54 protein-coding genes (1 of these 54 only partly in view) are annotated in these 56,661 nt (G+C 68.4%); 18 read left to right on the forward strand and 36 right to left on the reverse strand.

The features are described 5' to 3' along the window. On the reverse strand, window positions 1-779 hold a 779-nt coding region (locus GBO37_RS00475; protein ID WP_252926475.1), incomplete at its 3' end, for an EcsC family protein. Beyond that, the gene (locus tag GBO37_RS00480; RefSeq protein WP_194886284.1) at window positions 739-1,335 is read right to left on the reverse strand and encodes a GNAT family N-acetyltransferase; all 597 of its coding nucleotides are present in this window, start codon (window positions 1,333-1,335) and stop codon (window positions 739-741) included. The genes GBO37_RS00480 and GBO37_RS00475, both read right to left, overlap by 41 nt. Before the next feature lie 112 nt (window positions 1,336-1,447). On the opposite strand from GBO37_RS00480, the gene GBO37_RS00485 reads away from it, so the two are divergent. Then, entirely contained in the window at window positions 1,448-2,050 is a 603-nt protein-coding gene (locus tag GBO37_RS00485; protein WP_252926477.1) for a flavin reductase family protein, read from the forward strand. Further along, complete coding sequence (locus GBO37_RS00490) at window positions 2,047-2,580, forward strand: adenine phosphoribosyltransferase (protein ID WP_252926479.1); 534 nt, start codon at window positions 2,047-2,049, stop codon at window positions 2,578-2,580. Before GBO37_RS00485 ends, GBO37_RS00490 begins: the two co-directional genes overlap by 4 nt. On the opposite strand, the gene GBO37_RS00495 is transcribed toward GBO37_RS00490, so the two are convergent. The 10 genes from GBO37_RS00495 to coxB form a co-directional block, all read right to left on the reverse strand. Beyond that, window positions 2,577-3,974, reverse strand: a complete 1,398-nt coding sequence (locus GBO37_RS00495) for an FAD-binding oxidoreductase (RefSeq protein WP_252926481.1) — start codon at window positions 3,972-3,974, stop codon at window positions 2,577-2,579. The genes GBO37_RS00490 and GBO37_RS00495 overlap by 4 nt on opposite strands. Then, the gene (locus GBO37_RS00500; RefSeq protein ID WP_252926590.1) at window positions 3,974-4,555 is read right to left on the reverse strand and encodes a GNAT family N-acetyltransferase; all 582 of its coding nucleotides are present in this window, start codon (window positions 4,553-4,555) and stop codon (window positions 3,974-3,976) included. Before GBO37_RS00500 ends, GBO37_RS00495 begins: the two co-directional genes overlap by 1 nt. Continuing rightward, on the reverse strand, window positions 4,555-5,829 hold the full coding sequence (locus GBO37_RS00505) for a pitrilysin family protein (RefSeq protein WP_084693890.1): 1,275 nt from the start codon (window positions 5,827-5,829) through the stop codon (window positions 4,555-4,557). The genes GBO37_RS00500 and GBO37_RS00505 overlap by 1 nt, the downstream gene beginning before the upstream one ends. After that, entirely contained in the window at window positions 5,826-7,202 is a 1,377-nt protein-coding gene (gene thrC, locus GBO37_RS00510) for a threonine synthase (protein ID WP_252926483.1), read from the reverse strand. Before thrC ends, GBO37_RS00505 begins: the two co-directional genes overlap by 4 nt. A 10-nt stretch (window positions 7,203-7,212) precedes the next feature. After that, the gene (locus GBO37_RS00515; protein ID WP_045982856.1) at window positions 7,213-7,884 is read right to left on the reverse strand and encodes an SURF1 family protein; all 672 of its coding nucleotides are present in this window, start codon (window positions 7,882-7,884) and stop codon (window positions 7,213-7,215) included. Between the two features lie 79 nt (window positions 7,885-7,963). Beyond that, window positions 7,964-8,791, reverse strand: a complete 828-nt coding sequence (locus GBO37_RS00520; RefSeq protein ID WP_045982855.1) for a cytochrome c oxidase subunit 3 — start codon at window positions 8,789-8,791, stop codon at window positions 7,964-7,966. A gap of 34 nt (window positions 8,792-8,825) precedes the next feature. Then, entirely contained in the window at window positions 8,826-9,398 is a 573-nt protein-coding gene (locus tag GBO37_RS00525) for a cytochrome c oxidase assembly protein (protein ID WP_252926484.1), read from the reverse strand. Further along, entirely contained in the window at window positions 9,395-9,625 is a 231-nt protein-coding gene (locus GBO37_RS00530; RefSeq protein ID WP_252926485.1) for a hypothetical protein, read from the reverse strand. Before GBO37_RS00530 ends, GBO37_RS00525 begins: the two co-directional genes overlap by 4 nt. Continuing rightward, window positions 9,625-10,542, reverse strand: a complete 918-nt coding sequence (gene cyoE / locus GBO37_RS00535; RefSeq protein WP_252926486.1) for a heme o synthase — start codon at window positions 10,540-10,542, stop codon at window positions 9,625-9,627. The genes GBO37_RS00530 and cyoE overlap by 1 nt, the downstream gene beginning before the upstream one ends. Window positions 10,543-10,610: 68 nt before the next feature. Next, on the reverse strand, window positions 10,611-11,516 hold the full coding sequence (coxB, locus tag GBO37_RS00540) for a cytochrome c oxidase subunit II (protein WP_084693889.1): 906 nt from the start codon (window positions 11,514-11,516) through the stop codon (window positions 10,611-10,613). 208 nt (window positions 11,517-11,724) lie between these two features. Here coxB and tldD point away from each other — a divergent pair, with 208 nt between their 5' ends. The 6 genes from tldD (at window position 11,725) to GBO37_RS00570 (ending at window position 19,238) form a co-directional block, all read left to right on the forward strand. Next, on the forward strand, window positions 11,725-13,155 hold the full coding sequence (gene tldD / locus GBO37_RS00545; RefSeq protein WP_252926487.1) for a metalloprotease TldD: 1,431 nt from the start codon (window positions 11,725-11,727) through the stop codon (window positions 13,153-13,155). Window positions 13,156-13,209: 54 nt separating this feature from the next. Continuing rightward, window positions 13,210-14,346: a DNA-processing protein DprA gene (gene dprA, locus GBO37_RS00550; protein ID WP_252926488.1), complete on the forward strand. Its 1,137-nt coding sequence runs from the start codon at window positions 13,210-13,212 to the stop codon at window positions 14,344-14,346. Between the two features lie 94 nt (window positions 14,347-14,440). Then, window positions 14,441-17,158, forward strand: coding sequence for a type I DNA topoisomerase (gene topA, locus GBO37_RS00555; RefSeq protein WP_252926489.1), 2,718 nt, complete (start codon window positions 14,441-14,443; stop codon window positions 17,156-17,158). A 99-nt stretch (window positions 17,159-17,257) separates the two neighbouring features. Then, the gene (locus tag GBO37_RS00560) at window positions 17,258-17,962 is read left to right on the forward strand and encodes a CoA transferase subunit A (protein ID WP_252926490.1); all 705 of its coding nucleotides are present in this window, start codon (window positions 17,258-17,260) and stop codon (window positions 17,960-17,962) included. After that, window positions 17,962-18,600: a 3-oxoacid CoA-transferase subunit B gene (locus GBO37_RS00565; RefSeq protein ID WP_046001381.1), complete on the forward strand. Its 639-nt coding sequence runs from the start codon at window positions 17,962-17,964 to the stop codon at window positions 18,598-18,600. Before GBO37_RS00560 ends, GBO37_RS00565 begins: the two co-directional genes overlap by 1 nt. 65 nt (window positions 18,601-18,665) lie before the next feature. Next, window positions 18,666-19,238, forward strand: coding sequence for a hypothetical protein (locus tag GBO37_RS00570; protein WP_252926491.1), 573 nt, complete (start codon window positions 18,666-18,668; stop codon window positions 19,236-19,238). Here the strand turns inward: GBO37_RS00570 and folD are convergent. From folD to GBO37_RS00585, 3 genes are read right to left on the reverse strand one after another with little or no spacing between them, the layout of a single operon-like run. Next, a complete protein-coding gene (gene folD / locus GBO37_RS00575) occupies window positions 19,235-20,110 on the reverse strand; it encodes a bifunctional methylenetetrahydrofolate dehydrogenase/methenyltetrahydrofolate cyclohydrolase FolD (protein ID WP_045982846.1) in 876 nt (291 codons plus the stop codon). The two genes, GBO37_RS00570 and folD, sit on opposite strands and share 4 nt — an antisense overlap. Continuing rightward, on the reverse strand, window positions 20,107-20,409 hold the full coding sequence (locus tag GBO37_RS00580) for a chorismate mutase (protein ID WP_045982896.1): 303 nt from the start codon (window positions 20,407-20,409) through the stop codon (window positions 20,107-20,109). Before GBO37_RS00580 ends, folD begins: the two co-directional genes overlap by 4 nt. Before the next feature lie 46 nt (window positions 20,410-20,455). Next, window positions 20,456-20,914, reverse strand: coding sequence for a MarR family winged helix-turn-helix transcriptional regulator (locus tag GBO37_RS00585; protein WP_252926493.1), 459 nt, complete (start codon window positions 20,912-20,914; stop codon window positions 20,456-20,458). Window positions 20,915-21,013: 99 nt separating this feature from the next. Between GBO37_RS00585 and GBO37_RS00590 the strand changes: the two genes are divergently transcribed. Beyond that, window positions 21,014-21,442, forward strand: a complete 429-nt coding sequence (locus GBO37_RS00590) for an organic hydroperoxide resistance protein (RefSeq protein ID WP_127899102.1) — start codon at window positions 21,014-21,016, stop codon at window positions 21,440-21,442. 43 nt (window positions 21,443-21,485) lie between these two features. Here GBO37_RS00590 and ftsH read toward each other — a convergent pair whose 3' ends face one another. From ftsH to dnaE, 14 genes are all read right to left on the reverse strand, one after another. After that, window positions 21,486-23,375 (reverse strand): ATP-dependent zinc metalloprotease FtsH, encoded by a 1,890-nt coding sequence (ftsH, locus tag GBO37_RS00595; protein WP_045982844.1) that lies wholly within the window; start codon window positions 23,373-23,375, stop codon window positions 21,486-21,488. Window positions 23,376-23,432: 57 nt separating this feature from the next. Continuing rightward, complete coding sequence (gene tilS, locus GBO37_RS00600) at window positions 23,433-24,659, reverse strand: tRNA lysidine(34) synthetase TilS (RefSeq protein ID WP_252926495.1); 1,227 nt, start codon at window positions 24,657-24,659, stop codon at window positions 23,433-23,435. After that, window positions 24,656-25,558, reverse strand: coding sequence for a tetratricopeptide repeat protein (locus tag GBO37_RS00605; protein WP_045982843.1), 903 nt, complete (start codon window positions 25,556-25,558; stop codon window positions 24,656-24,658). The genes tilS and GBO37_RS00605 overlap by 4 nt, the downstream gene beginning before the upstream one ends. Beyond that, a complete protein-coding gene (gene pal / locus GBO37_RS00610) occupies window positions 25,558-26,157 on the reverse strand; it encodes a peptidoglycan-associated lipoprotein Pal (RefSeq protein ID WP_371927439.1) in 600 nt (199 codons plus the stop codon). The genes GBO37_RS00605 and pal overlap by 1 nt, the downstream gene beginning before the upstream one ends. Before the next feature lie 7 nt (window positions 26,158-26,164). Beyond that, window positions 26,165-27,484, reverse strand: coding sequence for a Tol-Pal system beta propeller repeat protein TolB (tolB, locus tag GBO37_RS00615; RefSeq protein WP_252926497.1), 1,320 nt, complete (start codon window positions 27,482-27,484; stop codon window positions 26,165-26,167). A gap of 55 nt (window positions 27,485-27,539) precedes the next feature. Then, a complete protein-coding gene (locus GBO37_RS00620; RefSeq protein ID WP_252926499.1) occupies window positions 27,540-29,498 on the reverse strand; it encodes a hypothetical protein in 1,959 nt (652 codons plus the stop codon). Between the two features lie 3 nt (window positions 29,499-29,501). Beyond that, window positions 29,502-29,951, reverse strand: coding sequence for an ExbD/TolR family protein (locus tag GBO37_RS00625; protein WP_046001374.1), 450 nt, complete (start codon window positions 29,949-29,951; stop codon window positions 29,502-29,504). A gap of 1 nt (window position 29,952) precedes the next feature. Next, a complete protein-coding gene (tolQ, locus tag GBO37_RS00630; RefSeq protein WP_045981459.1) occupies window positions 29,953-30,645 on the reverse strand; it encodes a protein TolQ in 693 nt (230 codons plus the stop codon). 167 nt (window positions 30,646-30,812) lie between these two features. Next, the gene (gene ybgC, locus GBO37_RS00635) at window positions 30,813-31,208 is read right to left on the reverse strand and encodes a tol-pal system-associated acyl-CoA thioesterase (RefSeq protein WP_127899105.1); all 396 of its coding nucleotides are present in this window, start codon (window positions 31,206-31,208) and stop codon (window positions 30,813-30,815) included. Between the two features lie 36 nt (window positions 31,209-31,244). After that, a complete protein-coding gene (gene ruvB, locus GBO37_RS00640) occupies window positions 31,245-32,276 on the reverse strand; it encodes a Holliday junction branch migration DNA helicase RuvB (RefSeq protein WP_045981457.1) in 1,032 nt (343 codons plus the stop codon). Continuing rightward, a complete protein-coding gene (locus tag GBO37_RS00645) occupies window positions 32,273-33,193 on the reverse strand; it encodes a M48 family metalloprotease (protein ID WP_252926501.1) in 921 nt (306 codons plus the stop codon). The genes ruvB and GBO37_RS00645 overlap by 4 nt, the downstream gene beginning before the upstream one ends. 15 nt (window positions 33,194-33,208) lie before the next feature. Further along, window positions 33,209-33,919 (reverse strand): Holliday junction branch migration protein RuvA, encoded by a 711-nt coding sequence (ruvA, locus tag GBO37_RS00650; RefSeq protein ID WP_252926503.1) that lies wholly within the window; start codon window positions 33,917-33,919, stop codon window positions 33,209-33,211. Next, window positions 33,916-34,425, reverse strand: coding sequence for a crossover junction endodeoxyribonuclease RuvC (ruvC, locus tag GBO37_RS00655; RefSeq protein WP_045981454.1), 510 nt, complete (start codon window positions 34,423-34,425; stop codon window positions 33,916-33,918). Before ruvC ends, ruvA begins: the two co-directional genes overlap by 4 nt. 99 nt (window positions 34,426-34,524) lie before the next feature. After that, the gene (dnaE, locus tag GBO37_RS00660) at window positions 34,525-37,995 is read right to left on the reverse strand and encodes a DNA polymerase III subunit alpha (protein WP_252926505.1); all 3,471 of its coding nucleotides are present in this window, start codon (window positions 37,993-37,995) and stop codon (window positions 34,525-34,527) included. Window positions 37,996-38,099: 104 nt separating this feature from the next. On the opposite strand from dnaE, the gene GBO37_RS00665 reads away from it, so the two are divergent. From GBO37_RS00665 to GBO37_RS00685, 5 genes are all read left to right on the forward strand, one after another. Then, a complete protein-coding gene (locus GBO37_RS00665; protein ID WP_252926592.1) occupies window positions 38,100-39,611 on the forward strand; it encodes an ABC transporter ATP-binding protein in 1,512 nt (503 codons plus the stop codon). Beyond that, window positions 39,608-40,684, forward strand: coding sequence for an ABC transporter permease (locus GBO37_RS00670; protein ID WP_252926507.1), 1,077 nt, complete (start codon window positions 39,608-39,610; stop codon window positions 40,682-40,684). The genes GBO37_RS00665 and GBO37_RS00670 overlap by 4 nt, the downstream gene beginning before the upstream one ends. Then, a complete protein-coding gene (locus GBO37_RS00675; RefSeq protein ID WP_252926509.1) occupies window positions 40,681-41,568 on the forward strand; it encodes an ABC transporter permease in 888 nt (295 codons plus the stop codon). Before GBO37_RS00670 ends, GBO37_RS00675 begins: the two co-directional genes overlap by 4 nt. Window positions 41,569-41,599: 31 nt before the next feature. After that, a complete protein-coding gene (locus GBO37_RS00680) occupies window positions 41,600-42,676 on the forward strand; it encodes a BMP family ABC transporter substrate-binding protein (RefSeq protein ID WP_046001367.1) in 1,077 nt (358 codons plus the stop codon). A 149-nt stretch (window positions 42,677-42,825) separates the two neighbouring features. After that, window positions 42,826-43,932, forward strand: a complete 1,107-nt coding sequence (locus tag GBO37_RS00685; protein ID WP_252926511.1) for a VWA domain-containing protein — start codon at window positions 42,826-42,828, stop codon at window positions 43,930-43,932. Here GBO37_RS00685 and purU read toward each other — a convergent pair. The 3 genes from purU to GBO37_RS00700 form a co-directional block, all read right to left on the reverse strand. After that, window positions 43,929-44,813 (reverse strand): formyltetrahydrofolate deformylase, encoded by an 885-nt coding sequence (gene purU / locus GBO37_RS00690; protein WP_045981447.1) that lies wholly within the window; start codon window positions 44,811-44,813, stop codon window positions 43,929-43,931. The two genes, GBO37_RS00685 and purU, sit on opposite strands and share 4 nt — an antisense overlap. A 116-nt stretch (window positions 44,814-44,929) precedes the next feature. Then, window positions 44,930-46,096 carry a M20 aminoacylase family protein gene (locus GBO37_RS00695; RefSeq protein WP_252926513.1) on the reverse strand — a complete coding sequence of 389 codons (1,167 nt, stop codon included), beginning with the start codon at window positions 46,094-46,096 and terminating at the stop codon, window positions 44,930-44,932. Window positions 46,097-46,186: 90 nt separating this feature from the next. Then, a complete protein-coding gene (locus GBO37_RS00700) occupies window positions 46,187-48,019 on the reverse strand; it encodes an ABC transporter ATP-binding protein (protein WP_252926516.1) in 1,833 nt (610 codons plus the stop codon). A 248-nt stretch (window positions 48,020-48,267) separates the two neighbouring features. Between GBO37_RS00700 and GBO37_RS00705 the strand changes: the two genes are divergently transcribed. The 3 genes from GBO37_RS00705 to GBO37_RS00715 all read left to right on the forward strand — a co-directional run bounded on the left by GBO37_RS00705 (window position 48,268) and on the right by GBO37_RS00715 (window position 52,068). Then, the gene (locus GBO37_RS00705) at window positions 48,268-49,971 is read left to right on the forward strand and encodes a peptide ABC transporter substrate-binding protein (RefSeq protein WP_046001364.1); all 1,704 of its coding nucleotides are present in this window, start codon (window positions 48,268-48,270) and stop codon (window positions 49,969-49,971) included. Window positions 49,972-50,087: 116 nt separating this feature from the next. Beyond that, a complete protein-coding gene (locus GBO37_RS00710) occupies window positions 50,088-51,095 on the forward strand; it encodes an ABC transporter permease (RefSeq protein WP_045981444.1) in 1,008 nt (335 codons plus the stop codon). Next, on the forward strand, window positions 51,088-52,068 hold the full coding sequence (locus GBO37_RS00715) for an ABC transporter permease (protein WP_045981443.1): 981 nt from the start codon (window positions 51,088-51,090) through the stop codon (window positions 52,066-52,068). The genes GBO37_RS00710 and GBO37_RS00715 overlap by 8 nt, the downstream gene beginning before the upstream one ends. A gap of 36 nt (window positions 52,069-52,104) precedes the next feature. Here the strand turns inward: GBO37_RS00715 and GBO37_RS00720 are convergent, their stop codons facing one another. The 4 genes from GBO37_RS00720 to GBO37_RS00735 are packed head-to-tail and all read right to left on the reverse strand — an operon-like array spanning window position 52,105 to window position 56,255. Then, a complete protein-coding gene (locus GBO37_RS00720) occupies window positions 52,105-54,438 on the reverse strand; it encodes an aldehyde dehydrogenase family protein (protein WP_252926517.1) in 2,334 nt (777 codons plus the stop codon). A gap of 7 nt (window positions 54,439-54,445) precedes the next feature. Continuing rightward, window positions 54,446-55,384, reverse strand: coding sequence for a deoxyribose-phosphate aldolase (gene deoC / locus GBO37_RS00725; RefSeq protein ID WP_252926519.1), 939 nt, complete (start codon window positions 55,382-55,384; stop codon window positions 54,446-54,448). Continuing rightward, a complete protein-coding gene (locus GBO37_RS00730) occupies window positions 55,381-55,938 on the reverse strand; it encodes a DUF1523 family protein (protein WP_252926521.1) in 558 nt (185 codons plus the stop codon). The genes deoC and GBO37_RS00730 overlap by 4 nt, the downstream gene beginning before the upstream one ends. A gap of 8 nt (window positions 55,939-55,946) precedes the next feature. Then, window positions 55,947-56,255, reverse strand: coding sequence for a hypothetical protein (locus GBO37_RS00735; RefSeq protein ID WP_052714614.1), 309 nt, complete (start codon window positions 56,253-56,255; stop codon window positions 55,947-55,949). A gap of 105 nt (window positions 56,256-56,360) precedes the next feature. On the opposite strand from GBO37_RS00735, the gene GBO37_RS00740 reads away from it, so the two are divergent. Beyond that, window positions 56,361-56,661: the 5' portion of a cation diffusion facilitator family transporter gene (locus GBO37_RS00740; protein ID WP_252926523.1), read on the forward strand. Its footprint extends 632 nt past the window's final position; only the first 301 of its 933 coding nucleotides appear in the window; it begins with the start codon at window positions 56,361-56,363; the stop codon falls past the right edge of the window.

The following is a 56,661-nucleotide window of genomic DNA, read 5'->3' on the forward strand; positions in this document are numbered from 1 at the left end:
CGGTCAAGGGGCGTCTGGCGCTGGATGGACAGGCGCAGCGCTTCGGTCAGGGCCTCCTGCGGAATGCCGGTTTCGTGGGACAGGCGCATGACGCCGAAATGGACGCGGGCCAGTTCCTGGTAGTAGCGGGCAAAGGTATAGTTGATGGACGCGCCGACCACCGCGCCGAAAACCGGCGCCGCCTGCGCCGCCATCTTCTGCCCAAGCGAGACGGACAGGCGCGGGGCGACCTTGCTGACCATGCTCTGCACCGTCTGGCCGGTCACCGACAAGCGTGCCGCAAGCATGCCCAGGTCGGTCTGATCGTCATCGGCCATCGGACCCGCGGCGGCGAAGATGCGCAGGCATTCCAGGCGCACTTCTTCGCTTTCGGGATCAAGGCCGTGTTCGGCGGCGATGTCCAGCATGGCGCGCAGCAGCAGCGTGACCGTGAACGGCAGTTCGACCAGCGCGCCCGCGAAACCGCCGACCCCACCCGCCGCACCGCTGACGGTCGAGGCCATGCGGTTGAACCAATCGCCCCGGTCCCGCACCACCTTGCGCGACTGGCTGGCGGCACCAAACGCCCGCGTCAGCGCGGCCCGCGTGACGCTGTCCAGCCGCGACCGCACGAAACCCGGCAGGCGTTCAATCAGCCCTTCGGCGCCGTTGCCGATGCGGGACATGATCTGCATCCCCAGACCCCCGGCCTCCAGATAGCGCAACGCCAGACGATCGATCTGGGCGTGCAGCGCCGGATCAGTGATGGGGGGCAGGACGAGGGGTTTCGGTTCTGTCATCAGCGGGCCTTTTCGGAGGGTCGACCTGGGTGCAAGCCGTGGGGTCCGGCGCGGGCGGGTCTGCGGGGGGCCGGGTCTCTCGCTGGACGGGGCCTGCCACGTTAACCCATGCATCCGGCCGAAGTTCCAGCCCCAGCACCCGGTCGGGGTTCGTGGGCGGCGGCATCACCACATCGTCAAGGCGCTGAAAGCCGAAACGGCTGTAATAGGGCGCGTCGCCCACCAGCAGAACCCGGTCGAACCCCATCCGGCGCGCGCGCGTCAGGCTGTCGCGCATCAAGAGCCCGCCCAGACCCTCTCCCTGCGCGGTGGGGTGCACGGCGATGGGCCCCAGCAGCAGCACGGGCCGGTCGTCCACGCGCACCGGCCAGAACCGGATCGCGGCCATCAGCGTGCCGCCCGCATCGCGCAGCACAAGGCACAGTTCGGCCACCCGCGGCACCCCGTCGCGCAGGCGATAGGACGACAGCGCGGTGCGACCCGGCGCAAAGCACAGATCGTACAGGCCCTCGACCTCGGGTTCGTCGGCGGGCGTCTCGGGGCAGATCTCGTACATCGCGCCTCCTTGCTGTCGGGCGGGCGTTTAGCACGGGTGCAAGGCGGGCGAAACATTGCGTCGCGCGAAAAAGCGGGGCAGGTTGGCGCCCGAACCCACAAGGAGGCCGCCCATGTTCTATCGCCCCGAAGCCGGACACGGCCTGCCGCACAATCCCTTCAACGCGATCATCGCCCCCCGCCCGATCGGCTGGATCTCGACCCGCGGGTCGCAGGGCGACAACCTGGCGCCCTATTCCTTCTTCAACGCCGTGGCCTATGTCCCGCCGCAGGTGATGTTCGCCTCGACCGGCGCCAAGGGCGACCGCCCCGGCACCAAGGACAGCGTGGCCCAGATCATCGAGACGGGGGTCTTCTGCGTGAACATCGCCACGGGCGATCTGCGCGACGCGGTCAACGCGACATCGGCCCCGCTGCCCGCCGGGACCAGCGAATTCGCCGCCGCCGGGATCGACGCCGCCGATTGCACCACCATCGACTGTCCGCGCGTGGCAGGCGCCGCGGCGGTGCTGGAATGCCGCATGACCCAGATCGTGCCCCTGGCCGGCCAGGCGAACTTTGCCGTCTTCGGCGTGGTGACCGGCATCCACATGCGCGACGATTGCGTCGTGGACGGGCGGTTCGATCCGCGTGCCGCGGGCGGCTGGATTGCGCGTCTGGGATACAAGGATTATGCCGCGGTGACCGATCTTTTCGAAATGGACCGCCCTGCATGAGCCGCACCGTCAAGGACTATGTCCGCTCCATCCATGATTTCCCGCATGAGGGGATCATCTTCCGCGACGTGACCACGCTGTTCGCGGATGCACGCGGGTTCCGCATGGCGGTGGACCAGATCCTGCACGCCTATGCCGGGACCCGTATCGACAAGGTCGTGGGGCTGGAGGCGCGCGGCTTCATCCTGGGCGGCGCGGTGGCGCATCAGCTGTCGACCGGCTTCGTGCCGATCCGCAAGAAGGGCAAGCTGCCCGGCACCGTCATCTCCGAGGCCTATCAGCTGGAATATGGCGAGGCGATCATGGAGATCCATGACGACGCGCTGAAACCCGGCGAAAAGGTCCTGATCGTGGACGACCTTCTGGCCACCGGCGGCACGGCGGCGGCGGCGATCACGCTGTGCCGTCGTCTTGGCGCCGAGGTCATCGGTTGCGCCTTCGTGATCGACCTGCCCGAACTGGGCGGGCGCCGCGTGCTGGAGGGCATGGACATGCCGGTCCACGCCCTGTGCGAGTTCGAGGGGGCCTAGGCCAGCACCGCGCCGGGGTTCATGATGCCAAGGGGGTCCAGCGCCCCCTTGATCGCCCGCATCGCCGCCAGCCGCGCCGGATCGCCCCACCGTGCCAGATCGGCGGCCTTGAGCCGCCCCACGCCATGTTCGGCCGAGAACGACCCGCCACGCGCCACGACCATTTCGTGCAGCCTGCGCGAAAGGTCGCGGCGGATGGTTTCGTAGTCGTCGCGGGTTCGGCCCGCCGCCGGGAACAGGTTGTAATGCAGGTTGCCGTCGCCCAGATGGCCGAAGCAGTTGACGCGCATGTCCCCCTGCCCCGCCAGCCAGGCCCCCGCATCGTCGATGAAGCGGGCGACCTCGGACAGAGGCAGGCTGATGTCATGGCTGGCGATGGCGCCGACATGGCGGTTGGCCAGCGGAATATGCTCGCGCAGCGCCCACAGGTCCGCGCCCTGCTGGCCCGATTGCGCGATGACGCCGTCATGGACCAGACCGGCCTCGGACCCCGCGGTGAACAGCCCCTCCAGCGCCGCGTCGGCCGACAGGCCCGCGGGCAGGCCGACCTCGATCAGAACCAGCCAGTCGGGCCGCGTGTCGAACGGCTGGCGCAGGTCGGGAAAGGCCGTGTCCAGGAAATGCATGCTCTGGCCTGAGATCAGTTCGAAGGCCGTGACGCCGCCCGCCATCCGCGCCTGCGCCAAGGATAGCAGCGACAGGGCCGCGGCAGGGCTATCCACGACCAGCATCGCGACGCCGGTCTCGGCAGGCACCGGGGCCAGGACCAGCGACGCGGCGGTGATGATGCCCAGGGTGCCCTCAGCCCCGATCAGCAGGTCGCGCAGATCGTATCCGGTATTGTCCTTCCGCAGGCGCTTCAGGTCGTGCATCACCGACCCGTCGGGCAGCACCGCCTCCAGACCCAGGCACAGCGCGCGGGCGTTGCCGTATCGCAGGACGTTCACGCCCCCCGCATTGGTCGACAGCACGCCACCGATCTGGGCCGAGCCCTGCGAGGCCAGCGACAGCGGGAACTGCCGCCCCACGCCCGCCGCCGCCTGCCGCGCCGCCTGCAGCGTCACGCCCGATTCGGCGATCATCACCCCTTCCTCGGCAAAGGTGTCGCGAATCGCTGTCATCCGCTCCATCGACAGAATCAGGGGCGCGGGGCCGTCCGTCATCACCTGCCCTCCGACCAGCCCGGTGCCCCCACCGCGGGGCACCACCGGGACGCGTGCCGCGGCACAGGCGCGGATGATCGCAGCGCATTCCTGCGTGTCGCGGGGCGCGGCGACCAGGCCCGCCTGCCCGTGATACCGGCCCCGCGGTTCCTCGGTATAGGCGGGGGACGGGTCGCGCAGCACGCCCGCGGGCAGGGCCGCGGCCAGGGTCTTGTCGGCGGGGATCAGCATCAGCGCACCTCGGTCTTTCCGCGCCGGTCACTGCGCAGGTTGGCGTAGAGCACATGGTTGCGCCAGCGACCGTCGATCTGCAGATAGCTCTGGGCCACGCCCTCGTACTTGAAGCCCGACCGTTCCAGCACGCCCCGCGATGCGGCATTCTCGGGCAGGCAGGCGGCCTCGATCCGGCTCAGGTCCAGCGCGGTGAAGGCGTGATGCACCAGCGCCCCGATCGCCTCGCGCATATAGCCATGTCGGGCATGCTCCTGCCCGATCCAGTATCCGATGGTGCCCGACTGCGCGGGGCCGCGGCGGATGTTGTCCAGCGTGATCGCGCCCAGCAACGTGCCGTCGCGATGGACCAGGAACAGCGGATAGGCCGTCCCTGCCCGGGCAGAGCGGGCCGCCCAATAGACGCGGTTGGTAAAGCTCTTGCGTGACAGATGGTCGGGGGACCAGACCGGCTCCCACGGGGTCAGAAAGGCGCGGCTGTCATTGCGCAGCGTCCGCCACGCGCTGAAATCGGAATGCAATGGCAGGCGCAGCGCGATGCGTTCGGTATCCAGCCGAAAGGCACGGCGCCGCGCCAGGATCATGCGGCCAGCCGTTCAGCCAGGGCCTCGCGCGACGGCGCACCGTCCACCGGACCATAAAGCGCCAGCGCCGGGCGGGCATTGGCCAGCAGCGCCTCGGCATGCGCGCGCACGTCCGCGGCGGTGACCGCGGCGATGCGTTCGGCAACCTCGGCCGGGTCCGGGACGCGGCCCCAGATCGCCAGGCTGCGCGCCATGCGTTCGGCCTGGCCCGACGGGCTTTCCAGCCCCATCAACAGTCCCGCCCGCAGCTGCGCCTTGGCGCGGGCGATCTCGGCCTCGGACATGTCGTCGGCCGCACGACGGACCTCGTCGATGGTCAGGGTCGCCAGATCGCCCAGATCCTCGGCGCCGGTGCCGGCATAGATGGTCAGCATCCCCGTGTCGTCATGGAAACCCGACTGCGCAAAAATTGTATAGCACAGCCCGCGTTCCTCGCGGATCTTCTGGAACAGCCGCGACGACATCCCCCCGCCAAGCGCCGAGGAGAAGATCTGGGCGGCATAGAAATCGGGCGCCAGATAGCCCGGCCCCTCCAGCGCCAGCGCGAAATGCGCCTGCTCCAGCGGCTTGACGGTCCGGCTCTCCAGCCCCTGCCAGCGGGCCTGTTCGCGCGGACCCTGAGGACGCGGCACGATATGGCCCAGCACCTTTTCGGCCAACCGCACGATGCGGTCGTGATCGACAGATCCCGCGGCGGCCACGACCATCTGGCCGGGGCCGTAATTCTCGGTCACGAAACCGGCCAGATCGGCGCGGCCAAAGCTGCTGACCCGTTCGGCTGGCCCCAGAATGGTGCGGCCCATCGGCTGGTCCGGATAGGCGGCCTCCTGCAGCCAGTCGAAGATGATGTCGTCGGGCGTGTCCAGCGACTGCCCGATCTCCTGCAGGATCACGCCGCGCTCGACCTCGATCTCGCGCTCGTCGAAGACGGGGTTCAGGACGATGTCGCTGATCACGTCGAAGGCCAGATCGACGTCATCCTCCAGTACGCGGACGTAATAGGCCGTCGCATCGCGCGAGGTATAGGCGTTGATATACCCGCCCACATCCTCGATCGCCTCGGCAATCTGCAGCGCGCTGCGGGTTGCGGTGCCCTTGAAGGCCATGTGCTCCAGGAAATGCGCGATGCCGTTCTGGTCGGCGCGTTCATTGCGCCCGCCCGCGCTGACCCAGATGCCCAGGGCCGCCGAATGCAGGCCGGGCATCTGCCGGGTCACGATGCGTAGCCCGTTGGGCAGCGTTGTCAGGCGCGGGGTGGGGTCTTGGCTCACGCGGTCCTCCGTTCAAGGATCAGGGACTTAAGCGCGTCCACGTCGTTTTCAACCCGGGTCAGGCGCTCGGGCAGGTCGAACAGGTCCGCCATATGCGGCGGCAGGCCGGGGCGGTGGCCGATGGCGCGTTCCACCGCGTCGGGGAACTTGGCCGGATGGGCGGTGGCAAGCGTGACCATCGGCACGCCGGGCTCCAGATGGCGCTCGGCCACGGCGACGCCCACGGCGCTGTGCGGGCACAGGATCTCTCCGGTGCGCTCGCGCATGGCGCGGATCGTGTCCAGCGTCTCCTCCTCGGAGACGCGGCCCGAGGCGTATTGCTCGCGCAGGGCCTCCAGCGCGCCCTGGCTGATCGCGAAGCCGCCCTGTTTCAGCTCCTCCATCAGCTGCCGGATCGCGCCCGCGTCCTGGCCGTAGGCCAGATACAGCGCGCGTTCGAAGTTCGAGCTGACCTGGATGTCCATCGACGGGCTGATCGAGGGCTCGACCGCGCCCATGCGGTATTCGCCGCTGGTCAGCGCGCGGTGCAGGATGTCGTTCTGGTTCGTGGCGACGATCAGACGGCGGATCGGCAGGCCCATCCGGCGCGCGATGGAGCCCGCGAAGATGTCGCCGAAATTGCCCGTCGGCACGCAGAAATCGGTGGGCCGCATGCCAAGCGACGCGGTTGCGGTGAAGTAATAGACGATCTGCGCCACGACGCGGGCCCAGTTGATGCTGTTCACGCCCGCAAGCCCCACCCCGTCGCGGAAGGCATGGTCGTTGAACAGGTCCTTGAGCCGCGCCTGGCAGTCGTCGAAATGCCCGGTCACGGCCAGCGCATGGACGTTGGCGGCGGGGGGCGTGGTCATCTGGCGGCGCTGGACCTCGGACACGCGGCCATGCGGATACATGATGAACACGTCCACGTTGTCGATGCCGCGGAAGGCCTCGATGGCGGCCGATCCGGTGTCGCCGGAGGTGGCGCCCACGATGGTGATCCGCTGGCCCGACCGCGTCAGGGCGATCTGGAACAGCTGCGCGATCAATTGCATCGCGAAATCCTTGAAGGCCAGCGTGGGCCCGTGGAACAGCTCCAGCAGGTGATGGCCGGGGGCCAGCTGGACCAGCGGCGCGCGGGCATCGTGGCTGATGCGCGCATAGGCGCGGTCGATGGCGCCGCGCAGTTCATCATCACTGAAGCTGTCGCCGGTGAAGGGGCGCACCACGCGGAATGCCACCTCCTCGTATGACAGGCCGTCCAGTTGCTCCAGCCCCTCGAAGGCCGGGATCGTCTCTGGCAGGTACAGGCCCCCGTCGCGCGCCAGCCCCGACAGCATGGCCTGTTCGAAATTCAGCACCGGGGCCTGGCCCCGCGTCGAGACGTAACGCATCGGAAATCCTTCAGTAGCTGCGCTGCCTGATACGCCAGATCAACGCCAGTGTCATCACCGCCCAGGTGGCCGCGATCAGGAACCACTGCACCGCATAGGACAGGTGGTTGTTGGGAATCCCCTCGATGGCCACCGGCAGGGGACGGGCGCCCTGGTTGTCGCCCTCGACGGCGCTGGCCACGACCAGCACGGGCAACGTGTCCAGCGTCAGGGCCATCGCGTCCACGTCGCGGGCGAACCAGATGTTCTCGTCCATGTTCGGCGCCGGGGTCGAGCTGCTGGCATCCTGCGGCCAGTGCAGGTTGCCCGTCACCTGCAGGCGGACGGGGGGACGGTCGATGCGACGCGCCTCCTGCGGGACGAAGCCCCGGTCCAGCAGGATCGCGCGTCCGTCATCGGTGACGAAGCGAGACACGATCTGATAGCCGGCGCCCTGTTCGCGGGTGTGGGACAGCACGTCGATCTCGGCCCCGGTGGTGGTGCCGCTGACCGTCACCGGCAGGTATTTCATCGACGGGTCGATCGCGTCCGGCAAGGGCACGGGGTCGGCCTGAATGCCCGCGGTGATGTCTGCCAGCATGTCCTCCTTCCAGGCGCGGCGGTCCAGCTGCCACAGCCCCAGATAGATCAGGACGGCACAGCCGACGACGCCGAGGATCAGGGGAAACAGATAGCGGCGCATGGGGCGCTCCGGGGGGCAAGGACAACGAAAAGCGCGCGGGACGATCGCCCCGCGCGCCTTGAACGGTCACCGTCAGGGATCAGCTGCCCCAGACATAGATGACGGCGAACAGCACCAGCCAGATCACGTCGACGAAGTGCCAGTACCAGGCGGCGGCCTCGAACCCCAGATGCTGGTCCTTGGTCATCTGGCCCTTCTGGAAGCGTAGCAGGCAGACGGCCAGGAAGATCGTCCCGATGATCACATGCAGGCCGTGGAAACCCGTCGCGATGTAGAAGGCCGCCGCATAGGCCGTGTCGGCCAGACCGAAGGCCGCGTGGCTGTATTCGTAGGCCTGCAGGCCGGTGAAGACCAGGCCTAGGACCACGGCGATCGCCAGGCCGTTGATGGTGGTGCGACGGTCGCCCTCATGCGCCCAGGCATGGTGCGCCCAGGTCACGGCCACGCCCGACAGAAGCAGGATCAGCGTGTTGATGAACGGCAGGTGCCAGGGGTCGAAGGTTTCGATGCCCTGCGGCGGCCAGACGCCGTCGGTGATGGGGCTGTTCTCGCCCATCGGGTACATCGCGTGCTTGATGAAGTTCCAGAACAGCGACACGAACAGCATCGCCTCGGACATCACGAACAGGATGAAGCCGTATTGCAGGCCGATGCGGACCACCGGGGTGTGGTCGCCCTGCTCGGCCTCGCGCACCATGTCGGCCCACCAGGCGAAGGCCACGTAGAAGGTGCCGACAAGGCCGATTGCGAACATCCAGGGGCCGGTCACCGGCACGCCCATGACGGTCACCTCTCCGGACATCCAGGCCACGGCGCCGAACAGCATGACGAAGACCGCGATCGCGGTCAGGAACGGCCAGACCGAGGCCGGTAGGATGTGATAGTCGTGGTTCTTTGCGTGCGCCATGTCGGATCCCCGTCGGCTCCCTCGTGTATTCGTCTTAGTTGATGGTGTCGGCCGCGCCGCTGTCAAGCGCAACGCTGCGCGGCTCGGTCCGATGGAAGGTATAGGACAGCGTGATGTCGCGGACATGACCGGCGTCGCGGTCGTCCACCAGCTCGGGGTCCACGTAGAAGCTGACCGGCATCTCGACCCGTTCACCCGGCTGCAGCGTCTGCTCGGTGAAGCAGAAGCACTCGACCTTGATGAAGTAATAGCCCGAGACCTCGGGGGCGACGTTGTAGCTGGCCGTTCCGGTCAGCGGCACGTCGGAATCGTTCACGGCCTCGTAGAAGGCCAGACCGCTTTCGCCGATCTTCAGGTCCATGCGGGCCTGCATCGGGCGGAAGGTCCATTCCAAATTGGAATCGGTGTTGGCGTCGAACCGGACGCGCACGACCTCGTCCAGGATCTGGTCCGATGCGGTCTCGGAAACCTGCGTGGTGCCGCCGAAACCGGTCACCCGGCAGAACCAGTCATAGAAGGGCACGGCGGCCCAGGCCAGCGCGCCCATCGTGACGACGACGCCCAGCAGCATCGCGACGGTGCGGCCCTCGGGGCTCAGACGTTTCATTGGCTCACCTCCTGCACGGGGGCCTGGCCCTGGGCCGGGGCCTGCGGTTCCATCGGGGTCAGCGACACGCGCGGCTGGTGGTCGAAACCCTCGACCAGGCCGCCCTCCTGGACCTTGACCACCGTCAGGCCAAAGACCAGCGCGACAAAGCCCAGCAGCACGATGCCCAGCCCCACGTTGCGGGACCGGCGGCGACGGTGGATCTCGTGTTCGGTGCGCAGGGCCATCACCAGCCTCCCATCCAGCTCTGCACCAGCAGGGCCAGGAAATGCAGGAACAGGTAATAGAGCGACAGCTTGAAGACGCGCCGTTCGACCAGATAGCCGTCGGCGATCGCGGCGTCCTCGTCGCGGTGCAGAACCTGCCAGCCGCCGCGGATGAAGGCCGCGTTCAGCACGACCGCGACCGCAATGTAGAGCGGCCCGCCGACCGAGGTCACGCCCAGCCACAGCGCAAAGGGCGCCAGGACCAGCGTATAGGCGAAGATGTGGCGACGCGCGGCGCGGCGACCGTGGGTCACGGTCAGCATCGGGACACCCGCGTTGTGATAGTCCTCCTTCATGAACAGCGCCAGCGCCCAGAAATGGGGCGGCGTCCAGAAGAAGACCAGGGCGAACATCAGAAGCGATTCGATGCTGATCCCGCCGGTCGCGCAGGCCCATCCGATCATCGGGGGAAAGGCGCCCGCGGCGCCGCCGATGACGATGTTCTGGGGCGTCCAGCGCTTCAGCCAGACCGTATAGACGACGGCATAGAAGAAGATGGTGAAGGCCAGGAACCCGGCCGCGAACCAGTTCGCCACCAGGCCCAGCATCATGACCGAGATGATCGACAGGACCAGCCCCAGGCCCAGGGCCGCGCTGTGCTCGACTCGGCCCGACGGGATGGGGCGGCTTTGCGTGCGGTTCATGATCGCGTCGATGTCGCGGTCATACCACATGTTCAGCGCGCCCGAGGCGCCGCCGCCCAAGGCGATGAACAGCACCGAACAGAAGGCGATGAAGGGATGCACGTCGACGGGGGCGACGAACAGACCGACAAAGGCGGTGAACACGACCAGCGACATCACACGCGGCTTCAGCAGCGCGACGTAATCGCGGAACTCGCCCTCGGGGGCGGCGTCATATGCGTTGATATCGGTCATCGCGCCTGCAATCTCTGTTCCTTGGCCGTGCCGGCAGGATGCCGCCACGGGCCTGGGTGGGTCCGACCTCAGTCGGCGCGGGCCAGGTCGACCTTGGCCGCGCCGTCCAGGCTGGCGGTCGGTGCGGGTTCGTCGCCCATGGTGCCGCCCTGCTCGGCGACCCAGGCCGCATAGACCTCGGGGCTGACGGCCTTGACGACGATCGGCATGTAGGCGTGGTTGATGCCGCACAGCTCGCTGCACTGACCGAAATAGGTGCCTTCCTGCTCGACGTTGAACCAGGCCTGGGCGATGCGGCCCGGAACGGCGTCCTGCTTCACGGCAAAGGCCGGGATGGTCCAGGAATGGATCACGTCACTGGCGGTCACCTGCAGCAGCACCGTCTGGCCGACGGGCACGACCACCGTGGTATCGGTCGCCAGAAGGTATTCGTCGGGGGCATAGCCGTTCTCGGCCAGCTCCTCCTCGGGCAGCATCAGCGAATCGAATGCGATGCCATTGTCGGGATATTCATAGGACCAGTACCACTGGTGGCCGGTGGCCTTGATCACGACATCGGGATTTTCCGGCATCTCCTGGCTGCGGAACAGGATCGGCAGGGAGAAGGCGCCGATGGCGACCAGGATCAGCACCGGGACCAGGGTCCAGCCGATCTCCAGCGGGGTGTTGTGGGTGTATTTCGCGGGCACCGGGTTCGCCTTGGCGTTGAACCGGAAGATCACGAACAGCAGCAGAAGGCAGACGAAGACCGTCACGACCGTGATGATGATCAGCACGAAATGGTCCAGCCATTGCTGATCGCGCGCCAGTTCCGTGGACGCCGGCTGAAAGCCCATGCCCCTTGCGACCGGCTTGCCGATCGTGGGCAGATCGCCCAGCACGTCCTGTGCCATCGCAGTCCCGGCCAACATGCCCGCCGTCGCGAACCCTGTCGCTGCCGCGAATGCACGGCCCATCATCGCTTTTGCCATCATTCCATCCCGTTGCAGTGGCCCGGCCCCAATGACCGCAGGGGCTGCCGGGAGGCTGCCCCTTTTCCTTTCACAGTGACCGTTCTATGACCATATCTCGCCCTTACGGGCAAGACATACCTACAGCATTTCCCCGCCCGAAGGAAACGCGACCCCCTGCCGCGCCCGTCCAAAGGCCCGTCCCCGCCCGCCAACCGCCAGGAGATCCGCCATGACCCGTCCGTCCTTCGACCCGTTCTCGACCGATCTGGACCGGGACGGCGCGCTGCGGATCCTGCGCGATGCGGTGGCCGGCGCCGATGACGGAGAGTTATTCCTGGAACGCAGCCAGCAGGAATCGCTGGTCTTCGACGACGGCCGGCTGCGCAATTCCAGCTTCATGGCCGGCCGCGGCTTCGGCCTGCGCGCAGTGCTGGGCGAGGTCACGGGCTATGCCCATTCGACTGACATCTCCGAGGCCGCGCTGCGCCGCGCGGCCGAGACCGCGCGCCTGGCCGTGGGCCGCGGCGGCGGAACGGCCGCGATGCGCCCCGCGATGGAGCCGGTGAACCTCTATCCTGCGATCGACCCGGCCGAGGGCATCTCGACCGCCCGCCGCATCGCGCTGCTGCGCGAGATCGACGCCTTTGCCCGCGCGCTGGACCCGCGGGTGGTGCAGGTGACCATCTCCATGGGCAGCAGCCTGCAGGAGATCGCCATCCTGCGCCCCGAGGGCGGACTTGCCACCGACATCCGCCCCATGGCGCGCCTGAACGTCGCGGTGATCGTCGAGAACAACGATCGCCGCGAAAGCGGCAGCGCGGGCGGCGGCGGACGTCACGGGCTGGAACAGCTGATGGCCCCCGACCATTGGCAGGGGCTGGTCCACGAGGCGCTGCGCATCGCCCTGGTCAACCTGCGGTCGGTCCCCGCGCCGGCGGGGGTGATGGACGTCGTGCTGGGGCCGGGCTGGCCCGGCATCCTGCTGCACGAGGCCGTGGGCCACGGGCTGGAGGGTGATTTCAACCGCAAGAAGGCCTCCGCCTTCGCGGGCCTGATGGGCCAGCGCGTCGCCGCCCCCGGCGTGACCGTGGTCGATGACGGCACCATCGCGGGCCGCCGCGGCAGCATCAACATCGACGACGAGGGCACGCCGCCCGCCCGCAACGTGCTGATCGAGGACGGCATCCTGACCGGATACATGCAGGACCGCCAGAACGCGCGGCTGATGGGCGTGGCGCCCACCGGCAACGGCCGGCGCGAAAGCTTCGCGAATGTCCCGATGCCGCGGATGACCAACACCTTCATGCCGGGCGGCGACGCGGATCCCGCGGCGATCCTGGCCGACCTGCGCGACGGCATCTATGCGGTGGGTTTCGGCGGCGGCCAGGTGGACATCACCAACGGCAAGTTCGTCTTCAGCTGCACCGAGGCCTATCGCGTCAGGAACGGTGTCGTCGGCGACCCGATTCGCGGCGCGACGCTGATCGGCGACGGGGCGACCGCGCTGCAGCAGGTGCGCGCCATCGGAAACGACATGGCGCTGGACCCCGGCATCGGCAATTGCGGCAAGCAGGGGCAATGGGTGCCCGTCGGCGTGGGCCAGCCCACGCTGATGATCGGCGGCCTGACGGTCGGCGGCTCGGCCGAGGGCGCGCGCTAACCGATTGTTAACCACCACGGGGCTATCCTGGGGCCGTCCTGCAGAAGGTGCCCCATGACCATCGGACTTGCCCCTGCCCGTTTCGGCCTGCCCGCCTCGGCCGTCGACGACGACCTGTCCGTGCTGCGGCTGATCCGGTCGCGCCGCGTGGGCCCCACCACGTTCCACCGCCTGATCGCCGAACATGGCAGCGCCCGCGCCGCGCTGGATGCGCTGCCCGGGATCGCCGCCCAGTCCGGCATTGCCGACTATGCCGTCTGCCCCGAAGGCGTCGCCGCGGCCGAACTGGCCGCCGGTCGGCGGGCGGGCGCGCGCCTGATCCGCCATGACAGCGCCGATTATCCCGACAGCCTGCGCCAGATCGACGGCGCCCCCGCGATCCTGTGGGTCCGGGGCGATCCGGCCTGGCTGTCGCGCGACGTGATGGCGGTGATCGGGGCGCGCAACGCATCGTCCCTGGGGCTGCGCATGGCGCGCGGCATGGCCGCCGGGCTGGGAGAGGCCGGGTTCACCGTGGCCGCCGGGCTGGCGCGCGGCGTCGATACCGCCGCCCATGCCGCGGCCCTGCCCACCGGGACCATCGCCGTGATGGCCGGGGGCGTCGACGTCATCTATCCGGCTGAAAATGCCGATCTGGCCACGCGGATCGCGGAATGCGGCGTGCTGGTGTCCGAACAGCCGCCCGGCACGGAACCGGCGGCGCGGCATTTCCCGACCCGCAACCGCATCGTGTCAGGCCTGTCACAGGGCGTCGTGGTGATCGAGGCCGCGCAGCGGTCCGGCACCCTGATCACCGCCCGGAACGCGCTGGACCAGGGACGAGAGGTCATGGCCGTGCCCGGACATCCGATGGATGCGCGGGCGGCGGGCTGCAACGCGCTGATCCGTGACGGGGCGACGCTGGTGCGCAGTGCCGCGGACGTGGCCGACGCGCTGGCGCAGACCCGGCCCCTGCCCGCGCCCGTCGTGATGGCCGCGCCCGACCCCCTGCCGCCCCCGCCGCGTGACCAGGGCGGTCCGATCCAGCTGGAAAGCCGCATCCTGCAGCGCCTGTCCCCCTCTCCGACCGAGGAGAACGACCTGATCCGCGACCTGGGCGTGCCGGCGGCGACGGCCAGTGCGGTGATCCTGTCGCTGGAACTGCAGGGCCGCGTCACGCGGCTGGCCGGGGGGCGTCTGGCACTGTCCTGACCCCCCGTCTTGCGGTCTTGTGCTGTCACCCCCCGTTGACACTGCCCCGCCCGGCACCCATCTTGCCGCCCCATTGCAGTTGTCCGAGGTCATCATGCCCGTCGTCGTCGTCGAATCCCCGGCCAAGGCCAAGACCATCGAGAAATACCTGGGTTCCGACTATCGGGTTCTGGCCAGCTTCGGCCATGTCCGCGACCTGCCGCCCAAGGACGGCAGCGTCGACACCGACCATGATTTCGACATGAAATGGGAGGTCGCGGCCGACAGCCGCAAGCACCTCAAGGCGATCAAGGATGCGCTGAAGGACGACCAGACGCTGATTCTGGCCACCGACCCCGACCGCGAGGGCGAGGCGATCAGCTGGCACCTGCTGGAGGCGCTGGCCCCGGCCCTCAAGAAGGGCAGCGCGGTCAGCCGCGTGACCTTCAACGCCATCACCAAGACCGCCGTGACCGAGGCGATGGCCAAGCCGCGCCAGATCGACCAGCCGCTGGTCGACGCCTATCTGGCGCGCCGCGCGCTGGATTATCTGGTGGGGTTCAAGCTGTCGCCGGTCCTGTGGCGCAAGCTGCCGGGCGCAAAGTCGGCGGGCCGCGTCCAGTCTGTCTGCCTGCGCCTGATCGTCGACCGCGAGATGGAGATCGAGGCCTTCAAGGCGCGCGAATACTGGTCCGTCCATGCCCGCCTGGCGACCCCGGGCGGCGACGAATACGACGCCACGCTGGTGTCGCTGGCCGGCAAGAAGCTGGACCGGTTCGACCTGGCCGCCGCTGATCAGGCCGCGATGGCGCTGAGCGCGGTGGCAAGCCGCGACCTGAAGGTCGCGTCGGTCGCAGCCAAGCCCGCCAGCCGCAACCCCTGGCCGCCCTTCATGACCTCGACCCTGCAGCAGGAGGCCAGCCGCAAGATGGGCATGGGCGCCAAGGCCTGCATGTCGGCGGCGCAGCGCCTGTACGAGGCCGGGCTGATCACCTACATGCGAACCGACGGCATCGACATGGCCCCCGAGGCGGTGATGGCCGCCCGCGACGCGATCAAGGCCAAGTTCGGCGACAAGTACCTGCCGAAATCGCCGCGCATGTACAAGAACAAGGCCAAGAACGCGCAGGAGGCGCATGAGTGCATCCGGCCGACCGACATGATGCTGTCGCCGGACAAGCTGAAGATCACCGCGGACGATCAGCGCAAGCTGTACGACCTGATCTGGAAGCGAACCATCGCCAGCCAGATGGAGGCCGCCCGGATGGAGCGGACCACGGTCGAGATCGCCAGCCCCGACGACCAGGTCGGCCTGCGCGCCACCGGCCAGGTGATGCTGTTCGACGGCTTCCTGCGCGTCTATGACCAGGGTCGCGACGACGACGACGGAGAGGACAGCGCTCGCCTGCCCGCGATCACCGAGGGCGAGGCCGCGCGTCTGGTCGCCGACGCGTTCAACGACGAACTGGCCAAGGCCCGCGAGAAGGGCGGCGACGCGGTCGCGGCCCCCGCGGGGCTGAAGGCTGGGCCGGGCCTTTTGGTCAGCGACAAGGCCCAGGCCGCAGCGCGCCAGCATTTCACCCAGCCCCCGCCGCGCTATACCGAGGCCACGCTGGTCAAGCGGATGGAGGAGCTCGGCATCGGACGCCCATCGACCTATGCAAGCATCGTCACCACGATCCAGGACCGCGAATATGTCCGCAAGGACAAGAACCGCCTGATCGCCGAGGACAAGGGCCGGTTGGTCACGATCTTCCTGCTGAAGTATTTCCCGCGTTACGTCAGCTATGACTTCACCGCCGATCTGGAGAACGAGCTGGACGAGATCAGCGCTGGCGACCGCCTGTGGCGCGAGGTTCTGAGCCGCTTCTGGAAGGACTTCTCCAAAGCACTGGAGGGCACGTCCGAGCTGCGCATCACCGAGGTGCTGGAGGCGATCGACGACGCCCTGGCGCCGCATCTCTATCCGCCGCGGGCGGATGGGGGCGATCCGCGCGAATGCCCGCTGTGCGGTCAGGGCCGCCTGAACCTCAAGACCGCGCGGTCGGGCGGGGCCTTCATCGGCTGCACCAACTATCCGGAATGCCGCTATACCCGCCCCCTGTCCGCCCCGGACGGAGAGGCGCCCATCGGCGACCGCGTGCTGGGTGAGGATGCGGGCGATCAGATCAGCCTCAAGACCGGGCGTTTCGGCCCCTATGTCCAGCGCGGCGAGGCGACCGAGGAGGCCCCCAAGCCCCCCCGCGCGTCGATCCCGAAGGGATGGGAGGTCGCGACACTGGACGTGGACCAGGCCGTGCAGCTGCTGGCCCTGCCCCGCCCCGTCGGTCCCCACCCCGAGGACGGGGTGCTGATCGAGGCCGGAATCGGCCGCTTTGGCCCCTATGTGAAGCACGGGTCGAAATACGCTAACATCGCCGATGTCGACGAGGTCTTCACCATCGGCATGAACCGCGCGGTCGAGGTGCTGGCCGCCAAGCAGACCCGCGGCCGCGCCGCAGCGGCCGCACCGCTGCGCGAGCTGGGAGAGCATCCGGACGGCGGCCCGATCCAGATCCTGGGCGGCAAGTACGGCCCCTATGTCAAATGGGCCAAGGTCAATGCGACCCTGCCCCGCGACGTCACCCCCGAGGATCTGACCGTCGAACAGGCGCTGGAGCTGATCGCGGCCAAGGCTGCGAAATCGCCGTCCAAGGCCAAGAAACCGGCCGCCAAGAAGGCCGCGCCCAAGGCAGCCGCCAAGAAGCCTGCCGCCAAGAAACCGGCGGCAAAGAAGCCCGCGGCCAAGAAGCCTGCCGCGAAAAAGGCTGCGGCCAAGCCCGAGGCCGAGTAGGACCGGGTGGCGGCGCTAACACGCCGCCCCCGCGATTGACACTTGCGCCAGCGCACGCAACAACTTGGGCCGATAACGGGATCAAGGACGGGAGGACCGATGAAAAAGGTCTATGCCACTGCGGGCGAGGCTCTGGACGGGCTTTTGCATGACGGGATGTTCATCGCGGCAGGGGGGTTCGGCCTGTGCGGCATCCCCGAGCTGCTGATCGACGCCCTGGTCGAATCCAAGGTCAAGGATCTGACCATCGCCAGCAACAATTGCGGCGTGGACGGGTTCGGCCTGGGCAAGCTGCTGGACACGCGTCAGATCAAGAAGATGATCAGCAGCTATGTCGGCGAGAACGCCGAGTTCATGCGCCAGTACCTGTCCGGAGAGCTTGAGCTGGAGTTCAACCCGCAGGGCACCCTGGCCGAACGCATGCGTGCGGGCGGCGCCGGCATCCCGGGCTTCTATACCAAGACCGGCGTCGGCACCGTCATCGCCGAGGGCAAGGAGGTCAAGAATTTCGACGGCCAGGACTACATCCTGGAACGCGGGATCGTGGCCGACCTGTCCATCGTCAAGGCCTGGAAGGCCGACGACACCGGCAACCTGGTGTTCCGCAAGACCGCGCGCAACTTCAACCCGCCCGCCGCGATGTGCGGCCGCATCTGCGTCGCCGAGGTCGAGGAGATCGTCCCGCGCGGCAGCCTGGACCCCGACCTGATCCACCTGCCCGGCATCTATGTCCACCGGATCATCCAGGGGTCGCACGAAAAGCGCATCGAACAGCGCACCACCCGCAAGAAGGAGGCCGTGTGATGACCGAGGCAGCAAAAGGCTGGGACCGCAACCAGATGGCCGCCCGCGCGGCCGAGGAGCTGGAAGACGGCTGGTACGTCAATCTGGGGATCGGCATCCCGACCCTGGTCGCGAACTATGTCGGCGACAAGGACATCACGCTCCAGTCCGAGAACGGCATGCTGGGCATGGGCCCCTTCCCGTTCGAGGGCGACGAGGATCCCGACCTGATCAACGCCGGCAAGCAGACCATCACCGAGCTGTCGCGCACCAGCTATTTCGACAGCGCCACCAGCTTTGGCATGATCCGCGGCGGCAAGATCGCCGCGGCGATCCTGGGCGCGATGGAGGTCTCGGAGGAGGGCGATCTGGCCAACTGGATGATCCCCGGCAAGCTGGTCAAGGGCATGGGCGGCGCGATGGACCTGGTCGCGGGCGTGGGCCGCGTGATCGTGGTCATGGACCACACCAACAAGGCGGGCGAGTCCAAGGTGCTGAAATCCTGCACCCTGCCGCTAACCGGCAAGGCCGTGGTCGACCGGATCATCACCAACATGGGCGTCCTGGACGTGGTGCCCGGCGGGCTGCGCATCGTCCAGTTGGCCGACGGCATCACCGAAGACGAGATCCGCGCCGCGACCCAGGCCACGCTGGTCTGACCGCCCCGCACCGACCACCGACCGGGGGGCATTCGCCCCCCGTTCTCATGCCCAGGAAAGACGCCATGGACCCCGCCGCGATAGAGACCCTGTTCACCCGCCCCGACGGCAGCTTCCTGTGCGCGAGGTGGGGCCGCCCGGTGGCGCCCGTGGTGTTCGGTCTGGCTGATGATAGCCTGGACATCTTTCGCGGCGCGATCCGTGCGGGCTTTGCGCATGCGCGCCACCCGGTGGTCGACACCGACCCCGAAACCGGCGCGAACCTGATGCTGTTCTTCGTGCGGGACTGGTCCGAACTGGCCGGGGTGCCCGATCTGGACCGGCTGACGGGTCTTCCCGGCCTGCCCGACCGTCTGGCGGGCCAGAGCGCCGACCAGTACCGGCTGTTCCGCTTTGACGAGGCTGGCGGCATCCGCGCCTGCCTGACCTTCGTCAGGATGGGGGGCGCGCTGGCCGACGCGCATCCAGCGGCCCTTGCGGAACGCATCACGATGCAATCCGCGCTGACCTTTTCCACCGAGGTGACGCCATCCGTCGCGCTGGCGGCGCTGATCCGGGTCGCGTATGACCCGGTGCTGCCGGTGGCCACGACACAGCCGGCCCATGCGCTTCGGCTGTCGGCGCGGATGGCCGCCTAGGGGGTCAGCCCCTCGGGGTCGGGCAGGCCGTGGCTGCGCGCGGTCGCGGTCAGCGTGTTGGCCAGCAGGCAGGCAATGGTCATCGGCCCCACGCCCCCGGGAACCGGGGTGATCGCACCGGCCACCTGCACTGCAGCGGCAAAGTCGACATCGCCCACCAGCCCGTCATCGGTCCGGTTGATGCCCACGTCGATGACGGTGGCGCCCGGCTTGATCCAGTCGCCCTGCACGAAATGCGGCCGCCCGACAGCGGCGACCAGGATATCGGCCTGACGGCACAGCGCGGCCAGATCGGTCGTGCGCGAATGCGCCACCGTCACGGTCGCGCTGTCGCGCAGCAGCAGCTGCGCCATGGGCTTGCCCACGATATTGCTGCGCCCGATGACCACCGCATTGCGGCCGGCCAGCGACCCCAGATGGTCGCGCAACAGCATCAGGCAGCCAAGCGGCGTGCAGGGCACCATCGCCTTCTGCCCGGTGGCCAGGCGCCCGACGTTCAGGATGTGGAACCCGTCCACGTCCTTTTCGGGCAGGATGGCGTTGATGACCGCCGCCTCGTCCATGCCCTTGGGCAGGGGCAGCTGGACCAGGATGCCGTTCACGGCCGGATCGGCGTTCAGCTTGGCGATCAGCGCCATCAGCGTGTCCTGATCCGTCGATGCCGGCAGCCGGTGTTCGAACGAGGTCATGCCGACCTCTCGCGTCATGCGCCCCTTGGACCGGACATAAACCTGGCTGGCCGGATCCTCGCCCACCAGGACGACGGCCAGGCCGGGCACGATGCCCTGCCCTGCAAGATCGGCGACCTGCGTGGCGATCCGGGCGCGCAGGCGGGCGGCAAAGGCCTTGCCGTCAAGGGTCTGGGCGGTCATGGGCGGTCCTTGTTCAGCTGGCGTTCTTCCTGGGCGATGGCGGCCTCGATCAGCTGCCGCCACAGGCGGTCGTACAGCTGGGGGTCCAGGCCGTGACCCTCGGCGTGGCGGCGGACATTCGCCACGACCTCCTCGACGCGGGCATCGATGCGCGCGGGCATGCCGTTGCCGGCCTTGATCTGCGCGGCGCGGTCGATCAGCGCATGGCGTCGCGCCAGCAACGCCATCAGCTGTTCGTCCAGCTGGTCGATCTGGGCCCGCAGCGCGGGCATGTCGGGAATGTCACAGGTCCGGGTCATGTTGTCCGTCCCATGCACCGTCGCGCGCAAAATCGCAAGGCCCAGCCTAGCCCTGCGGGCTCTGCTGCAGCTGATGTCGCAGGCGGCGCAGCTGTTCGCGCAGTGCTTGGGCGGTCCGGTCATCCAGGCCGGTATTGCCGGTCACGCAGGCGATGACGCGTTCGGACTGGCTTTGCAGGTCGGCGCCCTGCGGGGACAGCGACACGATCACTCGGCGTTCGTCGCGCGAATCCCGCTGTCGGGTGACCAGGTTCGCCGCCTGCAGCCGCTTGATCAGCGGGGTCAGGGTGCTGCTGTCCAGCCCAAGGCTGTCGCCGATGCCGCCGACGGACTGATGATCGTTGGCCCACAACGCCATCATCACCAGAAACTGCGGATAGGTCAGCCCAAGCGGGTCCAGCAACGGCTTGTAGATCCGCCCAAAGGCAAGATTGACGGCATAGACGTCAAAGCACAGCATCTGTTCGAAAGGCGACAGGCTGGACAAGGCGGGATCATCGCTCATGCACATGGTGTAATTGCACAAAGCGCAGTCCGCAACTGTTGCAATTTCGAAGGGTTAATTTATATAGCGTGCTATCTATTATTGAAGAAAGGAAATGCCATGCCGGAAAAGATCCTCTATCGGACCGCCGCGACGGCCACCGGGGGCGGCCGTGACGGCAAAACCGCCTTAAATGACGGCACTTCGGCCATCGACCTGGTCGTTCCGAAGGAATTGGGCGGTCCCGGCGGCGACGGGCTGAACCCGGAAAAGCTGTTCGCGCTCGGCTATGCCGCCTGCTTCATGGGCGCGATGCGCCATTACGCTGCGTCGCAAAAGGTCAAGGTGCCGGATGATGCGGCGGTCAATGTCAGCGTCGGCATCGGCCCCCGCAGCGATCCGGGCTTCGGACTGGACGTCCAGATCGCCGTGTCCCTGCCCGGACTGGACCCCGCCGTGGCGCAGGACCTGATCGAGGGCGGTCACAAGGTCTGTCCCTATTCGCATGCCACGGCCGGCACGCTGACCATCACGCCGACCCTGGTGTGATCCAAGAAGAAACCCCGGTCCATCGGACCGGGGTTTTGTCGTCTTAGGCAGGGGCGGGGTCGCCACCCGGCGCGGGCTTTGTCCGCGGAATGGCCGTGACCGAGGGGATCACGCTGGCCGGGGTGTCGTCGTCATCCCCGCCGATCGCATCACCGCGCAGAATGCGGGCGATCTCCTCTCCGGTCAGGGTCTCGTATTCCAGCAGGCCCTTGGCCATGCGTTCGAACTCGACCTCCTTCTCCAGCAGGATGCGGCGGGCTTCCTGATAGCCCTCCTCGATCAGGTCGCGGACCTCCTGCTCGATCAGTTCCTTGGTCGAGGCCGACACCGAGAAGCCGCCCGTGCTGCCGTTATAGCCCTCATGCGCCTCGGCGTAATCGACCGCGCCGACCTTGTCGGACATGCCCCACCGCATCACCATCGCGCGGGCCAGGGCGCTGGCCTGTTGGATGTCGCCTGCGGGGCCGTTCGACACGCCCTCCTCGCCGTATTTGATGATCTCGGCGGCCTTGCCGGCCATGGTCATGGCGATCTTCTGCTTGGCCTCGTCCTTGTGGAAGTTCAGGCGGTCCATCTCGGGCAGGCTGACGACCATGCCCAGGGCACCCCCGCGCGGAATGATCGTGGCCTTGTAGACCGGATCGCATTTCGGCAGCGACAGGCCCACGACGGCGTGGCCCGCCTCGTGATAGGCGGTCTTTTCCTTCTGCTCGGGCGTCAGGACCAGGCTGCGGCGCTCAACGCCCAGCATCACCTTGTCCTTGGCATTCTCAAAATCAGCCATGCTGACAAAACGGCGTCCGATCCGGGCTGCACCAAGGGCAGCCTCGTTCACCAGGTTCATCAGGTCCGCGCCCGAAAAGCCGGGCGTACCGCGCGCGATCAGGCGCAGGTCGACATCCGGTCCGACCGGGACCTTGCGCGCATGGACCGACAGGATCCGCTCGCGGCCCTTGATGTCGGGGTTCGGCACGTGGATCGTGCGGTCGAACCGGCCCGGACGCAGCAGTGCGGGGTCCAGGACGTCCTTGCGGTTGGTTGCAGCGATGATGATGATGCCTTCGTTCGCCTCGAAGCCGTCCATCTCGACCAGCAGCTGGTTCAGTGTCTGTTCGCGCTCATCGTTGCCACCGCCGATGCCCACGCCACGGGCGCGACCCACGGCGTCGATCTCGTCGATGAACAGGATGCAGGGGGCCGATTTCTTGGCCTGCTCGAACATGTCGCGCACGCGGCTGGCACCGACGCCCACGAACATCTCGACGAAGTCCGACCCCGAGATGGTGAAGAACGGCACGCCCGCCTCGCCCGCGATGGCCCGCGCCAGCAGCGTCTTACCAGTGCCCGGAGGGCCCACCAGCAGCGCGCCCTTGGGGATCTTGCCGCCAAGGCGGCTGAACTTCTGCGGGTTGCGCAGGAACTCGACGATCTCCTCAAGCTCCTCCTTGGCTTCGTCGATGCCTGCGACGTCGTCAAAGGTCACGCGACCGTGCTTTTCGGTCAGCAGCTTGGCCTTGGACTTGCCAAAGCCCATCGCGCCGCCCTTGCCGCCGCCCTGCATGCGATTCATGAAGAAGATCCACACCCCGATCAGCAGGATGAACGGCAGCCAGACGCCCAGCATCGACATGAAGCCGCTGCTTTGCTGCTTGACCACGCGCACGTCCACGCCCTGCTGGATCAGCCGGTCGCTGATATCCTCGCCCATCGGGCGCACGGTCGCGTACTGCTCGCCGTTGGTGCCGGTGATGGCAACGTCCTCTCCGTCGATCGTGACGGCGCTGACCTGGTCGTTCTGCACCCGTTCGATGAAGTCGGAATAGCTGATCTGGCGGCTGTTCATGGTGCCCGACCCGTCGCTGAACAGATTGAACAGCGCGAGGATCATCAGGAACAGAACCACCCAGAAGGCGAAGTTGCGAGCATTGCCCAATACGGGTCCTCCGACGGAATGCGGTTTGACTTGAAAATAGGGATTATCGCGACAGGTTCAATGCGCCTTCACCAACCTGCGGAAATCTGCCGCGCCTCGGACCGGAATCAGGGTGATTCCGGGGTGGTCGCGCAGCAGCGGCGCGGCGATCAGCCGTCCATCCTGCCAGATGCCGGGGCTGGCCGCAGCCTCATCACGCAGCAGGCCCGAATCGCGCCACGGCAGGCGGGCCAGCGGCTCGGTCCCCAGGGCCGCGATCGTCTGGCCGGGGGCAAGACCACGCACCCGCCAGCGGCGGTCCCAGACCTGGTCGGGCGTTGGGCCGGTGCGCAGCGCGGCCGCGGCCTCGCGCGTGACCCGCAGCCCCCCGCCCGTCGGAGAGATCATCGCCCCGTCCAGCGTCACCCGTCCCTGTGCCAGCATCGCCTCCAGCGCATGGACCAGCGTCGCGCGGCGCGGCGGATAGTCGGCGCCCGTCACCCACCGGCAGGCGGCGACCAGAATGCGGCGGCGGATCTCTGGCGGCGCGTCGCGCAGGGGGCCGCGCGACAGGATCAGGCTGCCGCGATCGACCTTGGCATCGGCGCTCAGCAGGGCCGCGTAATCGGCCAGCGCGTCGCGCGCGTCGGCGATATGGGCGGCGGATCGGGCCAGGCCCGACACCTCCAGCCCCAAGGCCGCGATGGCCTGGCGCGCCCGGATGCGGTCATAGTCGGCATTGTCGTTCGTCGGATCATCGATCCAGGTGATGTCTCGCGCCGTCAGCCAGTCGCGCAGCTCGGCCCGCCCGGTGCCCAGCATCGGCCGCAGCCAGCGCATGTCGAACGCGTCGCGCCATTCCGCCATCGCCGACAGCCCGTCCACGCCGGACCCGCGCGCCAGGCGCATCAGCAGGGTCTCGGCCAGATCGTCGGCCGTGTGGCCAAGCGCCACCGCCGGCAGGTCGTTGCGCCGCGCCCAGCCCGATAGCAGCCGCAGCCGCGCATCGCGGGCCTGCGCCATCAGGTTGCCGACCTGCGTGTCGCGTCGCCACAGCAGCACCCCATGCGACAGGCCCAGGGCACGCGCGGCGCGGGCGACCTCCTCGGCCTCGGCCGCGCTGCCCTCGCGCAGGCCGTGATCGACGGTGGCGACCATGACGCGCCGCCCCTGCGCCCATTCGGCGGCCACATGCATCAGGGCGATGGAATCACCGCCCCCCGACACCGCCAGTCCAAGCGCCGGCAGGTCCCCCGCCAGCCGGTCCAGAACAGACCTGATGCGGGCGCCGGGGTCGCGGATCACGGATATTCGGCCAGATCGGCCGCCGCTTCGGGGTCCATAGACGGATCGAGCAGCGGGTCCAGAACGCCCAGGTCGCTGACGCCGCAGCCAAGGCGGGTCACGTGGCCCTCGGCCTCGACGGCCTGCGGGCTGCCGGGAAATCGGGCGGGAATCTCTGCCAGGTACAGGCAGGCGGCGGTCGCGTCGCCCTGCGCCTCGATCACGCGAGCGATGCCCAGCAGGCTCTCGCCAGCCCGTGCGCCGTCCGGATCGGCGGCGAACCCCTCCAGCCAGGCGGCGGCCGCATCGCGCGGCTGGCCGGCCAGATCCAGCGCCTGCCCGCGCAGGAACAGCGCCTCGGCGGTCAGGGGACCGCCGGCATGGGTTTCCGCGACATCGGCGAACATCTGCGCCGCGCGGGCGTGATCGCCGGCGTCCATCGCGGCGCGGGCCGCGTCGAAATCGGTCTGCTCGGCCGCGGTCGAGGCCGGCTGCCCCGCCCCACCATCCGCCGGGGCCGAGGGTGCCAGCTGCGGGCTGAGTCCCGCCTGCGCCTGCGGCACGGTCAGCGCCGACAGATCGCAGCCGGGTTCGGCCTCGCACAGGCGGAATTCCAGGTCGGACAGGCGCCGTTCGCTATCGCCCGCGATGCGGTTGATGCGATTCTGCAGCTGTTCGGCCTGGTTCGTCAGGCGCATCAGCTGCGCCTCCATCGCGTTCATGCGGTCGATGGCGCTGGCCCCGCCCGCCGCCTGGAACCCGGCGGCGCCCGACGCAACCAATTCGCCCCGCAATCCCTGCAGCTGACTGCGCAGCTGCGTGACCTGCTGACGCATGTCGGCCAGCGTCGCGGCGTCGGGGGCGGCCTGAACAGGCGCCCCAAGCGTCAGGGCCAGGATCAGCGCGGGGATCAGCCGCATCACATGCCTGCCCCGACGACGCCCCCGGCAGGGGCGGCGCTTGCCACGGGGGCCATCGCCACAGCGGGGGGTGCGGCTTCGGTCACGACGGTGATGGCACGGCGGTTCTGGGCATAGCAGCCCTCGTCCGAACAGGTCGCTGCGGGACGCTCCTTGCCGAAGGACAGCGTGCGGATGCGGCCCGGTGCCACCCCCTGCGCGACCAGGTATTCCTGCACCGCGCTGGCCCGCCGCGCGCCAAGCGCAAGGTTGTATTCGCGGGTGCCCGTCTCCTCGGCATGGCCCTGGACCACGGCGGTAAAGGCGGTGTGGCGTGTCAACCAGGCGGCCTGCGCCGCCAGGATAGTCCGCGCCTCGGGGGTCAGGGTCGTCTGGTCGGCGGGAAACAGGACCGTGTCGCCGACCGTGCCGCGGAAATACTGGGCCGTCGCCTCGGCGCCCAGGACGCCGCCGGCCAGATCGCCCTGGAACACCGCGCCCCCGCCCGTGCTGGCATAGGGGTCGACCACGGGCGGCGCCACCGTGGGCGCAGGCTGGGCACAGGCCGCCAGCCCCAGAAGGGCGGACAGCAGAACAGGCTTGGTCGCGGCGTTCATCATCTCATCCTCATGGCAACAGGGGACCCCAGGACGGGTCCGAGGCGGCAAAGTCAAGATTCATCGGTCGCATGTTGCGCCCGGTGATGTCCACCGAATGCAGACGCGGCTGGCCGTTTCCGCCGGGGGTGGCGCGCGTGAACATCACCACCCGACCGTTCGGGGCCCAGGTCGGGCCCTCGTCCAGGAAGCTTTCGGTCAGCATGCGTTCGGACGATCCGTCGGTGCGCATGGTGCCGATGTGAAAGCGTTCGCCGATCTGCTTGGTGAACGCGATCAGGTCCCCCTTGGGCGACCAGGTGGGCGTGCCGTAACGCCCGTCCCCAAAGCTGATGCGCGACGGCTCGGCCCCGTCCAGCCCCATGATGTATAGCTGCGGCGCGCCGGACCGATCGCTTTCGAACACGATGCGCTGCCCGTCCGGGCTGAACCCCGGAGAGGTGTCGATTGCCGGCGAATTGGTCAGCGCGCGTTGGGCGCCGGTGGCCACGTCCATCAGCCAGATGTCGGTATTGCCGCCCTGTTCGCGCGAATACGCGACCCACCGCCCGTCCGGGCTGAAGGTCGGCGCAAAGGCCATCGTGCTGGCATCGCGGGTCAGCGGCCGGGCGCTGACGGTCGCCACGTCCATCAGCTGTATCTGGGGAAAGCCGCTGTCATAGCTGGTGAACAGCAGGCGGCGCCCGTCGGGCGAGAATTTCGGCGCCAGCACCAGGGACGAGCTGTCGGTCATCCACAGGATGTTCGCGCCGTCGTAATCCATCACACCGATCCGCTTGATCCGTGCGCTTTTGGGGCCGGTTTCCTGGACGAAGGCCACGCGGCTGTCGAAATAAGGCTTTTCGCCGGTCAGCCGGGCATAGATCTGGTCGGCGATCTTGTGGGCCGCGCGGCGCCAGTCGGCGGCGCGGGCGTCGAACTGCATCCCGTCGCCCTGCGGCTGGCCCGACACGACGTCGAACAGCCGAAAGCCCACGCTGATGTTGTCGCCCATCTGCCGCACCTCGGCCGAGACCAGCGCCTGCGCGTTCACCGCCCGCCAGTCGTCATAGCTGACGGCCTCGGTAAAGCTGGCGGGGCGGGCGACATGCGTCGCGACGGGGATCTCGCTGAACAGGCCGGTGCCGGTCAGGTCGTCCGCCACGACCTGACGGATGCGGGCCGCGATTTCGGCATCGCCGTGAAAGGCCGGAATGGCGATCGACATTGGCTCTATCACGCCGTCGGTGATCTCGATGCGCAGGGGGGTGTCCTGCGCCATCACGGGCCCGGCCGGCAGCAACGCTGCGGCCAGCAGGAAGGCAGGGGCAAGGATCAATCTGCGGAACATGGCGTCATCACTACCTTTTTTCGGCGAACAGCGGAAGGTGGCCCCCGCCGGTCAGTCATTGGAACGCAACGCCGTCGGGGCGGAAGTCCACCACGACATCGCGCCAGCGTCCGTATTTCGATGCGGGCAGATCGAACCCGGCGCGTCCGCACATCAGGATGGCGCGGCGCGCGACCTCGAACCCCTGCTGGGCTGCGGATTCGCTGCCGCCCTGATAGCCGGCGATGCGCATGCTGTTCTGGTCGGGCACCCCGTCCGGCGACAGCGTGAACCCGACCGAGACGGTCATCTGCGACGCCTCGACCGACAGCGCGCCCAGGTTCCAGCAGTCCTGGATCGCAAAGCGCAGCCCGTCGCGTTCCGACAACGTCAGCGGGTCGCCCAAGGGCAGGCCCTGCGCCGCATCGGGCAGGGGCGTCGCCTGGATCGGGCTGGGGGTCAGCTGCATCATGTCGGCAGGCGGACCCGAAGGGTCGTTCGCCGGATCCGCCGCGGCCCCGGTCCCCGCCATGGCCCCCGCCAGCGCGGCGGCCAGCGGGTCCAGCCCGGCCGAGGCGCCGCTGCCGCCCTCGATGGTCTGCGACGGGCTGCCGGCCGTGTCGGAGCCAGAGGCGGCGTCCTGCCCCCCTGCCCCGCCCTGCGCATCGCGCAGCGCGTCCTCCAGCGCCTGCCGATCCGCCGCCTCGCGCGCGGCCTGTTCGGCAGCCGCCTGACGCTCGGCCTCGGCTTGGCGCTCTGCCTCTGCGGCGGCTTCGGCGGCGGCACGGCGCTCTTCCTCTGCCTCTGCGGCAGCGCGGCGTTCCGCCTCCGCGGCGGCCTGGCGCTCCGCTTCTTCGGCCTGGCGTGCGGCTTCGGCGCGACGTTCTTCCTCGGCCGCTGCAGCGGCGCGGCGCTCCTCCTCCGCCTCTGCGGCAGCACGGCGCTCCGCCTCCTCAGCGGCTTGGCGTTCCGCCTCCTCAGCGGCCAGGCGCTCGGCCTCCGCGGCCTGACGTGCGGCTTCGGCGCGGCGCTCCTCCTCGGCCACGGCCTCTGCGGCGGCACGACGCGCCTCTTCCGCTTCGGCCGCCGCGCGGCGTTCGGCCTCTGCGGCGGCGTCGGCTGCCTGCCGTTCCTCCTCCGCAGCTTGGCGCGCGGCTTCCGCGCGGCGCTCTTCCGCGGCCTCTGCCGCTGCGCGCCGTTCCTGCTCCGCCTCTGCCGCGGCCTGACGTTCGGCTTCCGCGGCAGCGTCCGCCGCGGCTTGGCGCTCGCGTTCGGCGGCGGCTTGGCGGTCTGCCTCGGCGGCAGCCTGGCGTTCCGCCTCGGCTGCGGCTTCGGCGGCCGCATCGGCCGTGGCCTGACGCGCGGCGGCGGCAGCCGCATCTGCGGCCGCCTGACGCGCAGCCTCGGCCGCAGCCGCCTCTGCCACGCGGCGGTTGAAGGATTCGACCAGGTCGGCCGGCCGGTCCTCGGGGCGGCGCGAGGCATCAAGTGCGAGCGCCGATCGCGGGGCGACCGGAACGGCTGCGGCGTCAGGCGTCGGCAGCGCCGGGCGGTTAGGCTGAGCCTCTGCCACGGGGGCCGGGGGGGTGTCCGGAACCTGCGGGGCGGTCTCGGCCCCATCGGTCTGGTTCGGGCGCGACGCGGGCAGATCGGTCGCGACCTCGACCGGAGCGGCGGGCGCGAAATCGCTGAGGTCGGGCACGGATTCGGCCGTATCGGGCTGTTCCAGCGCCGCGGCCTGCCCCGATTGCGGGGGGATCGCATCGACGGGCCGCGCCGCACCGTCCTCGGCCGGGTCGACGGGGTCGGGCAAGGTGGCCACCGCGGTCGAATCGGCACCCACCGGCCCCGCCCCGCGGGCGGCGGCGGCCATCGCCTCGAACTCGGCGCCGCTGATGGTCGAGACCTGGGTCGTGCGCACCATCGGGCTGGGCTGCGGACGAAACAGCGCCCCGCCCAGGATCGCCCACAGGATCAGAGAGCCGTGCGCGACCCCCGAGACCCAGTAACCGATGCGCCCTTCGCGTTCGTCCATGGTTCAGCCGTCCATCCGCGGTCCGCCGGTCTCGGTGACCAAGACGATGTCGGTGATGCCCGCCGCGTTCAGCGCGCCCATGATCTGGACCACGCGGGCATAGGGGATGGTGCCGTCGGCACGCAGGAACACCCGGCCCGACTGCCGTTCCGCCAGGATCGTGCGCAGCGTCGTCACGACCTGCTCGTCCGCCACCGGCTGGTCCATGATCGTCAGCGACCCCTCGACCGGGATCGACACCATCAACGGCTCCTCGTCCTCGTTGGGGACCGCGTTGGCGGCGGTTTCGGGCAAGTTCAGCGGAACGCCCGCCGTCATCAGCGGCGCCGCGACCATGAAGATGATCAGCAGCACCAGCATCACGTCCACGAAGGGCGTGACGTTGATCTCGGACATCGGCAGGTTGCGCCGACGGCCCTTGCTGCGGACGCGCTTGACGACCCCGGATGCCATGTCAGGCCTCGTCCATCTGGCGCGACAGAAGCGTCGAGAACTCGTCCGAGAACGCCTCCCATCCGCCGGTGATGCGTTCCGCATCGCCCGACAGCTTGTTGTAGAAGACGACGGCCGGGATGGCCGCGACCAGGCCCAGGGCAGTCGCCAGCAGGGCCTCGGCGATGCCCGGCGCCACGACGGCCAGACTGGTATCCTGGGTCAGGGCGATGCCCTCGAATGCGGACTTGATGCCCCACACGGTGCCGAACAGGCCGATGAAGGGCGCGGTCGACCCCACGGTCGCCAGGAAGGACAGGCCGCGGAACAGGCGCTGTTCCTCGCGCTGGATGGCCACGTTCATGGCCCGGTCGATGCGCCCGATGCCGCCCGCGATCAGCCGCCCGTCATCGCGGTGGCTGCGGCGCCATTCGGTCATGCCCGCGGAAAAGATCCGTTCGGACGGCCCCTTGGGACGGTCGCCAAGCCGGTCATAAAGATCGTCCAAGGGCTCTCCGGACCAGAAGGCGCGGTCAAAGCGGGCGGCCTCCTTGCGCGCCTGCGCAAAGGTCAGGAATTTCTGCACGATGATCGCCCAGGACCAGAACGAGGCCGCGATCAGCATGATCATGACCACCTGCACCGTCAGCGAGGATCGCCAGAACAAAGCCACGGCCGAAAAGTCGATGGCCTCGGCGGCCTGAATGGGTTCCATGGTCTACTGCCTCATCATCAGGGGCCGCAACTGCCCCCTGGCAGCCCGGCGTTGCGGCCTGTTACCCTGTAATTGCCACGGGTTTCAGCCCCCGCGGCAACACAATGGCGTCAATTTTCATCAACCTGCGTCCGTGTTGCCGCATCCGCGCGGCAGAGGCCACGGGTTCAGCCCTCCGGCAGCGCCCGCGACAGGGCAGCGGGTAGGCGCACGGGACGTCCCCGCCCGTCCAGGCTGACGATCGTCACCCGCGCCGAAAACAGTACCTCATCGCCGCGCAGCACCTGCTGGTCGACCACGATCCGCGCGGCCGTGGCGTGCGACAGGTCGGTGACCACGGTCAGCAGGTCGTCGAAGCGCGCGGGGCGCAGATAGTCGGCCTCGATATGGCGGACGGCGAAGACATGGCCCGACGTCTCCTTCATGCGCATCTGGTCGATGCCGGTGGCCCGCATCCATTCGGACCGCCCCCGCTCGATGTATTTCAGATAGTTCGCATAATAGACGATCCCGGCCAGGTCGGTGTCTTCGTAATAGACGCGCAATGTCAGGTGATGGCTCATGGGGACCAAAATACGCGCGATCGGTCCCGTCCGCAATCAGACGTCGAACAGCGTCGCCTGACCGGTGGGGACCGGCATGTCCAGGCCCAGATGGCGCCAGGCCCCCTGGGTCAGCATGCGCCCGCGTGGGGTGCGCGCGACCAGGCCCTGCTGCAGCAGATAGGGCTCGATCACCTCCTCGATGGCGTCGCGGCTCTCGGACAGGGCGGCGGACAGCGTCTCGACCCCCACGGGTCCGCCCGCGTAATGCTGCGCCATCTGGGTCAGGTACCGCCGGTCGGCCCCGTCCAGGCCCAGATCGTCCACCCCCAGCCGGTTCAACGCGATATCGGCGATCTCGCGCGTCAGGCGGCCGTTACCCTCCACCAGCGCAAAATCGACCACGCGGCGCAGCAGCCGGCCCGCGATGCGGGGCGTGCCGCGGGCGCGGCGCGCGATCTCCAGCGTGCCTTCGGGATCGGCGCTGATCCCCATCAGCCGCGCGCCGCGCTGCACGATCAGGTCCAGTTCCGCGATCTCATAGAACTGCAGCCGGGTCGGAATGCCGAACCGATCGCGCAGCGGCGTGGTCAGCAGGCCAAGCCGCGTGGTCGCCCCCACCAGCGTGAAGGGCTGCAGTTCTATGCGAACGGTGCGTGCGGCCGGGCCCTCGCCGATCACAAGATCCAGCTCGAAATCCTCCATCGCGGGGTACAGGATCTCCTCGACCGCGGGGTTCATGCGGTGTATCTCGTCGATGAACAGGACGTCGCGCGCCTCGAGGTTGGTCAGGATCGCGGCCAGATCCCCCGCCCGCGCGATGACCGGCCCGGATGTCATGCGGAAGTTCACCCCCAGTTCGCGTGACATGATCTGCGCCAGCGTGGTCTTGCCCAGTCCCGGGGGGCCGAAGAACAGCGTGTGGTCCATCGCCTTGCCGCGCATCTTGGCGCTTTCGATGAACACCTTCAGGTTCGCGCGCGCCTCGGCCTGGCCCACGAATTCGGACAGGTTCTGCGGGCGCAGCGCGCGATCCTCGACATCGCTGTCCAGCTTTTCGGGGCGCAGGTCAGGGTCCGGCCCGGTCATCCGCGGCCCCAGGGCGTGCGCGGCGCGGCGCCGGTGCGGGGGATGCGGCTTGGTCCGGCGGCGGGGGCCGGGTCACGCGCAGCCGTGCCATCCATCGCCATCAGCCGGGCGATCCGCTCCTCGGTCGGGGGGTGGGTGGTGAACAGCCGGTCGGCCCGCATCGCGTGCAGCGGGTTGATGATGAACATCGCCGCCGCGGCGGGGTTCTTCTCGGCCGGCAGGTTCACGCTGCGCCCCGCCGCCTGCGCGATCCGGCTCAGCGCCGAGGCCAGCGCCCGCGGCTTGCCGCTGATCTGCGCGCCGGTCGCATCCGCCTCGTATTCCCGCGCACGAGAGATCGCCATCTGCACCATCATCGCGGCCATCGGCGCCAGGATCATCGCCAGGATGCCGCCGATCATGCCGCCCCGCCCCTCGCGGTTTCCCGCGAACAGCATCATGTTCCCCATCATCGCGATGGCGCCGGCCATGGTCGCGGTGACGGTCATGGTCAGCGTGTCGCGATGCCGGATATGGGCCAGCTCATGGGCGATCACGCCCTCGATCTCGTCGGCGGACAGGTGGTTCAGCAGCCCCTGCGTCACCGCCACGGCGGAGTTCTGCGGATTGCGCCCGGTGGCAAAGGCATTGGGCTGCTGGGTCGGCAGCAGGTACAGCTTGGGCATCGGCATCTGCGCGCGCTCGGCCAGCCGCGCGGTCATCGCGTGCAGTTCGGCCCCCTGCTGGGGCGACAACTCGACCGCACCCTGCTGGCGCAGGACCATCTTGTCGCTGTTCCAGTAGCTGAAGAAGTTCATGCCCCCCGCGATCACCAGCGCCATCACCGCACCGCCCGATCCGCCCAGCATCCAGCCCAAGGCCATGACCAGCGCGGTCAGCGCCGCCATCAGCATGAAGACCTTGATGTTTCCTGCCATGTTCAGACCTCCGGTTCAGTCCTTGGGCGCCAGCAGACGCAGCGCCGCGCGGATCAACGCGGGCATGGCCGCCGCCGGTTCCCGCGCCTGCGCCTCGGCCACGGCGGATGCCGCCTCGGACGGACCATAGCCCAGATTGGTCAGCGCCGACAGCGCATCCGCCATCGCCTGGCCCTGATGCGCGCCGGTCGCGGGGGTGGGGGCATCGGCGCGACCGCGCGCGGATGCCGCGGAGGGGCCGGGCTCGATGCCCGGCTCCTCCGCATGACCGCCCGCGGCAACGTCCCCCGCATCAATGGTCAGTGCGCCACCCAGGGCCATGACCGACGGCGCCTTGTCCTTGAGTTCCAGCACGATCCGCTGCGCCAGCTTGGGACCGACCCCGTTCGCCTTGCGCACCGACGCCCAGTCCCCCAGCGCGATCGCCCGGCCCAACCCCTCGGGGCCCAGCGTGCTCAGGATCGCCAGCGACACCTTGGCACCGACCCCCTGGACCGACGTCAGCAGCCGGTGCCACTCCTTGTCCAGCATGGTGGGGAATCCGAACAGCTGCAAAAGATCCTCGCGCACCACCAGCTCGGTATACAGCGCGGCCGCCTGCCCCACCGGCGGCAGCCCCGCCGCCGTCCGCTCGCTGACATGCACGATGTACCCCACGCCCCGCACGTCGATCAGCACGTGATCGCGCGCCCGGTGCAGGATGACCCCCGCGATCCGCCCGATCATGCCGCGCCCCGCTTGGGCGTGGCGACCCGCAGCGACCGTCCCTGCAGATGACGGGCGTGACAGATGGCGATGGCCAGCGCATCCGCCGCGTCCGCGCTGTCGAAGACCGCCCCGGGCAGCTGGATGCGCACCATGTGCTGGACCTGCTCCTTGCCCGCGTGACCCACGCCCACGACGGTCTTCTTGACCGCGTTGGGCGCGTATTCCCCGACCGATATCCCGGCCTCGGCTGGCGCCAGCAGGGCCACGCCCCGCGCCTGCCCCAGCTTCAGCGTCCCGGTCGCGTCCTTGTTGACGAAGGTCTGCTCGACCGCGGCCTCGTCGGGGGCATGGGTCGCGATGACCGCGCACAGGCCCCGGAACAGGACCGACAGCCGCGCGCCCAGATCCTGCGCGCCGTCCGAATGGATGGTGCCGTTGGCGATGTGACGGATGCGCGATCCGTCGACCTCGATCATCCCCCAGCCCATGTTCCGCAAACCGGGATCGATACCCAAGACCTTCATGCTGCCCTCTTTTTTCCGATTGCTAGCACGAAGCGCGAACATCTGGCTAGGGGCATGCCACGGCGGGCCATGGGTATTCGAACGACAAAGACGCCCGGCTCACTCCTCGACCACGTCCAGCACGCCGGGCACCGCGCGCAGCGCCTGGCGCGCGGGGGTGGTCAGGGGGGCGTCGTTGGCGACCTCGATCTCGATGATCTCGTCACCCTCGCGGATGCGCAGGCGGATCGGGCCGCGCGACCGGGGCGGCACGATGATGTCGGTGCGGATGCGGGTCAGCACCTCGACCAGGCGCGGGATCGTGTCGGCGCCCTGCATCTCGACCGCAAGGCAGCCTGCACCCGCGTCGGCCACGGCGTCCTCCAGCGCGGTGACCGAATTCGCCAGCATCTTGACCTGATCGCCCGACGGCTCGACCTTGACCTGCAGCACGACGCTGGCGCCCGGTTCCAGCTTGTCGCGGCTGGCGGTCAGCAGGTCCGAGAACACCGTGACCTCATACAGCCCCGTGGGGTCCGACAGGCTGACGAAGGCATAGGCGGTGCCCTTGGCGGACTTGCGCTCCATCCGCGCGGCGACCGTGCCCGCGATCTGGGCGACCAGCGGGCCGTTCAGCGCGTCCTGGCTGATCTCGGCCAGGGTCATCACCTTCTTGCGGCGCAGGGCCGGCAGATAGTCGTCCAGCGGATGCCCGGACAGGTAGAATCCGACGGCCTTGTGCTCCTCTCCCAGCTTCTCGGTCGGCAGCCAGATGCCCGACAGGGGGGCACGCGGCGGCGGCAGATCCTCTCCGCCCCCGAACAGCGACGTCTGGCTGGAGGCGGCCTGGCTCTGGACCGCCGCCGACCAGGCGACCAACCCGTCCAGCGACTTCATCACCCGGGCGCGGTTGTCGTCCAGTCCGTCGAAGGCGCCGGCGCGGGCCAGCATCTCCAGCGGGCGCTTGCCCACCCGCTTCATGTCGGTGCGCCGTGCCAGGTCGTGGATGTCGCGGAACGGCTGGTCCGCGCGCGCATCGTGGATCAGGCGCATCGCCTCCAGGCCCACGCCCTTCAGCGCGCCCAGGGCATAGTGGATGCGCCCCGGCCCCACGGTGAAGGTCGGCGCCGAGCGGTTGACGCAGGGCGGCACGATCTCGATCCCCATCCGATCGCATTCGCGTTTGTAGACGGCCAGCTTGTCGGTCAGGTGGATGTCGCAGTTCATCACCGCGGCCATGAATTCGACCGGGTGGTTCGCCTTCAGCCACGCGGTCTGATAGCTGACCACGGCATAGGCGGCCGCGTGCGACTTGTTGAAGCCGTAGTTGGCGAACTTTTCCAGCAGGTCGAAGACCTCTCCGGCCTTCTTGTCGGGCACGCCGTTGGCGACCGCGCCCTTGACGAACTTGGGCCGTTCCTTGGCCATCTCGGCGGCGATCTTCTTGCCCATGGCGCGGCGCAGCAGGTCGGCGCCGCCCAGCGAATAGCCCGCCATGACCTGGGCGATCTGCATCACCTGTTCCTGATAGACGATGATGCCCTGGGTCTCGGCCAGGATGTCGTCGATGGTCGGGTGGATCGATTCCAGGTCGCGCAGGCCGTTCTTGACCTCGCAATAGGTCGGGATGTTCTCCATCGGGCCGGGACGGTACAGCGCCACCAGCGCCACGATGTCCTCGATGCAGGTTGGTTTCATGCGGCGCAGGGCGTCCATCATGCCGCTGGATTCCACCTGGAACACCGCGACCGTGCGCGCGCTGGCGAACAGGTCATAGCTGGCCTTGTCGTCCAGCGGGATCAGGTTGATCTGGTTTTCCGTCCCCGGCGCGGGGTCGTACAACTGCCGCCCGTCGGCGGCGATGTGCAGCGGACGGCCCTGACCGTTGATCAGGTCGACCGCATTCTGGATCACCGTCAGCGTCTTGAGGCCCAGAAAGTCGAACTTGACCAGGCCGGCCTGCTCCACCCATTTCATGTTGAACTGGGTCGCCGGCATGTCGGATGCCGGATCGCGGTACAGCGGCACCAGCTGGTCCAGTGGCCGGTCCCCGATCACCACCCCCGCCGCGTGGGTGGAGGCGTTGCGATAAAGCCCCTCCAGCTGTTCGGCGTAATCCAGAAGGCGGGCCACCACCTCCTCGCGCGCGGCCTCGCGCAGGCGCGGCTCGTCGGCGCGGGCCTTGGCGATGCTGACGGGTTTCACGCCCTCGACCGGGATCATCTTGGACAGGCGGTCCACCTGGCCGAAGGGCAGCTGCAGCACGCGCCCCACGTCGCGCACCGCCGCCTTGGACAGCAGCGCGCCGAAGGTGATGATCTGGCCCACCTTGTCGGCCCCGTACTTGCCCTGCACGTAACGGATCACCTCCTCGCGGCGGTCCATGCAGAAGTCGATGTCGAAATCCGGCATGCTGACCCGTTCGGGGTTCAGGAACCGCTCGAACAGCAGGTTGTAGCGCAGGGGGTCCAGGTCGGTGATGGTCAGCGCATAGGCGACCAGCGACCCGGCGCCCGACCCGCGGCCAGGTCCGACCGGGATGCCCTGTTCCTTGGCCCAATGGATGAAATCGGCCACGATCAGGAAATAGCCGGGAAAACCCATCTGCTCGATGATGCCCAGTTCGAAATCCAGGCGCGCGGTGTATTCCTCGACCGTGACCGCGTGGGGGATGACCTTCAGCCGCTCGGCCAGGCCGGCATGGGCCTGGCGACGCAGTTCGGTCACCTCGTCATCGGCGAACCGGGGCAGGATCGGCGCGTGCTTGGACACTGCAAAGGCGCAGCGGCGGGCGATCTCGACGGTGTTCTCGATCGCCTCGGGCAGGTCGGCGAACAGGACCGCCATCTCTTCGGCGGACTTGAAGTAATGCTGGGGCGTCAGGCGGCGACGGGGCTGGGACTGGTCGACATAGGCCTTCTCGGCGATGCAGATCAGCGCGTCATGCGCCTCGTACATGGTGGTCTTGGGAAAATAGACATCGTTCGTCGCCACCAGCGGAAGACCCTTGGCATAGGCCAGATCGACCAGACCGCCCTCGGACGCGGCCTCGGCGGCCATCAGCTGGCCGTTCTCGCCGGGGTGGCGCTGCAGTTCGACATAGAGCCGGTCGCCGAAGGACGCCGCCAGCTGGTCCACCAGCGCCTCGGCCTTGGGCATCTGGCCCTGCGCGATCAGCAGGCCCAAGGGACCCGTCGCGCCCCCGGTCAGGCAGATCAGCCCCTCGGCCTTGGCGCACAGCTCGTCGACCGTCACATGCGGCAGCGCCCCGCCCTCGCGCAGATAGAGGCAGGTGGACAGCGCCATCAGGTTCATCCACCCCGCCTGGTTCTGCGCCAGAAGGACGACCGGCCCGGTGGCCTCGGCCATCAACGTCACCTGACAGCCGATAATGGGCTGGATGCCCTTGTCGCGGGCCTTCACGCTGAATTCCAGCGCGGCGAACATGTTGTTCGTGTCGGTCAGCGCGACCGCTGGCATGCCTGCCTCGAAGGCAAGGCTTGGCAATTTGCCTACGGGAATGGCACCTTCCAGCAACGAATGCTCGGAATGTGTGCGAAGATGGATGAATCGGGGGGATTTTGCGGCCATGATCGGGACAGTATCGCAGCGTGACCAAACAGTGCAATTGCGCGGCTGCCGAATTGCGGTCTAAGCAGGTCAGGAATTTGACCAAGGGGACAGAATTGACCGACATGCCCGTGTTCCGCGCCAGGGGTCTGGGCAAGTCCTATCCCGGCGTCCGCGCCAATGACGACGTGTCGTTCCACGTCATGCCCGGAGAGATCCACGCCCTGCTGGGCGAGAACGGCGCGGGCAAGTCGACGCTGGTCAAGATGATCTATGGGCTGGTGCGCCCCGATGACGGGCAGATGTGGCTGGGCGACGGCGCCCATGCGCCCTCCGATCCGCGGGCGGCGCGGGCGGCGGGCGTCGCGATGGTGTTCCAGCATTTCAGCCTGTTCGACGCGCTGACGGTCGCCGAAAACATCGCCCTGGGGATGGAGAATCCGCCGCCGCGGCGCGAACTGTCGGCGCGCATCACCAAGGTCAGCCATGATTTCGGCCTGCCGCTGAACCCCGCGCGGCGCATCGTCACCCTGTCGGCCGGCGAACGCCAGCGGGTCGAGATCATCCGCTGCTTGCTGCAGAACCCGCGCCTGTTGATCATGGACGAGCCGACCAGCGTGCTGACCCCGCAGGAGGCCGAATTGCTGTTCGCGACCCTGCGCAAGCTGGCGGCGCAAGGCACCGCGATCCTGTACATCAGCCACAAGCTGGACGAGATCCGCAGCCATTGCGACCGCGCCACGATCCTGCGGCACGGCAAGGTCGTGGACAGCTGCGACCCCCGCGCCCATTCCGCCCGCGACCTGGCCGCGATGATGGTCGGCGGCCAGATGCGCCAGATCGACCGCAGCGGTCGCCAGCCCGGCGCCGTCCTGCTGGAGGTGCGCGCCCTGTCCCAGCCCGCCCCCAATGCCGAGGGCACCGCGCTGAAGGACATCGCCCTGACCCTGCGGGCCGGAGAGATCCTGGGCATCGGCGGCGTCGCCGGCAACGGCCAGGAGGAGCTGTTGGCCGCCCTGTCGGGCGAGGTCCGCAGCGCGCCCGGCACCGTCACGCTGGAAGGCGCGGACCTGTCCGCCGCCGGCCCCGAACCGCGCCGCGTCAAGGGCCTGCTCAGCGCGCCCGAGGACCGGCTGGGCCATGCCGCCGTCCCCGATTTCAGCCTGACCGAGAATACGCTGCTGACCGCGGGCAGCCGCAAGTCCCTGGTCCGCGGCGGGCTGATCGACCACAAGGCCGCGCGCGACTATGCGCTGGCGGTGATCGACGGGTTCGACGTCCGCACCCCCGGGCCCCATGTCGCGGCCCGCGCCCTGTCCGGCGGCAACCTGCAGAAGTTCGTCATCGGCCGAGAGGTCATGCAGAACCCGCGCGTGCTGGTCGTGAACCAGCCCACCTGGGGCGTCGACGCGGGGGCCGCTGCCGCCGTGCGGCAATCGCTGCTGGACCTGGCGCGCCAGGGTGCGGGCGTCATCGTCATCTCTCAAGATCTGGATGAGCTTTTGGAACTGTCCGACCGTTTCTGCGCCCTGAACGAAGGCCGCCTGTCGCCCCCCGTCCCCACCGACGGCCTGACGCTGGACCGCATCGGCCTGATGCTGGGCGGCGCGCACGGCATGGAAGAGGCGCATCTATGATCACGCTGATCCCGCGCCAAAGCGCCTCGACCGGCTGGCAGGTCGCGACGCCGGTCATGGCCGTGCTGGCCACGATGATCGCCGGCGGGCTGCTGTTCGCGATGCTGGGGCATGACCCGGTCGCGGCGATCCGCACGATCTTCTGGGACCCGCTGTTCGGCCCTGCCGCCGGCTATTCCCGGCCGCAGCTGCTGATCAAGGCCGCGCCGCTGATCCTGATCGCCTCCGGGCTGGCCATCGGCTTTCGCGCCGGCATCTGGAACATCGGGGCCGAGGGGCAGTACATCATCGGCGGCATCACCGGCGCCGCGGTCGCCTTGGCGCTGTACCCGCTGGAGGCCTGGTGGCTGTTTCCGCCGATGGTCGCGGCCGGACTGGCCGGGGGCTGGGCCTGGGGCATGATCCCCGCGATGCTCAGGAACTGGTTCGGCGCATCGGAAATCCTGGTGTCGCTGATGCTGGTCTATGTCGCGCAGCGGATCGCCGCATGGATGGCCTTTGGCCCGATGCGCAACCCGCAGGGCATGGGCTTTCCCGGATCGCGCAACCTGCAGCAATACCCCTCGGCCGCGAACCCCGAGCTGATCGCCGGGACCGGCGCGCATTGGGGCGTCGTGGCCGCCGCCGCCGCGGTCCTGGCCACGTGGTTCCTGATGAGCCGCCACATCCGCGGGTTCCACATCCGCGCCGCCGGCACCGCGCCCCGTGCCGCGCGATTCGCGGGCGTGCGGCCGCAGACGCTGGTCGCGTTCTGCCTGGGCCTGTCGGGCGCGCTGGCCGGTGCCGCGGGCCTGTTCGAGGTCGCGGGCCCCGCGGGCCAGATCACCGACAAGCTGGGCGTGGGATACGGGTTCACCGCGATCATCGTGGCGTTCCTGGGACGGCTGCACCCGGTGGGCATCCTGCTGGCGGGACTGCTGCTGGCGCTGACCTATATCGGGGGCGAACTGGCTCAGCTGACCATGTCGCTGCCCGCCGCGACCGTGCAGGTGTTCCAGGGGATGCTGCTGTTCTTCCTGTTGGGCTTCGACGTCCTGACCCGCTATCAGATCCGCAGAAGGCGCACCGCATGATCGACCCCCTGTCCATCTTTCTGCTGCTGATCTCGGCCTCGACCCCGATCCTGTTCGCTGCCCTGGGCGAACTGGTCGTGGAACGCGCGGGCGTCCTGAACCTGGGGGTCGAGGGGATGATGATTACCGGCGCGCTGGCCGGTTTCGCCGCCGCCTATGCCAGCGGCAATCCGTTCCTGGGGTTTCTGGTCGCGGCCGTGGCGGGGGCGGCCATATCGCTGCTGTTCGCGGCGCTGACGCAGCTGTTCCTGGCCAACCAGGTCGCATCGGGCCTGGCGCTGACCCTGTTCGGCCTGGGCCTGGCCGCGATGTTCGGCAAGCCGTTCGAGGGGGTCAAGGCGCCGCCCATGCCCATCGGGCCGCTGCGCATCAACTGGATCGTGTGGCTGGGGCTGGCGATGGTGCCGGTCGTCTGGTGGTTCCTGAACCGCACCCGGCGCGGCCTGGTCCTGCGCGGCGTCGGAGAGAACCACGAGGCCGCCCACGCCCTGGGCTATGACGTGCGCCTGGCCCGTCTGGCGGCCATCGCCTTCGGCGGCGCGATGGCGGGGATCGGCGGGGCGTTCATCTCGATCGCGACGGTCCTGCAATGGACCGAGGGGATGACCGCCGGTGCGGGCTGGATTGCGCTGGCGATCGTGGTTTTCTCGAACTGGACGGCGGCGGGCGTCCTGGCGGGGGCCTGGCTTTTCGGCGGCGTCACCGTGCTGCAGCTGCGCCTGCAGGCGGCGGGCGTGCAGGTGCCGGTGCAGCTGCTGTCGATGGCGCCCTATCTGGCGACCATCATCGTGCTGGTGGCCATCTCGGCCCGGCAGAAATACTCGCGGCGCGCGGGGGCGGCTGCCCCCGGCTCGCTTGGGACCAACTTCCACGCGCTGCGGTAGAACCGCGGCCATACCAACCAAGAGGGATACCATGAACCGCAGACATCTTCTGGCCACGGCCGCCGCCCTGATGACCGCGATGGCCGCCCCGGCCATGGCCCAGGACGAGCCGCTGAAGGTCGGCTTCATCTATGTGGGCCCCGTGGGTGACGGCGGCTGGACCTATCAGCACGACCTGGCCCGCCAGGCCGTCGAGGCCGAGTTCGGCGACCGCGTCGAGACCACCTTCATCGAGAGCGTGCCGGAAGGCGCCGACGCCGAACGCGCCCTGACCCAGCTGGCCCTGGCCGGGAACGAGCTGATCTTCGCGACCAGCTTCGGCTTCATGGACCCGGTGATGAACGTCGCGGCCAAGTTTCCCGACATCAAGTTCGAACATGCCACCGGCTACAAGACCGCCGAGAACGTCGCGACCTATGACGCGCGCTTCTACGAGGGTCGGGCGGTCATCGGCACCATCGCGGGCCGCATGACGGAATCGAACAAGATCGGCTATATCGGGTCCTTCCCGATCCCCGAGGTGATCCAGGGCATCAACTCCAGCTTCATCCATGCCCGCAAGGTGAATCCGGACGTGGAGATGCGCGTCGTCTGGGCCTACAGCTGGTTCGACCCCGCCAAGGAGGCCGAGGCCGCGTCGGCGCTGTTGGCCGAGGGCGTGGACGTGATCCTGCAGCACACCGATTCGACCGCGCCCCTGGCCCAGGCCCAGCAGGCCGGCGCCATCGGCTTCGGTCAGGCCAGCGACATGGCGGCGTTCAAGCCCAGCCCGCGGGTGGCCTCGATCATCGATGAATGGTCGCCCTATTATATCAAGCGCGTCGGCGCGGTGCTGGACGGCACCTGGGAAAGCGGATCCAGCTGGGCGGGCATCGGTGACGGAGAGGTCGTGATCGGAGAGATCACCGACGCCGTCCCCGCCGAGGTCAAGGCAGAGGCCGAGGCCCTGCGCGACGCCATCGGCGCGGGCGAATACCACCCCTTCACCGGGCCGCTGAACAAGGCCGACGGCACCGTCTGGCTAGCCGAGGGAGAGACCGCCAGCGACGCGGACCTGCAGTCGATGAACTTCTACGTCGAGGGCATCACCGCCCAGATCCCGCAGTAAGCGGCCCTGACCGACACCCTGCGCGCCCCGGTCCGAAAAGGCCGGGGCGTTCGTCGTTCCGGCGACATCCCGCGCAGGCCTGGCCGCGATGATGACATCCGGCCGCGACCCCGGCGATACTGTGCGCGACCGATACCGGAGGCCGCCTGATGCGCCTGCTTGCCCTGACCGCCCTGCTGCTGTCCACCGCCCCTGCCCTGGCGCAAGACGCCGACGCGCTGCTGGCACGCTTCCTGCAGGACCGGGGCGAGGATATCGACGCCTGCTTCACCGACATGCCACAGATGCGCGACGACCAGCGCGATGCCGATTTCCGGGGTGCGACGGACGCCCCGGTGCCCCTGCGGCGGCTGGTGGTGGCCTTCGACGCATCCGGGTCGATGGCGGGTGCGCTTGGCAGCGACACCAAGATGGCGGCGGCACGGCAGGCGGTCGATGCCCTGTTGGACGACCTGCCTGATGACGTGACCGCCAGCTTGGTGGCCTTTGGCCATCGGGGCACGAACGATGATGCCGGTCGCGCCGAAAGCTGTGCGGGGGTGGAGACCTTGGTGCCCGCCACCGACGATACCACGGCGCTGAAGGCCGCAGCGCAGGCGCTGGAACCGGCGGGCTGGACGCCCTTGGCCGATGCGCTGGCCGCCGCCGGGACGCAGCTGGCGCCGTCAGACACGGCGGGCGAACAGGTCGTCTATGTCGTGTCGGACGGAGAGGAGACCTGCGGCGGCGATCCGGTGGAACAGGCCCGCGCCCTGCATGACGGCGACATCCGCGCCGTCGTCAACATCCTGGGGCTGGACCTGCCCGCCGACGAACGCGCCCAGCTGGAGGCCGTGGCCCAGGCTGGGGGCGGCCTGTTCACCCCCATCACCACGCAAAGCGAGCTGGCGCGCGAGATCGAGGAAAGGCGTCGCTGGAACGCCAACAGCTTTGAAATGCTGAGAACCAACAACCAGGCGTCGATGACCCAGCTGCGCAATTCCAACGCCGCCGGAGGTGCGCTGCTGCGGCTGGACAACTGCATCGGCGGTCGTTCGCTGCGCGAGAGCAACCGGGTGCGTGCCTGGTCACGCAATCAGGATCTGACCCCCGACCAGCAGGCCGCGCTGCGCGCCGCGCTGACGGCCGCGCATGACGCCCATGACGCCCGCGCGGCAGAAATCCGCAGCACGCTGGAGGCCGCGCGCGACAGTGCAAACCAGGCCGTCCAGGATCAACGCGACGCCGATGCGGCCGAGTTCGAGGCGGTGCGTTAACCCATCCGCTCGCTGGCATAGCTGCCGGGCGACGGCGGGAAGACGACAGTCTTGGCCGCATTCAGGAAGACCCGGCCGTGGATATGAGCATGGACCGCGCGGGCCAGCACCTGCGCCTCGACGTCGCGGCCCAGGGAGACATAGTCGCCGGGAGACTGGGCATGGGTCACGCGGACCGTGTCCTGTTCGATGATCGGGCCTTCGTCCAGGTCGGCGGTGACGTAATGGCTGGTCGCGCCGATCAGCTTCACGCCCCGTTCATAGGCCTGCTTGTAGGGGTTCGCCCCCTTGAAGCTGGGCAGGAAGGAATGGTGGATGTTGATGATCCGCCCCGACATCTGCTGGCACATCCGGTCCGACAGCACCTGCATATAGCGCGCCAGCACGACCAGTTCGGCCCCGGTCTGGTCGATGATCTCCATCTGGCGGGCCTCGGCCTCGGCCTTGTTCTCGGGCGTGACGCGGATCATGTGGAAGGGGATGTCGTGGTTCACGACGACCTTCTGGTATTCGTGGTGGTTCGACACGACGCCAACGATCTCGATCGGCAGGGCACCGATGCGCCAGCGGTACAGAAGGTCGTTCAGGCAGTGCCCGAACCGGCTGACCATGATCAGCACCTTCTTCTTGACGGCATCGTCGGTGACCTCGACCTCCATGCCGAACCGCGTGGCGATGGGCGCGAACATCGCGCGCAGGCTCTCCAGCGTCGCGGCCCCTTCGGAGCGGAAGCTGACCCGCATGAAGAACCGACCCGTCTCGACGTCGTCGAACTGGGCGCTGTCGGTGATGTTGCAGTCCGCATCCGCCAGCGCGCCGGAAATCGCCGCGACGATGCCGCGGGTCGAGGCGCAGGTCACGCGCAGGGTGAAGGTCTTCATATGGGGTCCCCGTTTTGCCGATGGCGCGAACGCCACCGGCATTTCAACGCATTGCCCGCGAAGGGCAATCACGTTTGCGACGGCGGGGGGCCGCCCGCGACATCAGGCGGCCCGGATCAGGCCGCCGGCAGCCGCGCCTCGACCATGCCCGCATACCAGCTGGAGCCCGCCGGGATCGCATCGTCGTTGAAGTTGTAGGCCGGGTGATGGACCATCGCCGTGTCGCCGTTGCCGACCCAGATATAGGCGCCGGGACGTTCGTTCAGCATGTAGCTGAAATCCTCGCCGCCCATCATCGGCTGCATGTCCATGTTCACCCCGCCCGAGATGTCGCGCGCCACGTCGGCGGCCCATTCCGTCGCCTGCGGGTCGTTCATCGTAACCGGATAGCCACGCTGGTAATCGACATCGGCGCGCGCGCCCATCGCGGCGGCGATGTTGGTGGCGACGCGCTTGATCCCCTCCTCCAGCTGGTCGCGGACCTCGGGGGCCAGGCTGCGGGCGGTGCCCTTCAGCTGGACGACCTGCGGGATCACGTTATGCGCCGTCGAATCCGTCGACACCACGCAGACCGAGATCACCGCGTTCTTCAGCGGGTCGATGTTGCGCGCCACGACCGACTGCAGCGCCACGACGATCTGGGCGGCGGTCAGGGTGGTGTCGATGCATTCATGGGGCTTTGCGGCATGGCCGCCCTTGCCGGTCACGGTGATGTCGAACTGGTCGGCCGCCGCCATCATCGCGCCGGGCCGGATCGAGAACTGGCCCACCGGCATGCCGGGCATGTTGTGCATGCCGTAGAACTCGTCGATCTTCCAGCGGTCGACCAGACCGTCCAGCACCATCGCCTCGCCCCCGGCACCGCCTTCTTCCGCGGGCTGGAAGATCACGATGGCGGTGCCGTCGAAATTGCGCGTCTCGGCCAGGTACTTGGCCGCACCCAGCAGCATGGCGGTGTGGCCGTCATGGCCGCAGGCATGCATCTTGCCCGGCGTCTTTGACGCGTATTCCACGCCCGTCTGCTCGATGATCGGCAGCGCGTCCATGTCGGCGCGCAGGCCCACGACGCGGCCCTTGCTGTCGGTCCGGCCCTTGATGACGCCGACGACGCCCGTGCGGCCCACGCCCTCGGTCACTTCGTCACAGCCGAATTCGCGCAGCAGGTCGGCCACGCGGCCCGCGGTGCGGGGGACGTCGTACAGCAGTTCGGGATGTTCGTGGAAATCGCGGCGCCAGGCGGTGATTTCGGGCAGCAGTTCGGCAAAGCGGTTCTTGACGGGCATGGGTGTCTCCTTCGGGCGCAGGGTGGCGATTTCCTGCACGATCTGCAAGAGGGGCCAGGGGCACCCCGCCACGCCCTGCCCGAAAAATGATCAACCGTGGGTAACCGGATCGACCAGCACGCGGTGCCCCGGCGCGACCTCTCGGTAGACGGACGGCTTGGCCACATAATCGACCGGGTGCATGGGCGACGGGATGGGCTTGAAGCTCAGATCCTCGGTAATCTTCTTCTGGCGCGGGTCGGCCACGGGCACCGCCGACATCAGCTGGCGGGTATAGCTGTGCTGGGGGTTCTCGAAGACCTGCCGGCGGGTGCCCAGTTCGACGATGCGGCCCAGATACATCACGCCCACATGGKGGCTGACGCGTTCCACGACCGCCATGTCATGGCTGATGAACAGCATCGAGATGCCCAGGTCCTGCTGCAGCTCCATCAGCAGGTTCAGCACCTGCGCCTGGACCGACACGTCCAGCGCCGACACGGCCTCGTCCGCGATGATCAGCTTGGGGTTCAGCGCCAGGGCGCGGGCAATGGCGATGCGCTGGCGCTGGCCGCCCGACATCTCGTGCGGATAGCGCCGCATGAAGCTGCGCGGCAGTTCCACCCGATCGAACAGGGCGGCGATGCGGTCCTGGCGTTCGGACTTGCTGCCGATGCCATAGTTCTCCATCGGCTCTGCGACCTGGTCGTAGAGCTTCATGTGCGGGTCCAGGCTGGCGAACGGGTCCTGAAAGATCATCTGCATGTCGCGGCGCGACTTGCGCAGCGCGTTCGCAGACAGGCCGATGATGTCGGTGCCACCCAGGTCGACCGTGCCCGATTCGGGCTCGACCAGGCGCAGGATCGACCGCCCGCAGGTGGACTTGCCGCAGCCGGATTCCCCCACCAGCGACAGCGTCTCGCCGGCGTTGATGGTAAAGCTGACATCCTCGACCGCGTGCACCCGCGCGACGGTGCGGCGCAGCAGGCCGCCCTTGACCTTGAACCGCGTGGTCAGGTTCTTGACCGTCAGCAGCGGCGTGGGGTTGGCCACGACGATGGGTTCGGGGGCGCCGGTCGATCCGTCGCTCATCAGGCGCAGGCGTTCGGGGGCGGCCTTGCCGGTCATCTCGCCTAGGCGCGGGACGGCGGCCAGCAGCATCTTGGTGTAATCCCGCTGAGGATTTTCGAAGATCTGCTCGACCGGGCCTTCCTCGACCTTCTCGCCGCGATACATGACCACCACGCGGTCGGCCATCTGGGCGACCACGGCCATGTCATGGGTGATGAAAAGGACGGCAATCTGCTTTTCCCGCTTTAGCCGGTCGATCAGCGCCAGGATCTCCGCCTGGATCGTCACGTCCAGCGCGGTCGTGGGCTCGTCGCAGATCAGCAGGCGCGGCTCGCAGGCCATGGCGATGGCGATCACGACGCGCTGGCGCATGCCGCCCGACAGTTCGTGCGGATACTGGTCCAACCGGCGTTCGGGTTCGGGAATGCGGACCTGGCGCAGGATCTCCAGCGCACGGGCGCGGGCCTCGGCCTTCTTCAGGCCGCGATGGGTGATCAACCCCTCGACCAGCTGGTCGCCAACGGTGAAGACCGGGTTCAGCGCGGTCATCGGCTCCTGGAAGATCATGCCGATCTGGTTGCCGCGGATGTCGCGCATCGCGGCGCTGTTCTGGCGGGCCAGGTCGACGACCTTGCCGTCATCCTGTTCGAACATCAGCTGGCCGCCCGCGATGGTGCCCCCGCCGAATTCCACCAGCCGCATCAGCGACAGCGAGCTGACCGATTTTCCCGACCCGGATTCGCCCACCACGCAGACGCATTCGCCCGGCTTGATGTTGAAGCTGACATCCTTGACGCCGACCACGACCCCATCGTTGGTTTCGAATTCGACCCGCAGTTTCTCAATGGAAACAAGAGGTTTGTCGTCAAGCATCTGGGGCCCCCGGGAAAGATCAAGCCAGCAGGCTAGCCATTGCCCGGGGAAAGTCAAAGCCCAAACGCATGTGCGATGGGTCTTGCCTTTCGCAGAGGCTTCGTTTGATGATGCGCGCATTCCGCAGGGACGATGACAACACGAACAACCACCCGGACAATCGGGGACGCGACAAGACGATCAGCCCCCGAATGGCTGAAGGTGGCGTGGAACCCCCCGCGGGCCGCAACACCCAACAGGAGAGTGTAATGAAACTGAGAACCGGTCTGATGGGCGCCGCCGCCACGCTGGCGATGGCCCCTGCCGCTTTCGCGGAACGCGGCAGCGACGGCCAGCTGAACATCATCATGTGGCAGGCCCCGACCCTGATGCACCCCTATCTGTCGGGCGGCACCAAGGAAGTCATCGCCGGCAGCCTGGTCCTGGAACCGCTGGCGGGCTACGACACCGAAGGCCAGATCTATGCGCGCCTGGTGACCGAGATCCCGTCGCTGGAGAACGGCGGCATCGCCGAGGACCTGACCTCGGTCACCTGGAAGCTGCGCGACGACGTGAAATGGTCGGACGGCACGCCGCTGACCGCCGATGACGTCGTCTTCACCGCCGAATACTGCATGGACCCCGAGGGTGGCTGCGCGCAGCTGGCCAAGTTCGAGGGCATCACCGCGGTCGAGGCGGTCGATCCGCAGACCGTCAAGGTCACCTTCGATTCGCCGCGCGCCGACCCGTTCTCGGCCTTTGTCGGATCGCAGTCGCCGATCCTGCAGAAGGCCCAGTTCGAGGCCTGCAAGGGCGTGAACGCGCCGACCTGCACCGACCAGAACTTTGGCCCGATCGGCACCGGCCCGTTCCGCGTCACCCAGTTCCTGACCAACGACACGATCAGCCTGGAAGCGAACCCGGAATACCGCGACGCGGCCAAGCCCGCCTTTGCGACCGTGCTGGTCAAGGGTGGCGGCGACGCGGCCGGCGCCGCGCGGTCGGTCATGGAGACGGGCGAGTTCGACTATGCCTGGAACACCCAGCTGGCCCCCGACGTCATCGCCGGCATGGAGGCCGCGGGCCGCGGCAAGGTCTCTGCCGCGTTCGGCACGCTGGTGGAACGCATCCACGTCAACCTGACCGACCCGTCATCGTCGCTGCCCGAGGGCGAGCGTTCGACCGCCGCGCATCCGCATCCGTTCCTGTCGGACCCGGCGGTGCGCAAGGCGCTGTCCATGGCCATCGACCGCGCCCTGCTGGTCGAGATCGGCTATGGCACGTCGGGCCAGCCGACCTGCAACTATGTCCCCGCCCCCGAGGCCTGGGCGTCCGACAACACCGAATGCCTGACCCAGGACATCGCCGGTGCGAACGCGCTGCTGGACGAGGCAGGCTGGACGATGGGCGGCAACGGCGTGCGTGAGAAGGACGGCGTGCAGCTGAACATGGTCTTCCAGACCTCGGTCAACGCGGTCCGCCAGGACTTCCAGGCGCTGATCAAGCAGTGGTGGTCGGAAATCGGCGTCCAGACCGAACTGAAGACGGTCGACGCGTCGGTGTTCTTCGGGTCGGATGCGGGCTCGCCCGACACGCTGCAGAAGTTCTATGCCGACGTCGAGATGTATGCCGACAACTTCGACGGCAACAACCCGGCGCCCTACCTGTCCAAGTGGACCTGCGACAAGGCGCCCTCGCCCGCCAACCAGTGGCAGGGCGAGAACATCAGCCGCTTCTGCGACCCGGAATACGACCGCATGGTCGACGAGATCGAAGGCATCGTCGATGCCGACGAACGCGCCGCCATGGGCCGGACGATGAACGACATGCTGACCAAGGACAGCAACGCGATCATCCCGCTGGTCTATCGCGGCACGGCCTCGGCGCATTCGAACACGCTTGGCGGCGTGCAGCTGAACGCCTGGGACAGCGAGATCTGGAACGTCGCGGACTGGACCCGCGTCGAACAGTAATGCATCCTGCCGCCCTGGCCCTGCGCCGGGGCGGCGCCCCTCTCTCAGGGGCCCGCGGGCGCGCGGGACCGTGACGGGGGGACACAGATGCCCAGAAACCACCGGATCGAGGCACCATGCTGAGTTTCACCATCCGCCGGCTGCTGCTGGCCATTCCAACATTGCTGTTCATCTCGCTGGTGATCTTCCTGTTGCTGGAAGCCTCGCCCGGCGACCCCTTGGGCGACGTGCCCCTGACCGTGCCCCCGGAGGTCCGCGAACGCATGCGTGCGGCCCTGGGCCTGGGCGAGCCCTGGCCGGTCCGCTACCTGCTGTGGCTGAAGCAGTTCTTCTGGGTCGAGCCGCTGTACTGGACCGACCAGTGGTTCGGCACGAACTTCAGCGACGGCGCCCAGCGCATCATCAGCTTCCAGTCGCGCAGCCCCGTCTTCGACGTGATCGCCCAGCGCGTGCCGCAGACCCTGACCGTGGTCGGCATGTCCTATCTGGTGGGCATCCTGATCGCGATCCCCATCGGGATCATCTCGGCCTACAAGCAGTACAGCTGGTTCGACCAGATCGGTACCTTCGTGTCGATGATCGGGTTCTCGATGCCCACCTTCTTCACCGGCGTCGTGCTAATCATCATCTTCGCGGTGAACCTGCAGTGGTTCCCGTCGGTCTATGACACCACGCTGCAGGTCGACGACTGGGCCAGCTTCAAGCAGCAGGCCCGCCAGATGGTGATGCCCGTGACGGTGCTGGCGCTTTACAATGCGGCGCAGATCAGCCGCTTCATGCGCTCGTCCATGCTGGACAACCTGGGCCAGGACTATGTCCGCACCGCGCGCGCCAAGGGCCTGTCCGAACGCGTCGTCGTGTTGAAGCACGTCTTGCGCAACAGCCTGATCCCGGTCGTGACCGTGATCGCGCTTGGCCTGCCGGCGGTCTTCGGCGGCGCCATCATCACCGAACAGGTGTTCAAGGTGAACGGGCTGGGACAGCTGCTGATCACCTCGATCCACGGCAACGACATCCCGATGGTCCTGACGCTGACCTTCATCTTTGCCATCCTGATCGTCGTCTTCACCCTGATCGCAGACATCCTCTATGGGGTGCTGGACCCGAGGATCCGCTATGACTGACCCCAAATCCCCCGACGACCTGCGCGCCGCCGCAGGCAACGCCGCCGTCCCCGCCGCCGCCAGCCCCCCGGTCGTGCCCCCCCAGGGCGCGGTCGAGACCCGCAGCCAGTGGTCCGACGTCTGGCGCCAGTTCCGCAGCCACCGCGGCGCGATGGTGGCGCTGGTGCTGTTCGTGGCGATCATCCTGTTCGTGTCCGTCGGACCGCTGATCTGGACGATCGACCCGACCTATGTGGACATCCGCGCCCGCAACTCGGGCTTCTCCGCGGCCCATCCCCTGGGCACCGACCAGCTGGGCCGCGACCTGCTGGCGCGCCTGATGGCGGGCGGCCAGGTGTCCATCGCCGTCGGCCTGACCGCAATGATCATCGCGATCTTTCTGGGCAGCCTGATCGGCGTGATGTCGGGCTATTTCCGTCGCCTGGACGCGCCTCTGATGCGCCTGACAGAGCTGTTCCTGGCGCTGCCGCTGCTGCCCCTGCTGCTGCTGATGGTGACGCTGTTCCGCGAGCCGCTGTCGCAGACCTTCGGCCCGGCGCTTGGCATCTTCTTCCTGATCGTGACCGCCATCGGCGCGACCAGCTGGATGCAAGCCGCCCGCATCGTGCGCGGCGAGGTGCTGGGCCTCAAGGAACGCGAGTTCATCCTGGCCGCGCGGTCCATCGGCACGCCGTCGCACCGGATGATCACGCGCCACATCCTGCCCAACGTGCTGTCGCCGATCATGGTGGCCGCGACCCTGGGCATTGCCACCGCGATCATCACCGAAAGCGCGCTGTCCTTCCTGGGCCTGGGCTTTCCGCCCGACTTCCCGACCTGGGGACGGCTGCTGTTCGACGCCGTGGACCAGATGGTGCTGTATCCGTGGCGGGTGATCTTCCCCGGCCTGCTGATCTCGCTGACGGTGCTGTGCGTGAACTATATCGGCGACGGGCTGCGCGACGCCATGGACCCCCGCATCCGGGGGCGCTGACGGAAAAGGGGGGCCAAGCGGCCCCCCTTCTTCGTTTCAATAGGCCGCGCTGCCGCTGCCCGCAGGCAGGGCGCCATAGGGCAGCCAGATCGTCTTGGACCGCGTCGCATGGTGCAGGAACGCCTCGCCCTGCGCGTGGACGCCGGTCCAGTCGCGGGCGGGCACGGCCCAGACCGGCTTCAGGTTCCCCGCCGCCGCCCGGTCCACCGCCGCCAGACCTGCCGCAGGTCCCGCGTGCCAGAAGCCCGCGACCTCCTCATGGGCGGCCAAGGGCACGGCCAGATCGGCGGTGACCCCGGTCACGATGTTCACCACGCCCGCGGGCAGGTCCGAGGTATCGAACACCTGGTACAGGTCCGTCACCGCCAGCGGATCGTCCTGCGCGGGGATCGCCACGACCGCGTTGCCCATGGCGATGGCGGGCAGCACCAGCGACAGGAACCCCGCCAGCGGCTGTGCATTCGGGCAGGCGATGCCGATGACGCCCATCGGTTCGGGGATCACGTTGACCAGATGGCCCGGTTTGGCCTGCACGGTCGTACCGTCGAACTTGTCGGCCCAGGCGGCATAGTGGAAGGCGCGCGCGATGGCGGCATCGACCTCGGCCCGGCTGGTGCGGGCGGCGAATTCCGCGGCCCGCGCCGACAGGTTCTCGGCAATGTAATAGAGGACCTGCGCGCGGGCATGGCCGCCCGCCGCCGCCCATTTCCCCGCCTTCGTCGCGGCCTCGACGGCGTTCCGGATATCCTTGCGGCTGCCCAGGGGGGCCAGCCCGCCCGGCACCGCATACATCGCGCCGCCATCCGGCCGCTTCTGCGCGCCGCCGTAATAGAGCTTGGCCGTGCGGTCGATGCCCTGCTGCGGCGCGGCCCCGTCCGTCACCGCGACGGCGGGTTTGGGGGCGACCTCGCGCGCGGGTTTCACCGCCGACTCGGCCAGATAGTCGCGCATCCCCGCGGCCCCGCCCTCGCGGCCATAACCGCTTTCGCGATAGCCGCCGAAGGGGGCCGCGGCGTCGAACATGTTGGCGCCGTTGATCCAGATGACCCCGGCCTTGATCCGCGCGGCGATGTCGGTGGCGACCGTCGCGCTTTCCGACCAGACCGATCCGGCCAGGCCATAGCGGGTGTTGTTGGCCAGCTCGACCGCCTCATCCGCGGTGCGGAAGGTCGACAGCGTGGCGATGGGGCCGAAGATCTCCTGCTCCATGCCGGGATTGGCGGGGGCGATGTTCTTCAGATAGCCGGGTGCGATGAAGCAGCCCTCCTGCGCCTGCCCGCCGACCAGCTCCGCCCCGGCATCGGTCGCCGCACGGCAGATCGACAGAATGCGGTCCTTTTGTACCGGATCGACGATGGCGCCGATATCGGTGGACTTATCCAGCGGTGCGCCCACGCGCAGCCGCGCCATGCGGGCCGACAGCAGCGTTTCGAACCGCGCGGCCACGGATTCCGCCACCATGATGCGCGACCCCGCGCAGCAGACCTGGCCCTGGTTGAACCAGATGCTGTCCACCACGCCCTCGACGGCGGCATCCAGATCGGCGTCCTCCATCACCACGAAGGGCGACTTGCCGCCCAGCTCAAGCGTCAGCTTGCGCCCGGTCCCGGCCAAGGCGGTGGCGATGCCGCGCCCGACCTCGGTCGAGCCGGTGAAGGCGATCTTGTCGACCTCGGCCGCGACCAGGGCCGCGCCCGTCGTGCCGTCGCCGGTCACGATGTTCACGACGCCCGCGGGCAGGCCGACCTCCTGGCAGATCTCGGCGAAGGCCAGGGCGGTCAGGGGGGTGTATTCGGCGGGCTTCAGGACGACCGTGTTGCCCGCGGCCAGCGCCGGCGCGACCTTCCAAGCCAGCATCAGCAGCGGAAAGTTCCACGGGATGATCTGGCCGCAGACGCCCAGGGGCGCATGGCCCGGGAACCGCGTGTCGCGCAGTTCGGCCCAGCCCGCGTGGTGATAGAAATGCCGCGCGACCAGCGGGATGTCGATGTCGCGGGCCTCGCGGATCGGCTTGCCGTTGTCCAGCGTCTCCAGGACCGACAGGAAGCGTTCGCGCTTCTGCACATGCCGGGCCAGCGCATAGAGGTGCCGCGCCCGTTCGGTGCCCGACAGCGCGGCCCAGCCCTTCTGCGCGCGGCGCGCGGCCTTGACCGCCGCCGCGACGTCGTCCGCCGTTCCCTGCGTCACGCGGGCCAGAACCTCGCCGGTGGCGGGGTCGCGGGTCTCGAAGGTGTCGCCCGGCTTGGTGAAGCTGCCGTTGATGAAATGGCCGAACGTGCCGCGCCGGGCCAGCCAGTCGCGGGCCGCGGCGCTGTCCTCGACCGAGGGGCCGTATTCCATCGTCTGCATGATCTCGCTCACTTTGGTCATCGGATCCTCAGGCAATCGCTTGGCGGTGGGCGGCGGCATAGCGGCCCGTCACATGGTGGCTGATCTGGCGTTCGATATCGCCCAGCAGGCTGGAGGCGCCGATGCGGAACAGGTCCGGGGCCAGCCAGTCGCGGCCCAGCTCCTCGGCCATCAGCACCTGCCAGCTGATCGCGTCCTTGGCGGTGCGCAGACCGCCTGCGGGCTTGAAGCCGACCTTGATGCCGGTCAGGGCATGGAAATCGCGGATCGTGCGGACCATGACCAGGCTGACCGGCAGGGTCGCGTTCACGCCCTCCTTGCCGGTCGAGGTCTTGATCCAGTCCGACCCGGCTTGCATCGCCACATGGCTGGCCTTCGCGACATTCTCCAGCGACTTCAGATCGCCGGTGGCCAGGATCGCCTTCATCCGCGCCGCCCCGCAGGCCTCGCGCATGGCGCGCAATTCGTCATACAGCGCCGCCCAGTTGCCCTGCAGCACATGGGCGCGGGTAATGACGATGTCGATCTCATCGGCGCCCTGATCCACGGCATAGCGGATCTCGGCCAGACGCAGGTCCAGCGGCATCAGGCCTGCGGGAAACCCCGTCGCCACACTGGCCACCGGGATGCCACTGTTGCCCAGGGCGCGCTTGGCGGGCGCGACCATCGTCGGATAGACGCAGACCGCGCCCGTGGTCAGCCCGGTCACGCCCACGGCCTCCAGCAGGTCGGCCGCGATGGGCTGGCGCGCCTTGGCGCACAGGCGTGCCACGCGGTCGGGCGTGTCGTCGCCCGCCAGCGTCGTCAGGTCGATGCAGCGCACCGCGTTCAGCAGCCAGGCCGCCTGATGATCCTTCTTCAGGCTGCGCCGGGCGGGCAGCGTCGCCGCGCGGCGTTCAACGGCGGGGGTGTTGATGCGAAGCCCCTCGAACCAGTCGAGGTGCAGGTCGGTTCCGGGATTGGTCATGCCGGTCTCCTTGCGCTGCGCTGACGGAACTGCGCCCACATGCGCCAGACCAGCGTCAGCAAGGCCAGCAGCACGCCACAGACGATCAGCGCGGCCCAGTTGGTCGGGCGGTCGTCGGGGCCCGCCACGGTGTTGATGGAAACCGCATTGGGATAGGTCGACATCCACGGCAGGCGCCAACCATAGGCGGTCACGCTGACCCAGATCGGATCACGCGCCGAGGATTGCAGGTTCGTGGCCTCGGCCTGCAGGTTCGCGCTGTCGTACTTGAAATAGGGTGGCCAGACCCAGCCAGTATCCTCGTTACGATAGACGAAGACGCGCCCGCCGGGCCGCACCGCGTCGATGAAGCGCACGTCGCGCTGGCCCTGGGCGTTCTCGACCGTGCCGGTGCTGTCGGAGGCCCAGAAGATCGCGGCCGAAGGCGGGATCTCCGTCAGGCGGTTGTAGGTGTTGCTGATCCGCAGCGTGTTCTGGGACGGCAGGGTGTAATCCAGCAGGCCAAAGACCAGGATGCCGAACAGGACGCCTGCGACGACGCGCATATAATACATGGCAGCTCCTATTGCCAGTTGACCAGGATGACGATGACCACGACGGCCAGCGTGGGCAGCACGAAGACCAGGCCGGCCAGCCGCGCCCGCAGGGTCCGGTTGAACCCGACCATCGCCTTGGCGATGAACGCACGCCGTGCGGCAGTGTTCCCCGCCTGGTCGGGATGGCGGGCATCCCACCGGTTCTCAAGGCGTTCGACCTGTCCGGACCGGATATGCATGCGCAGCAGCACATAGAACACCACCTGCGCCGCCAGCACGAACAGCCACAGCCGGATCACCGCCACCGCAAAGCCCCCGTCATCATTGGCGACCACGTTAGCACGCCCCGCGCGGCAGGGGCCAGATGTCGCGTCGCGTCACGGCGGCGCAGCGTGCAACCCTTTGAACGCGTGCGGCGTTCGGCGGCCGAAAGGACCCCCATGACCCGCCCGATGTCCGAACAAGCCGTCCTGCGCCTGTCGATCGCCATGACCTTCGTCGTGGCGGCGGTGGGGATCGGTTTCGGCGTGGCGTCGGGGTCGGCGTCGATCATCTTCGACGGCATCTATTCGCTGACGGATGCGGTGATGACGTCGGTCGCGCTGCTGGTGTCGTCGCTGATCACGCAACGCCTGTCGGAACGCCGCCAGGCCCGGTTGGTCCAGCGCTTCACGATGGGGTTCTGGCACCTGGAGCCGATGGTCCTGGGCCTGAACGGCATCCTGCTGTCGGGGGCCGCGG

Source organism: Paracoccus sp. 08, assembly GCF_024105395.1.
Classification (GTDB): Bacteria; Pseudomonadota; Alphaproteobacteria; order Rhodobacterales; family Rhodobacteraceae; genus Paracoccus; species Paracoccus marcusii.

Coding starts and splice junctions, on each gene's coding strand:
- GBO37_RS00715 (WP_045981443.1), top strand. CDS start 51,088: ATGACTGACCCCAAATCCCCCGACGACCTGCGCGCCGCCGCAGGCAAC.
- GBO37_RS00680 (WP_046001367.1), top strand. CDS start 41,600: ATGAACCGCAGACATCTTCTGGCCACGGCCGCCGCCCTGATGACCGCG.
- GBO37_RS00570 (WP_252926491.1), top strand. CDS start 18,666: ATGGACCCCGCCGCGATAGAGACCCTGTTCACCCGCCCCGACGGCAGC.
- GBO37_RS00645 (WP_252926501.1), bottom strand. CDS start 33,193: ATGGCAGGAAACATCAAGGTCTTCATGCTGATGGCGGCGCTGACCGCG.
- thrC (WP_252926483.1), bottom strand. CDS start 7,202: ATGCGTTACGTCTCGACGCGGGGCCAGGCCCCGGTGCTGAATTTCGAA.
- GBO37_RS00695 (WP_252926513.1), bottom strand. CDS start 46,096: ATGCCCGTCAAGAACCGCTTTGCCGAACTGCTGCCCGAAATCACCGCC.
- topA (WP_252926489.1), top strand. CDS start 14,441: ATGCCCGTCGTCGTCGTCGAATCCCCGGCCAAGGCCAAGACCATCGAG.
- GBO37_RS00530 (WP_252926485.1), bottom strand. CDS start 9,625: ATGGCCCTGCGCACCGAACACGAGATCCACCGTCGCCGCCGGTCCCGC.
- folD (WP_045982846.1), bottom strand. CDS start 20,110: ATGACCGCCCAGACCCTTGACGGCAAGGCCTTTGCCGCCCGCCTGCGC.
- GBO37_RS00620 (WP_252926499.1), bottom strand. CDS start 29,498: ATGGACGAACGCGAAGGGCGCATCGGTTACTGGGTCTCGGGGGTCGCG.
- dprA (WP_252926488.1), top strand. CDS start 13,210: ATGACCATCGGACTTGCCCCTGCCCGTTTCGGCCTGCCCGCCTCGGCC.
- GBO37_RS00665 (WP_252926592.1), top strand. CDS start 38,100: ATGCCCGTGTTCCGCGCCAGGGGTCTGGGCAAGTCCTATCCCGGCGTC.
- tldD (WP_252926487.1), top strand. CDS start 11,725: ATGACCCGTCCGTCCTTCGACCCGTTCTCGACCGATCTGGACCGGGAC.
- deoC (WP_252926519.1), bottom strand. CDS start 55,384: ATGACCAATCCCGGAACCGACCTGCACCTCGACTGGTTCGAGGGGCTT.
- GBO37_RS00625 (WP_046001374.1), bottom strand. CDS start 29,951: ATGGCATCCGGGGTCGTCAAGCGCGTCCGCAGCAAGGGCCGTCGGCGC.
- GBO37_RS00705 (WP_046001364.1), top strand. CDS start 48,268: ATGAAACTGAGAACCGGTCTGATGGGCGCCGCCGCCACGCTGGCGATG.
- GBO37_RS00670 (WP_252926507.1), top strand. CDS start 39,608: ATGATCACGCTGATCCCGCGCCAAAGCGCCTCGACCGGCTGGCAGGTC.
- GBO37_RS00605 (WP_045982843.1), bottom strand. CDS start 25,558: ATGCGGCTGATCCCCGCGCTGATCCTGGCCCTGACGCTTGGGGCGCCT.
- GBO37_RS00585 (WP_252926493.1), bottom strand. CDS start 20,914: ATGAGCGATGATCCCGCCTTGTCCAGCCTGTCGCCTTTCGAACAGATG.
- tolB (WP_252926497.1), bottom strand. CDS start 27,484: ATGTTCCGCAGATTGATCCTTGCCCCTGCCTTCCTGCTGGCCGCAGCG.
- GBO37_RS00580 (WP_045982896.1), bottom strand. CDS start 20,409: ATGACCCGGACCTGTGACATTCCCGACATGCCCGCGCTGCGGGCCCAG.
- pal (WP_371927439.1), bottom strand. CDS start 26,157: ATGATGAACGCCGCGACCAAGCCTGTTCTGCTGTCCGCCCTTCTGGGG.
- ruvB (WP_045981457.1), bottom strand. CDS start 32,276: ATGACCGGGCCGGACCCTGACCTGCGCCCCGAAAAGCTGGACAGCGAT.
- GBO37_RS00480 (WP_194886284.1), bottom strand. CDS start 1,335: ATGTACGAGATCTGCCCCGAGACGCCCGCCGACGAACCCGAGGTCGAG.
- GBO37_RS00520 (WP_045982855.1), bottom strand. CDS start 8,791: ATGGCGCACGCAAAGAACCACGACTATCACATCCTACCGGCCTCGGTC.
- GBO37_RS00560 (WP_252926490.1), top strand. CDS start 17,258: ATGAAAAAGGTCTATGCCACTGCGGGCGAGGCTCTGGACGGGCTTTTG.
- GBO37_RS00590 (WP_127899102.1), top strand. CDS start 21,014: ATGCCGGAAAAGATCCTCTATCGGACCGCCGCGACGGCCACCGGGGGC.
- GBO37_RS00720 (WP_252926517.1), bottom strand. CDS start 54,438: ATGACCAAAGTGAGCGAGATCATGCAGACGATGGAATACGGCCCCTCG.
- GBO37_RS00710 (WP_045981444.1), top strand. CDS start 50,088: ATGCTGAGTTTCACCATCCGCCGGCTGCTGCTGGCCATTCCAACATTG.
- coxB (WP_084693889.1), bottom strand. CDS start 11,516: ATGATGGCAAAAGCGATGATGGGCCGTGCATTCGCGGCAGCGACAGGG.
- GBO37_RS00515 (WP_045982856.1), bottom strand. CDS start 7,884: ATGCGCCGCTATCTGTTTCCCCTGATCCTCGGCGTCGTCGGCTGTGCC.
- GBO37_RS00675 (WP_252926509.1), top strand. CDS start 40,681: ATGATCGACCCCCTGTCCATCTTTCTGCTGCTGATCTCGGCCTCGACC.
- ybgC (WP_127899105.1), bottom strand. CDS start 31,208: ATGAGCCATCACCTGACATTGCGCGTCTATTACGAAGACACCGACCTG.
- GBO37_RS00525 (WP_252926484.1), bottom strand. CDS start 9,398: ATGAAACGTCTGAGCCCCGAGGGCCGCACCGTCGCGATGCTGCTGGGC.
- GBO37_RS00685 (WP_252926511.1), top strand. CDS start 42,826: ATGCGCCTGCTTGCCCTGACCGCCCTGCTGCTGTCCACCGCCCCTGCC.
- GBO37_RS00495 (WP_252926481.1), bottom strand. CDS start 3,974: ATGCTGATCCCCGCCGACAAGACCCTGGCCGCGGCCCTGCCCGCGGGC.
- ruvC (WP_045981454.1), bottom strand. CDS start 34,425: ATGAAGGTCTTGGGTATCGATCCCGGTTTGCGGAACATGGGCTGGGGG.
- cyoE (WP_252926486.1), bottom strand. CDS start 10,542: ATGACCGATATCAACGCATATGACGCCGCCCCCGAGGGCGAGTTCCGC.
- purU (WP_045981447.1), bottom strand. CDS start 44,813: ATGAAGACCTTCACCCTGCGCGTGACCTGCGCCTCGACCCGCGGCATC.
- GBO37_RS00490 (WP_252926479.1), top strand. CDS start 2,047: ATGAGCCGCACCGTCAAGGACTATGTCCGCTCCATCCATGATTTCCCG.
- tolQ (WP_045981459.1), bottom strand. CDS start 30,645: ATGGAACCCATTCAGGCCGCCGAGGCCATCGACTTTTCGGCCGTGGCT.
- GBO37_RS00485 (WP_252926477.1), top strand. CDS start 1,448: ATGTTCTATCGCCCCGAAGCCGGACACGGCCTGCCGCACAATCCCTTC.
- GBO37_RS00565 (WP_046001381.1), top strand. CDS start 17,962: ATGACCGAGGCAGCAAAAGGCTGGGACCGCAACCAGATGGCCGCCCGC.
- ruvA (WP_252926503.1), bottom strand. CDS start 33,919: ATGATCGGGCGGATCGCGGGGGTCATCCTGCACCGGGCGCGCGATCAC.
- GBO37_RS00730 (WP_252926521.1), bottom strand. CDS start 55,938: ATGTATTATATGCGCGTCGTCGCAGGCGTCCTGTTCGGCATCCTGGTC.
- dnaE (WP_252926505.1), bottom strand. CDS start 37,995: ATGGCCGCAAAATCCCCCCGATTCATCCATCTTCGCACACATTCCGAG.